Annotated in this window: 57 protein-coding genes (2 of these 57 cut by a window edge); 22 read left to right on the top strand and 35 right to left on the bottom strand. The window is 66.8% G+C overall.

Features of this window, described 5'->3' with window-relative positions:
- On the top strand, positions 1–266 hold the 3' portion of the coding sequence (locus tag PAM7066_RS04455; protein ID WP_085853283.1) for a GNAT family N-acetyltransferase. Its footprint begins 244 nt before the window's first position; the window shows 266 of its 510 coding nt (coding positions 245–510); its start codon lies beyond the left edge, outside the window; it ends in the stop codon at positions 264–266.
- Entirely contained in the window at positions 263–1039 is a 777-nt protein-coding gene (locus tag PAM7066_RS04450) for an EcsC family protein (RefSeq protein ID WP_085852942.1), read from the top strand. The genes PAM7066_RS04455 and PAM7066_RS04450 overlap by 4 nt, the downstream gene beginning before the upstream one ends.
- A gap of 18 nt (positions 1040–1057) precedes the next feature.
- Here the strand turns inward: PAM7066_RS04450 and PAM7066_RS04445 are convergent, their stop codons facing one another.
- The 4 genes from PAM7066_RS04445 to PAM7066_RS04430 all read right to left on the bottom strand — a co-directional run bounded on the left by PAM7066_RS04445 (position 1058) and on the right by PAM7066_RS04430 (position 6558).
- Positions 1058–2152: a PAS domain-containing protein gene (locus PAM7066_RS04445; protein ID WP_085852941.1), complete on the bottom strand. Its 1095-nt coding sequence runs from the start codon at positions 2150–2152 to the stop codon at positions 1058–1060.
- A 69-nt stretch (positions 2153–2221) separates the two neighbouring features.
- Complete coding sequence (gene ptsP, locus PAM7066_RS04440) at positions 2222–4480, bottom strand: phosphoenolpyruvate--protein phosphotransferase (protein ID WP_085852940.1); 2259 nt, start codon at positions 4478–4480, stop codon at positions 2222–2224.
- 240 nt (positions 4481–4720) lie between these two features.
- Positions 4721–5974 (bottom strand): aspartate kinase, encoded by a 1254-nt coding sequence (locus tag PAM7066_RS04435; protein WP_085852939.1) that lies wholly within the window; start codon positions 5972–5974, stop codon positions 4721–4723.
- A 140-nt stretch (positions 5975–6114) separates the two neighbouring features.
- Complete coding sequence (locus PAM7066_RS04430) at positions 6115–6558, bottom strand: KH domain-containing protein (RefSeq protein WP_085852938.1); 444 nt, start codon at positions 6556–6558, stop codon at positions 6115–6117.
- 196 nt (positions 6559–6754) lie between these two features.
- Here PAM7066_RS04430 and PAM7066_RS04425 point away from each other — a divergent pair, with 196 nt between their 5' ends.
- A complete protein-coding gene (locus tag PAM7066_RS04425; protein WP_175484572.1) occupies positions 6755–7948 on the top strand; it encodes an ROK family transcriptional regulator in 1194 nt (397 codons plus the stop codon).
- A 17-nt stretch (positions 7949–7965) separates the two neighbouring features.
- Here PAM7066_RS04425 and PAM7066_RS04420 read toward each other — a convergent pair whose 3' ends face one another.
- A complete protein-coding gene (locus PAM7066_RS04420; RefSeq protein WP_085852936.1) occupies positions 7966–8562 on the bottom strand; it encodes a GcrA family cell cycle regulator in 597 nt (198 codons plus the stop codon).
- A gap of 112 nt (positions 8563–8674) precedes the next feature.
- Here PAM7066_RS04420 and PAM7066_RS04415 point away from each other — a divergent pair, with 112 nt between their 5' ends.
- From PAM7066_RS04415 to argF, 3 genes are all read left to right on the top strand, one after another.
- A complete protein-coding gene (locus tag PAM7066_RS04415; RefSeq protein WP_085852935.1) occupies positions 8675–9484 on the top strand; it encodes an ABC transporter permease in 810 nt (269 codons plus the stop codon).
- Between the two features lie 182 nt (positions 9485–9666).
- Complete coding sequence (locus tag PAM7066_RS04410) at positions 9667–10842, top strand: aspartate aminotransferase family protein (RefSeq protein ID WP_085852934.1); 1176 nt, start codon at positions 9667–9669, stop codon at positions 10840–10842.
- Between the two features lie 78 nt (positions 10843–10920).
- Positions 10921–11826 (top strand): ornithine carbamoyltransferase, encoded by a 906-nt coding sequence (argF, locus tag PAM7066_RS04405; RefSeq protein ID WP_085852933.1) that lies wholly within the window; start codon positions 10921–10923, stop codon positions 11824–11826.
- An 8-nt stretch (positions 11827–11834) separates the two neighbouring features.
- Here argF and PAM7066_RS04400 read toward each other — a convergent pair whose 3' ends face one another.
- Together PAM7066_RS04400 and PAM7066_RS04395 are read right to left on the bottom strand one after the other, a co-directional pair.
- Positions 11835–12233, bottom strand: a complete 399-nt coding sequence (locus PAM7066_RS04400) for a hypothetical protein (RefSeq protein ID WP_085852932.1) — start codon at positions 12231–12233, stop codon at positions 11835–11837.
- A 77-nt stretch (positions 12234–12310) separates the two neighbouring features.
- A complete protein-coding gene (locus PAM7066_RS04395; protein WP_085852931.1) occupies positions 12311–12955 on the bottom strand; it encodes a Rho termination factor N-terminal domain-containing protein in 645 nt (214 codons plus the stop codon).
- Between the two features lie 155 nt (positions 12956–13110).
- Here PAM7066_RS04395 and PAM7066_RS04390 point away from each other — a divergent pair, with 155 nt between their 5' ends.
- The 3 genes from PAM7066_RS04390 to PAM7066_RS04380 all read left to right on the top strand — a co-directional run bounded on the left by PAM7066_RS04390 (position 13111) and on the right by PAM7066_RS04380 (position 16506).
- Complete coding sequence (locus tag PAM7066_RS04390; protein ID WP_085852930.1) at positions 13111–14298, top strand: PQQ-dependent sugar dehydrogenase; 1188 nt, start codon at positions 13111–13113, stop codon at positions 14296–14298.
- A 104-nt stretch (positions 14299–14402) separates the two neighbouring features.
- Positions 14403–15629 (top strand): M10 family metallopeptidase C-terminal domain-containing protein, encoded by a 1227-nt coding sequence (locus PAM7066_RS19510; protein ID WP_276326061.1) that lies wholly within the window; start codon positions 14403–14405, stop codon positions 15627–15629.
- A 196-nt stretch (positions 15630–15825) separates the two neighbouring features.
- Positions 15826–16506 (top strand): molecular chaperone DjiA, encoded by a 681-nt coding sequence (locus tag PAM7066_RS04380; RefSeq protein ID WP_085853282.1) that lies wholly within the window; start codon positions 15826–15828, stop codon positions 16504–16506.
- A gap of 206 nt (positions 16507–16712) precedes the next feature.
- Here PAM7066_RS04380 and PAM7066_RS04375 read toward each other — a convergent pair whose 3' ends face one another.
- Both PAM7066_RS04375 and hrpB read right to left on the bottom strand, forming a co-directional pair.
- Positions 16713–16916 carry a hypothetical protein gene (locus PAM7066_RS04375; protein ID WP_085852928.1) on the bottom strand — a complete coding sequence of 68 codons (204 nt, stop codon included), beginning with the start codon at positions 16914–16916 and terminating at the stop codon, positions 16713–16715.
- Between the two features lie 3 nt (positions 16917–16919).
- Positions 16920–19304, bottom strand: a complete 2385-nt coding sequence (gene hrpB, locus PAM7066_RS04370) for an ATP-dependent helicase HrpB (RefSeq protein WP_085852927.1) — start codon at positions 19302–19304, stop codon at positions 16920–16922.
- Positions 19305–19362: 58 nt separating this feature from the next.
- Between hrpB and meaB the strand changes: the two genes are divergently transcribed.
- Together meaB and rpmB are read left to right on the top strand one after the other, a co-directional pair.
- Entirely contained in the window at positions 19363–20370 is a 1008-nt protein-coding gene (gene meaB / locus PAM7066_RS04365; protein WP_085852926.1) for a methylmalonyl Co-A mutase-associated GTPase MeaB, read from the top strand.
- A 102-nt stretch (positions 20371–20472) separates the two neighbouring features.
- Positions 20473–20760 carry a 50S ribosomal protein L28 gene (gene rpmB / locus PAM7066_RS04360; RefSeq protein ID WP_085852925.1) on the top strand — a complete coding sequence of 96 codons (288 nt, stop codon included), beginning with the start codon at positions 20473–20475 and terminating at the stop codon, positions 20758–20760.
- 54 nt (positions 20761–20814) lie between these two features.
- Here rpmB and PAM7066_RS04355 read toward each other — a convergent pair whose 3' ends face one another.
- Entirely contained in the window at positions 20815–21486 is a 672-nt protein-coding gene (locus PAM7066_RS04355) for an NAD-dependent deacylase (protein ID WP_085852924.1), read from the bottom strand.
- Positions 21487–21584: 98 nt separating this feature from the next.
- Between PAM7066_RS04355 and PAM7066_RS04350 the strand changes: the two genes are divergently transcribed.
- The gene (locus PAM7066_RS04350; RefSeq protein ID WP_085853281.1) at positions 21585–22034 is read left to right on the top strand and encodes a low molecular weight protein-tyrosine-phosphatase; all 450 of its coding nucleotides are present in this window, start codon (positions 21585–21587) and stop codon (positions 22032–22034) included.
- Here PAM7066_RS04350 and PAM7066_RS04345 read toward each other — a convergent pair.
- The 10 genes from PAM7066_RS04345 to PAM7066_RS04300 all read right to left on the bottom strand — a co-directional run bounded on the left by PAM7066_RS04345 (position 22022) and on the right by PAM7066_RS04300 (position 34013).
- On the bottom strand, positions 22022–22321 hold the full coding sequence (locus tag PAM7066_RS04345; protein ID WP_085852923.1) for a hypothetical protein: 300 nt from the start codon (positions 22319–22321) through the stop codon (positions 22022–22024). The two genes, PAM7066_RS04350 and PAM7066_RS04345, sit on opposite strands and share 13 nt — an antisense overlap.
- Positions 22322–22437: 116 nt before the next feature.
- The gene (locus tag PAM7066_RS04340) at positions 22438–22710 is read right to left on the bottom strand and encodes an acylphosphatase (protein WP_085852922.1); all 273 of its coding nucleotides are present in this window, start codon (positions 22708–22710) and stop codon (positions 22438–22440) included.
- Between the two features lie 33 nt (positions 22711–22743).
- On the bottom strand, positions 22744–24180 hold the full coding sequence (locus tag PAM7066_RS04335) for a UdgX family uracil-DNA binding protein (protein WP_085852921.1): 1437 nt from the start codon (positions 24178–24180) through the stop codon (positions 22744–22746).
- On the bottom strand, positions 24180–25415 hold the full coding sequence (locus tag PAM7066_RS04330) for a putative DNA modification/repair radical SAM protein (RefSeq protein ID WP_085852920.1): 1236 nt from the start codon (positions 25413–25415) through the stop codon (positions 24180–24182). Before PAM7066_RS04330 ends, PAM7066_RS04335 begins: the two co-directional genes overlap by 1 nt.
- Before the next feature lie 77 nt (positions 25416–25492).
- Complete coding sequence (gnd, locus tag PAM7066_RS04325) at positions 25493–26899, bottom strand: NADP-dependent phosphogluconate dehydrogenase (protein WP_085852919.1); 1407 nt, start codon at positions 26897–26899, stop codon at positions 25493–25495.
- 101 nt (positions 26900–27000) lie between these two features.
- Complete coding sequence (locus PAM7066_RS04320) at positions 27001–28905, bottom strand: methyl-accepting chemotaxis protein (protein WP_085852918.1); 1905 nt, start codon at positions 28903–28905, stop codon at positions 27001–27003.
- A 124-nt stretch (positions 28906–29029) separates the two neighbouring features.
- Positions 29030–30514, bottom strand: coding sequence for a glucosylglycerol-phosphate synthase (gene ggpS, locus PAM7066_RS04315; protein ID WP_085852917.1), 1485 nt, complete (start codon positions 30512–30514; stop codon positions 29030–29032).
- Between the two features lie 10 nt (positions 30515–30524).
- Positions 30525–31313: an HAD-IIB family hydrolase gene (locus PAM7066_RS04310; RefSeq protein ID WP_085852916.1), complete on the bottom strand. Its 789-nt coding sequence runs from the start codon at positions 31311–31313 to the stop codon at positions 30525–30527.
- Entirely contained in the window at positions 31310–32425 is a 1116-nt protein-coding gene (locus PAM7066_RS04305; protein WP_085852915.1) for an NAD(P)H-dependent glycerol-3-phosphate dehydrogenase, read from the bottom strand. The genes PAM7066_RS04310 and PAM7066_RS04305 overlap by 4 nt, the downstream gene beginning before the upstream one ends.
- Before the next feature lie 319 nt (positions 32426–32744).
- A complete protein-coding gene (locus PAM7066_RS04300) occupies positions 32745–34013 on the bottom strand; it encodes a HupE/UreJ family protein (RefSeq protein WP_246799779.1) in 1269 nt (422 codons plus the stop codon).
- 71 nt (positions 34014–34084) lie between these two features.
- Between PAM7066_RS04300 and PAM7066_RS04295 the strand changes: the two genes are divergently transcribed.
- A complete protein-coding gene (locus tag PAM7066_RS04295; RefSeq protein ID WP_175484573.1) occupies positions 34085–34903 on the top strand; it encodes a DUF4198 domain-containing protein in 819 nt (272 codons plus the stop codon).
- Here PAM7066_RS04295 and PAM7066_RS04290 read toward each other — a convergent pair.
- The gene (locus PAM7066_RS04290; RefSeq protein WP_085852913.1) at positions 34900–35310 is read right to left on the bottom strand and encodes a hypothetical protein; all 411 of its coding nucleotides are present in this window, start codon (positions 35308–35310) and stop codon (positions 34900–34902) included. The two genes, PAM7066_RS04295 and PAM7066_RS04290, sit on opposite strands and share 4 nt — an antisense overlap.
- A gap of 117 nt (positions 35311–35427) precedes the next feature.
- Between PAM7066_RS04290 and PAM7066_RS04285 the strand changes: the two genes are divergently transcribed.
- The 3 genes from PAM7066_RS04285 to PAM7066_RS04275 are packed head-to-tail and all read left to right on the top strand — an operon-like array spanning position 35428 to position 36653.
- Positions 35428–35811: a helix-turn-helix domain-containing protein gene (locus tag PAM7066_RS04285; protein ID WP_085852912.1), complete on the top strand. Its 384-nt coding sequence runs from the start codon at positions 35428–35430 to the stop codon at positions 35809–35811.
- Positions 35808–36092, top strand: coding sequence for a succinate dehydrogenase assembly factor 2 (locus tag PAM7066_RS04280; protein ID WP_085852911.1), 285 nt, complete (start codon positions 35808–35810; stop codon positions 36090–36092). Before PAM7066_RS04285 ends, PAM7066_RS04280 begins: the two co-directional genes overlap by 4 nt.
- A 57-nt stretch (positions 36093–36149) precedes the next feature.
- Positions 36150–36653: a MarR family winged helix-turn-helix transcriptional regulator gene (locus PAM7066_RS04275; protein ID WP_085853279.1), complete on the top strand. Its 504-nt coding sequence runs from the start codon at positions 36150–36152 to the stop codon at positions 36651–36653.
- Positions 36654–36702: 49 nt separating this feature from the next.
- On the opposite strand, the gene PAM7066_RS04270 is transcribed toward PAM7066_RS04275, so the two are convergent.
- On the bottom strand, positions 36703–37137 hold the full coding sequence (locus tag PAM7066_RS04270; protein WP_085852910.1) for a VOC family protein: 435 nt from the start codon (positions 37135–37137) through the stop codon (positions 36703–36705).
- Between the two features lie 78 nt (positions 37138–37215).
- Between PAM7066_RS04270 and thyX the strand changes: the two genes are divergently transcribed.
- The gene (gene thyX / locus PAM7066_RS04265) at positions 37216–38121 is read left to right on the top strand and encodes an FAD-dependent thymidylate synthase (protein ID WP_085852909.1); all 906 of its coding nucleotides are present in this window, start codon (positions 37216–37218) and stop codon (positions 38119–38121) included.
- Positions 38118–38963 carry an abortive infection family protein gene (locus PAM7066_RS04260; protein ID WP_085852908.1) on the top strand — a complete coding sequence of 282 codons (846 nt, stop codon included), beginning with the start codon at positions 38118–38120 and terminating at the stop codon, positions 38961–38963. The genes thyX and PAM7066_RS04260 overlap by 4 nt, the downstream gene beginning before the upstream one ends.
- Here the strand turns inward: PAM7066_RS04260 and aroQ are convergent.
- From aroQ to PAM7066_RS04215, 9 genes are all read right to left on the bottom strand, one after another.
- Positions 38960–39388 carry a type II 3-dehydroquinate dehydratase gene (gene aroQ / locus PAM7066_RS04255; protein ID WP_085852907.1) on the bottom strand — a complete coding sequence of 143 codons (429 nt, stop codon included), beginning with the start codon at positions 39386–39388 and terminating at the stop codon, positions 38960–38962. The two genes, PAM7066_RS04260 and aroQ, sit on opposite strands and share 4 nt — an antisense overlap.
- 51 nt (positions 39389–39439) lie before the next feature.
- Positions 39440–40753, bottom strand: a complete 1314-nt coding sequence (locus PAM7066_RS04250) for an ABC transporter permease (protein ID WP_085852906.1) — start codon at positions 40751–40753, stop codon at positions 39440–39442.
- Positions 40746–41429, bottom strand: a complete 684-nt coding sequence (locus PAM7066_RS04245) for an ABC transporter ATP-binding protein (protein WP_085852905.1) — start codon at positions 41427–41429, stop codon at positions 40746–40748. Before PAM7066_RS04245 ends, PAM7066_RS04250 begins: the two co-directional genes overlap by 8 nt.
- Positions 41419–41844, bottom strand: a complete 426-nt coding sequence (locus tag PAM7066_RS04240) for a hypothetical protein (RefSeq protein WP_085852904.1) — start codon at positions 41842–41844, stop codon at positions 41419–41421. The genes PAM7066_RS04245 and PAM7066_RS04240 overlap by 11 nt, the downstream gene beginning before the upstream one ends.
- Positions 41845–41936: 92 nt before the next feature.
- Entirely contained in the window at positions 41937–43520 is a 1584-nt protein-coding gene (locus PAM7066_RS04235) for an alkaline phosphatase (protein ID WP_085852903.1), read from the bottom strand.
- Positions 43521–43646: 126 nt separating this feature from the next.
- Complete coding sequence (locus PAM7066_RS04230; protein ID WP_085852902.1) at positions 43647–44819, bottom strand: peptidoglycan DD-metalloendopeptidase family protein; 1173 nt, start codon at positions 44817–44819, stop codon at positions 43647–43649.
- A gap of 65 nt (positions 44820–44884) precedes the next feature.
- Positions 44885–45526 carry a protein-L-isoaspartate(D-aspartate) O-methyltransferase gene (locus PAM7066_RS04225; RefSeq protein ID WP_085852901.1) on the bottom strand — a complete coding sequence of 214 codons (642 nt, stop codon included), beginning with the start codon at positions 45524–45526 and terminating at the stop codon, positions 44885–44887.
- A complete protein-coding gene (gene surE, locus PAM7066_RS04220) occupies positions 45523–46305 on the bottom strand; it encodes a 5'/3'-nucleotidase SurE (protein WP_085852900.1) in 783 nt (260 codons plus the stop codon). The genes PAM7066_RS04225 and surE overlap by 4 nt, the downstream gene beginning before the upstream one ends.
- Positions 46306–46406: 101 nt before the next feature.
- Positions 46407–47048, bottom strand: coding sequence for an SDR family NAD(P)-dependent oxidoreductase (locus PAM7066_RS04215; protein ID WP_085852899.1), 642 nt, complete (start codon positions 47046–47048; stop codon positions 46407–46409).
- Between the two features lie 96 nt (positions 47049–47144).
- Between PAM7066_RS04215 and PAM7066_RS04210 the strand changes: the two genes are divergently transcribed.
- Positions 47145–47723, top strand: coding sequence for a biotin transporter BioY (locus PAM7066_RS04210; RefSeq protein WP_085853278.1), 579 nt, complete (start codon positions 47145–47147; stop codon positions 47721–47723).
- A gap of 60 nt (positions 47724–47783) precedes the next feature.
- On the opposite strand, the gene purF is transcribed toward PAM7066_RS04210, so the two are convergent.
- Together purF and PAM7066_RS04200 are read right to left on the bottom strand one after the other, a co-directional pair.
- Complete coding sequence (gene purF, locus PAM7066_RS04205; RefSeq protein WP_085853277.1) at positions 47784–49244, bottom strand: amidophosphoribosyltransferase; 1461 nt, start codon at positions 49242–49244, stop codon at positions 47784–47786.
- 95 nt (positions 49245–49339) lie between these two features.
- Positions 49340–49921: a LysE family translocator gene (locus PAM7066_RS04200; protein WP_085853276.1), complete on the bottom strand. Its 582-nt coding sequence runs from the start codon at positions 49919–49921 to the stop codon at positions 49340–49342.
- Between the two features lie 182 nt (positions 49922–50103).
- On the opposite strand from PAM7066_RS04200, the gene PAM7066_RS04195 reads away from it, so the two are divergent.
- Positions 50104–50907, top strand: a complete 804-nt coding sequence (locus PAM7066_RS04195) for an MBL fold metallo-hydrolase (RefSeq protein ID WP_085852898.1) — start codon at positions 50104–50106, stop codon at positions 50905–50907.
- A 30-nt stretch (positions 50908–50937) separates the two neighbouring features.
- On the opposite strand, the gene thpR is transcribed toward PAM7066_RS04195, so the two are convergent.
- On the bottom strand, positions 50938–51480 hold the full coding sequence (thpR, locus tag PAM7066_RS04190) for an RNA 2',3'-cyclic phosphodiesterase (protein ID WP_085852897.1): 543 nt from the start codon (positions 51478–51480) through the stop codon (positions 50938–50940).
- A 62-nt stretch (positions 51481–51542) separates the two neighbouring features.
- Here thpR and PAM7066_RS04185 point away from each other — a divergent pair, with 62 nt between their 5' ends.
- Positions 51543–52115 (top strand): hemerythrin domain-containing protein, encoded by a 573-nt coding sequence (locus PAM7066_RS04185; protein ID WP_085852896.1) that lies wholly within the window; start codon positions 51543–51545, stop codon positions 52113–52115.
- Between the two features lie 9 nt (positions 52116–52124).
- Here PAM7066_RS04185 and PAM7066_RS04180 read toward each other — a convergent pair whose 3' ends face one another.
- Positions 52125–53285 (bottom strand): multidrug effflux MFS transporter, encoded by a 1161-nt coding sequence (locus PAM7066_RS04180; protein ID WP_245749594.1) that lies wholly within the window; start codon positions 53283–53285, stop codon positions 52125–52127.
- Between the two features lie 180 nt (positions 53286–53465).
- On the opposite strand from PAM7066_RS04180, the gene PAM7066_RS04175 reads away from it, so the two are divergent.
- Positions 53466–54776: the 5' portion of an acyl-CoA carboxylase subunit beta gene (locus tag PAM7066_RS04175; protein WP_085852894.1), read on the top strand. 222 nt of this gene lie beyond the right edge of the window; 1311 of the gene's 1533 nt are visible here — the first part of the coding sequence; the start codon lies at positions 53466–53468; the stop codon falls past the right edge of the window.

Raw genomic sequence — 54776 nt, 5'->3', positions numbered from 1 at the left:
GGCAGGGCGAGGGGCTGGGCGCGCTGCTCATCCAGTCGAGCCTTGGCCGTGCGGCGGGTCTGGGTCATGCGCGGGTGATGCTGGTGGGGGACGCGCCCTATTACGGGCGCTTCGGCTTCGAACGGCTGGACGGTGTCGAGATGCCGCCGCCGACGAATCCCGACCGCGTCCTGGGGCTCGATCTGGTGCCCGACGCCTGGGTCGGAATATCCGGTCCCGTGACGTCTTGGAAAGACGCGGCGCAAGCCACATCTATGCGAGCATGACAACGACACCTGCCGAATACGACGAGATTTCGCCCGAGATGTCCGCCGAGCTGGACCGGCTCGCCAAGCGCTTCCGCACCGCCGACGGCGTGGGGATGCAGGTCCTCAGCATGATCGGCGGCCAGACCGACGACCTGCTGGGCCGGCTACCGATGGGAGTGCGACAGGGGCTCGACCGGGCGACGCGCCGCGCGCTGGAAACCGCGTTCGACGCCGCGCAGTTCTCGCGCGGGCGGGTCGCGGACCGGCCCGACTGGCTGAACACCGTGGCCGCGACGGCCATGGGCGCTGTCGGCGGTGCCGGAGGCCTGTCCACCGCGCTGGCTGAACTGCCGGTGACGACGACGGTGCTTCTGCGCGCCATCCAGGGGATCGCGGACGAGCTGGGATTCGACGTGACCGACCCGGTGGTGCGGGCGCAATGCATGCAGGTTTTCGCTGCCGCGGGGCCGCTATCGCGCGACGACGGGACCGACATGGCCTTCCTGACGACGCGCATCGCCCTATCGGGTCCGGCGGTCCACGGGGTGATCGCGCGGGTCGCGCCGCGGCTGGCGACGGTCATGGGCCAGAAGCTGGCCGCGCAGGCGGTGCCGGTGATCGGGGCCGCGGCGGGTGCGGCGACGAACTACGCCTTCACCAGCTACTACCAGGAGATGGCGCGCGTCTATTTCGGCCTCCGCGCTCTGGCTCGCGATGGCGGGGTCGAGGTCGAGACGCTGCTGCGCGAGTTCCGGCTGAGGGCCGAGCCCCCGCGCGAGATCAGCCTCTAGCCGGCGTTCGGGCGCGGATCAGGCGTCCGCTTGGAAGTCGAGCGTGACGATCGTGCCGGACTCGGAACTGGTGACGTTCAGATCGCCCTTCATATGCGTGACCATCGCGCGCACGATGCTGCCGCCGGCGCCGGATTCCCGCTTGTTGCCGCGGGTGTCCAGCGTTCCGTCTGCCTCCTTCGCCTCGATCGTGCGGTTCCTGAGGCTGGGCGCGTTGTCGGGCCAGGTCGAGCCATCGGGCAGGCCGATCCCGTCATCCTCTACACGCAGGCGCACATGGTCGCCCTCCATCCGGGTCAGGGTCACCTGGACGAGCCCCGAGTCGCGGCCCTTGAAGGCGTGCTCGAAGGCGTTGGTGATGAACTCGGTCAGGATCATGCCAAGCCGGGCGCCGGTCTCGACGCTCAACTCGACCTCGTCGCAGAGCACGTTCAACCGGATGGCCGTGCGGCCTTCCAGCCCGCCGATCGTGTTGGCGACCCGGCTGAGATATGCGCCCCCCGCCAACGTCTGCGCGCCACCCATCACCGCACCATGGGGCGACAGCTCTTCGTAGAGCAGCGCGAGGCTCTGGATGCGGTGGCTGAGCGCCTCGAAGGATTCCTTGGTCACCTCGCGTCGCGAGTGCAGCCGGACGAGGCTGACGACCATGGCGAGGTGGTTCTTCACCCGGTGCTGCAACTCGCGCAGCATCTGCCGGCTCTCGTCATCGATCGCCGCGGCATTGCCCGTCTCGGGGTGGTCGATCTCGGTCAGGATGCCGAGGAACACCCGGACGTCGCCCATGTCGTCGCGCACGGGGGTCACGACGAGGCGGTTCCAGAAGGTCGAGCCATCGGCCTTGCGGTTCAGGATGTCGACGCTCACATCCCGCTCGGCCGCGATCGCCTCGCCCAGTTCGCGAACCGTGTCGGGATCGGTGTCGTCGCATTGCAGGAAGCGGCAATTGCGGCCGATGACGACATCCGAGGGGTACAGCGTGAGCTTCTCGAAGGCGCCGTTGACGAAAACCAGCGGATTGTCCGGAAGATGCGGGTCGCTCAACACCATCGAGGTGGGAAAGCTCCCGATACTGGCCTCGAGAGTGTCTTCCGAAAAGGATTTGTCAGGCATGATGCTTTACTGAAATTGCCCTGAGAAGGTCGCCGCTTTGCGCAGGAAATGCAAGGGACGCCCGCGCGATCAGTTCCCTCGGGTCAGCGTGTCGGTCAGCCAGGCGTTCAGGGGATCGCGGACGCTCTGATCGCCACGGGCGCGGGCGGCCGCGATGACGTCATGCGCCTCGGCCAGATCGACGCGGCGGATCAGGTGCTTGACCGGCCCGATCGAGGCGGGGCGCATCGACAGCGCCCGCAGCCCGATTGCCGCCAGCGCCAGCGCCTCCAGCGGGCGCCCCGCATCCTCGCCGCAGAAGCTGACGGGAACGTCGGCCTCTGCGCAGCGGTCCACGATCATCTGCACGATGTTCAGGAAGCTGACGTTCAGGGTGTCGTAGCGGCGGCGGACACGCTCGTTCTCGCGGTCGGCGGCGAAGAAGAACTGCTTGAGGTCGTTGCCGCCTATCGAGATGAAATCGGTCTCGGCATAGAAGGCGGCCGAGGCGAAGGCCATCGAGGGCGTCTCGACCATGGCACCCACGCGGACCTTGCTTGGCAGGGTGTGGCCCAGGCTCTGCTCGTGGGCGATCTCGCGGTCGAGCATGTCGCGCGCGGTGCGAAATTCGTCGAGCTGCGCGATGAAGGGGAACATCACGTGCAGCGGCCGACCTGCCGAGGCGCGGATCAGGGCCTGGAGCTGCATCCGCATGATGCCGGGGCGGTCGAGCCCGACGCGGATCGCGCGCCAGCCGAGGGCCGGGTTCGGCTCTTCCACGCGCTTCATGTAGGGCAGGACCTTGTCAGACCCGATGTCGAGCGTGCGGAATACCACCGGCCTTCCCTTGGCCGCGTCCATCACGCGCGCATAGAGCCGGGCGAGGTCGCCGCGCTTGGGGACGCTGCGGTTGGCGAGGAACTGCAATTCGGTGCGAAAGAGGCCGACTCCGTCGGCGCCGGATCCCTCGAGCGAGGGCAGGTCGGCCATCAGGCCCGCATTCATCGACAAGGCGATCGTCGTGCCGCAGAGCGCCTGCGCCGGCTGGCCGCGCAGGTCGGCATACCGCTCCTGCGCCTTGGCCTGCATGGCGATCTTGTCCCGAAAGGCCGAGACGATGTTGTCTTCCGGGCGCAGGTGGACGATGCCCTGCTCGCCATCGACAAGGATCTGGTCGCCGTTCAGCGCCTCGGTGGTGATGTCTCGCGTGTGGATCACCAGCGGAATGGCAAGCGCGCGGGCGACGATGGCGGCATGTGACCCGACCGAGCCCCCTTCGAGCACGATCCCCTTGAGTGACCGGCCATAGTCCAGCAGGTCGCCCGGCCCGATGTCGCGCGCGATGAGGATCGGGTCGGGCGGCATCTCGGCGCCGGTCTCGGTGCCCTGGCCGGTCAGGATGCGCAGAAGCCGGCGGGACAGGTCGTCGAGGTCGTGCATCCGCTCGCTGATATAGGCGTCGTTGGCCGATTGCAGGCGGGTGCGGGCGGCCGATTGTTCTTTCTCGACGGCCGCCTCGGCCGACAGGCCGCGGTCGATATCCTCGCTCATGCGACGCAGCCAGCCGCGGGAATGGGCGAACATGCGATAGGTTTTCAGGACGTCGTGCTGGTCCTTGTCGGCGAATTTCGCGTGGTCCAGCATGTCGTCCACGCTGACCTGCAGTTTCTCGATCGCGGCGGTCAGGCGCTCTTTTTCCGCCTCGGAATCCTCGGCCACGGGGTTGGTGACCACGACGCGGGGCTCGTGCAGCCAGACATGACCCTCGGCCGTGCCTTCCTGCCCGACGAGGCCGCGGAACAGGACCGGGTGCTGGTGCCGCGCCGAAAGGGCGGCGCCTTCGTCCACGAAGGCGCCCAGCTCGGTCATCTCGGCCAGCACCATGGCAACGACTTCGAGCGCGTAGACCTCGTCGTCGGTATAGGTGCGCGCGTCCTTCGACTGGACCACGAGGACGCCCAGCTTCTCGCCCAGCCGCTGGATCGGGATGCCGAGGAAGCTGGAATAGATCTCCTCGCCCGTCTCGGGCATGTAGCGGAAGCCCTTGGTGGCGGGCGCGTCGGCGGCGTTGATGTTGCGCCCCAGCCGGGCCACACGGCCGACCAGGCCCTCGCCCAGGCGCATCCGCGTCTGGTGGACGGCTTCGGGCTTCAGCCCCTCGGTGGCGCAGAGTTCCAGCGTGTCGGCGTCGCGGAACAGGTAGATCGAGCATACCTCGGTCCGAATCGATTCCGCGATGATCGAGGTGATATGGTCGAGCCGCTCCTGCCCCTCGCTTTCCTCGGCGAGGGTGTCGCGCAGGCGCTTGAGCAGCTTGCGGCTTTCGGATTCACTGCTCTGCTGCGTCATTGTCGCAGGTCCATCCCTCTGCCGCCCTTTTTTGAGCTTGTGCCTTTGTATAGGCCACCGTCCCGCCCGGCGAAAGAACATTGCCCCGGATCGCCTTGCGGTTGCGTCCTTGCCCGCTACGCGGTCGGCACCGGACTGTCGCGGATCAAGCCACGGCATCGATTTCTGGAACCCCGATCGCCGCGGGCGGACATCGCCCGGCGGCGCAACTTCGTTTCGAGACGCCTGCGCTACCGCCGCTTACCGCGCCTTCTCCAGCTCGAACGCGTCATGCAGCGCCTGAACAGCGAGCTCCATGTACTTGCGGTCGATCAGGACCGAGATCTTGATCTCGGAGGTGGTGATGACGCGGATGTTGATGCCCTCGTTCTGCAGAGCCTTGAACATCTTCGCGGCGACTCCGGCATGGGATCGCATCCCGATGCCGACGACCGACACTTTCGAGACGTTGTCATCCACGACGAGCTCGCCGTATTCGAAGTTTCCGGCCTCGTGGGCGGCCTCGATTGCCTGCTTCGCGCGCGCGACCTCGCTGACGGGGCACGAGAAGGTCATGTCCGTCTTGCCACCTTCCGAGATGTTCTGGACGATCATGTCCACGTTCACCCCGGCCTCGGACAGCGGGCCGAAGATCGCCGCGGCGATGCCGGGGCGATCCTCGACGCCCAGCAGGGTCATCTTGGCTTCGTCGCGGGAATAGGCGACGCCGTTCACGACATTGGATTCCATGATCTCGTCCTCCGCGCAGACCAGCGTGCCCGCGGTCTCATCATATTCCTCGAAGCTCGACAGCACACGCAGTTTCACGCCGTAGCGCATCGCCAGCTCGACCGAGCGGGTCTGAAGCACCTTCGCCCCGAGCGAGGCCAGCTCCAGCATCTCTTCGAAGGCGATGCGGTCCAGCTTGCGGGCCTTGGCGGTGATGCGCGGATCGGTCGTGTAGACCCCGTCGACGTCGGTGTAGATGTCGCAGCGCACTGCCTCGAATGCCGCGGCGAAGGCGACGGCGGTGGTGTCCGATCCGCCGCGGCCCAGCGTGGTGATGCGGCCTTCGGGACTGATCCCCTGGAAGCCGGCGATGACCGCGACCTTCATGCCCTCGCCGAACTTCTCGTCGAGGTTCTTCGTGGGGATATCCTCGATCCGCGCGGCGCCGTGGGCGCCGTTGGTCTTCAAGGGCACCTGCCAGCCCTGCCAGGACCGCGCGGGAATATCCATCTCCTGCAGGGTCAGGGCCATGAGGCCTGCGGTCACGTTCTCGCCCGACGACACGACCGCGTCGTATTCGCGCGCGTCGTACATGGGCGAGATCTGATCCACCCAGCCGACAAGCTCGTTCGTCTTGCCGGCCATGGCCGAGACGATGACGATCACGTCGTGCCCATTCGCCACCTCGCGCGCCACGCGCTTGGCGGCCCGCTTGATGCGGTCCGGTGTGGCGACCGAGGTGCCGCCGAATTTCATCACGAGACGCGACACGGTCCGCCCCTCCATATGGTCCGCGCGCCTCATAGGAAGAGGGGGGGGCGGGTGCAAGGGAAGGTTTCCGTCGCGACCGCCGACAAAGCGGTCGTCCGAGTGCGGAACAGTCGAAGAAGCCGGACGATCGGCAGCGTTCAGGACCCTGATGGTCCTCAGCAGTCCGGTCGCCGATCGAGTACGAGGGTCTCGGCGGCGGCGGTCCCATCGGCGCGGCATTGCGACAGCAGGGGGCGCGGACCGCGCAGGGTGATCCGGTTCCGCCCGCCATGGATCTGTCCTTCGACGGGGAAGGTCACGTCGGCCCCGGGGCAATCCGGGCTGACCGAACGGACCGTTCCGGAAAGATCTCCGTCCGCCTCGCGGCCACGGAAAAGCAGGTCGCCTGCCTCTACCCCGAGGTCCGACAGAGCCGCCGGCGGCCCTTCGTAACGCAGCACCCGCTCGGGCCCTTCGAGCGAAAGGCGCAACGTCGCGCCGTCCATCTTCCAGCAGCTTTCCTCGGCCGACACGGGGGTGGCGAACGCGCCGAGAAGGATCGAAAGCATGGCGAGGCCACGCAAGGCGGCGGGACGGTTCGGGAAAATTCGATCGGTCATGCGGGTGTCGCCTCGGGATGCGGCGCCGCCACGGGTAGTGCGATGGCGGCGGGTGGCGTACGTGAGGGTGGGTACGGTATCGCTTTTCCCGAGGAAAGCGCTTAGCACCTGAGAATGCAACAGAGCCTCGCTTTTCATGCCCGCGATGCCGTGGCGAGAAGGCGGGTGCCTGAACAATCCCGCTCAAGGGGCCCACATGGTTCAGAATGATACCGAAGCATCCGACCCGACCCGCGCCCTCATGCGCGGCACCAACCAGACCGGCGTGCGCGCGCATAACGAGCGTCTCGTGCTGTCGATCCTGCGCCGCGACGGGCCGCTTGCGAAGGCCGAGATCGCGCGCCTGACCGGGCTGTCGGCGCAGACCGTGTCGGTCATCATGCGGGCCCTCGAAGAGGACGGAATGCTGCTGCGCGAGGCCCCGCGCCGCGGCAAGGTCGGGCAGCCCTCGGTGCCGATGCGGCTCAACCCCGACGCCGCGTTCTTCCACGGCGCTTCTGTCGGGCGACGCTGGATCGAGCACGTGCTCGTGGACATGACGGGGTCCATTCGCGCGAGTGACCGGCAAATCTACGACCAACCCGAGTTCGACGCCGTTCTGGACGCGGTGCTCGCGTCGGTCGATGCGTTGGAAGATGGATTGGACGCGGTCCAGCGAAGCCGGGTTCAGGGGCTGGGGGTAGCGATGCCCGCGCGCATCTGCCACTGGGCGGACGAGACGGGCGTCCCGCACGAGCAGCTATCGGCGTGGGGCGAGAGGGATTTCGTCGCCGAACTGGGCGAACGGTGCCGCTACAGGGTGCAGTCGATCAACGATTCAGCGGCGGGTGGCGCGGCCGAACTGGTCTTCGGCGCGCGGGGCGAGGTCCCTCATACGTTTCTACACGTCTTCATCGGCTATTTCGTCGGCGGCGGTCTGGTTATCGACAACCACGTGTTCACCGGTCCGACGGGAAATGCCGGTGCCGTCGGAGCGATCCCGATCGCCCAGCCGGATGGCAGCACTCGCCTGCTATACGACCTGGCGTCGCTGCACGGGCTGGGTCGCCGCATCGTCGATGCGGGAAAGGAACTCGAGCCTCTGCTGACACTGCCGCTCGATTGGTCGAGCGTCGAGGCAGAGGTCGAGGACTGGCTGGCCCAGGCCGTGCCGGCCCTGTCCCAGGCGGTGGTGACGGCAGTGTCGCTGACCGACGTGCGGGCGGTACGGATCGACGGTTATCTTCCCGCCTCCATCCGCGCCCGATTGGTCCGGGGCGTGGCAGAGCACGTCGCCAAAGCCGATTTCGCGGGTCTCGGACACCCCGAGATTCGCGAAGGCACCGTGGGTCCCGTTGCCCGGGCGATCGGCGCGGCCTCGCTTCCGCTGGCCGCGCGGTTTCTCGTCTGAGCGCGCCTGCGCCCGTCCTACCGACGCCGGTCGCGGCGCGAGGACATGGGTTGGAAGGCGACGCCGACATGCGCCTCGCAATAGGGTTTGCCGGACTGAACGGGCAGGCCGCAGAACCAGAAGTTCTCGCTTGCGGGGTCACCGATCGGCCATTTGCAGGTGCGCTCGGTCAGTTCCATCAGGGTCAGCCGCTTCGAGCTCTTCTCGACCTCGCGCACGGTTTCCAGGGCCTCTGCGCTGATCTCGTTCGCCGAGGGCTGCGGGGGCAGGGGCTGACCGGCGGGCACGATCTGGCGGCGCGCGGGGATCGGCGCGTCCTGCTCGTCCTCGTCATCTGCGTCGTCGGTTTCGACGGCGGGCGCCGCCTCGACAGGCTCGGCGCGCGGCGCGGGCTCGGCCGGTTCGGCCACCACGGGTTCGACCGGGGCGGAGGGCTCGAGCACGGGGGCCTCGACCTCGCCGGCCTGGTTGCGGTTCGACAGGCCCAGCCGGTGCACCTTGCCGATCACCGCGTTGCGAGTGACGCCGCCCAGCTCCTTGGCGATCTGGCTGGCCGACTGGCCTTCGTTCCACATCTTCTTGAGAAGCTCGACGCGTTCGTCGGTCCAGGACATGTCGCTTACCTCGGTCGGAGAAAAGCGGCCCCTTGCGGCCGCTTGAGAAATTCGTTGAACGCCTATTCTAGTCATCCGTCACGGCCATAACAACCCGAGCAGGAGCCGCCCCATGTCAGACAGACCCGACACGCCGATGGGGGTGCGCCGTTTCGGGCGCTGGAACCGTTTGGGGATGATGACCCTGGCCGAGCGCGAGTGCCGCCGCTTCCTGTCCATCTGGGCGCAGACGGTGATGGGGCCGCTCATCAACGCGGGCCTGTTCCTCGCGGTCTTCGCCATCGCCATCGGCCCCACGCGCGGAGACGTGATGGGCGTGCCCTACGTCCAGTTCATGGCGCCAGGCCTTCTGATGATGACCGTGATCCAGAACAGTTTCGCCAACACCTCTTCGTCGCTTCTTGCGGCGAAGGTGCAGGGCAACATCGTCGACACGCTGATGCCGCCGCTCTCGGCGGTGGAGATGACCGCGGGCTATCTGGCGGGGGGCGTCGCGCGCGGCGGCCTCGTTGCGGTGGTGATCGGCGTGGTGATGGTCGTGGTGCTGGGCACCGGGATGGCGCACCCGTTCGTGTTCCTTCTGTTCGTCCTGCTCGGGGCGCTGATGATGGGCGCGCTGGGCATCCTCGCGGGCATCTACGCGTCGAAATTCGACCAGATGTCGGCGATCACGAACTTCATCATCACGCCGCTGTCGTTCCTGTCGGGCACGTTCTACTCGATCGACGCACTGCCGCCGGCACTAACGGCCGCGAGCCACCTCAACCCGTTCTTCTACCTGATCGACGGGGCACGCTACGGTACGCTCGGCGTCTCGGACGCGCCGCCGCTTCTGGGCGTCGTGGTCTGCCTTGGCGTGACAGCGGTGCTGGTGGCCGTCGCCTGCGCGTGGTTCCACCGGGGCTACCGCCTGAAGGCGTAACCTCTTGCCCCGCGCGGGCAGAGCGCGTATCCACGGTGCATGGGCAACATGATCGCCATCACCTCGATCCTGCGACGTCGACGCACCCGCGTCTGACGTCCCTTCCGCCCGTTCTCCACCCGCATCGTTGACAGCGCCCGACCGGTAAGGCACCTCTCGGGCTTATTTCCGAGGATTTCGACATGATCCCCGCCATCCTTCCGACCTACAACCGCGCGCCGCTTTCCTTCGTGAACGGCGAGGGGGCCTGGCTCTGGACGGAGGACGGCACCCGATACCTGGACATGGGCGCCGGGATTGCGGTCAATGCATTGGGCCACGCGCATCCCGCGCTGGTCGAGGCACTGACCGAGCAGGCCGGCAAGCTCTGGCACGTGTCGAACCTCTACGACATTCCGAACCAGCAGCGCCTCGCGCAGCTTCTGGTGGACAACACCTTCGCCGACACGGTGTTCTTCACCAATTCCGGCACCGAAAGCTGCGAACTGGCCGTGAAGATGGCCCGCAAATACTGGTCCGAGAAGGGCGAGGACCGCACGACGATCCTGACCTTCGAGGGTGCGTTCCACGGCCGCTCCAGCGCCGCGATCGCCGCCGCCGGGTCCGAGAAGATGATCAAGGGCTTCGGCCCCGTGCTGCAGGGTTTCGTGCAACTGCGCTGGGGCGACGCGGATGCGCTTCGTGCGGCGCTGACGGACGATGTTGCGGCCGTCCTGATCGAGCCGATCCAGGGCGAGGGCGGCATCCGCGTGATGCCCGACGCCGACCTGCAGGCGCTGCGCGAGATGTGCGACGAGACGGGTGCGCTCCTGATCCTCGATGAGGTGCAGTGCGGCATGGGTCGGACGGGGCTCCTGTTTGCCCACGAATGGGCCGGCGTCACGCCCGACATCATGATGGTCGCCAAGGGCATCGGCGGGGGCTTTCCCCTCGGCGCCGTGCTCGCAACCGAAAACGCGGCTGCCGGCATGACCGCGGGCACCCACGGGTCGACCTACGGGGGCAACCCGCTGGCCTGCGCGGTCGGCGCCCGCGTGATGGAGCTGATGACCGAGGACAGCTTCCTGCCCCGCGTGAACGCCGCCGCCGGGCGGTTGCGCCAGGGGCTCGAAGGGCTCGTCGCCTCGCACCCACAGATCTTCGGCGAGGTGCGGGGGGCAGGCCTGATGCTCGGCATCAAGGCGCGTGTTCCCGCGGCCGAACTGGTTCAGCAGGCCTATGCGCAACACCTCCTGACCGTGCCCGCCGGTGACAACGTGCTCCGCCTGCTGCCGCCGCTCAACATCACCGATGACGAGATCGCGGCCGCGCTGGACCGCCTCGACGCCGTCGCGACGGCCCTCGAACGCGTCGTGTAGCTTCATCCTGCAAGAAATACTCTCGGGGGTCCGGGGGCAGACAGCCCCCGGTCCGACCGAGCAAACCGGGACCGACCGATGCCGCATTTCCTCGATATCCACAAAACCGACAAGTCCGACCTGCGCCAGATCATCGACACGGCCCGCGCGATGAAGGACAGCCGCAACGGTCGCCCCAAGGCCGCCCCGGACGACGACCGCCCGCTTGCCGGCCACATGGTCGCGCTGATCTTCGAGAAGCCCTCGACCCGGACCCGCGTCAGCTTCGACGTCGGCGTGCGCCAGATGGGCGGCGAGACGATGGTCCTGTCGGGCGCCGACATGCAGCTCGGCCATGGCGAGACCATCGCCGACACTGCCCGCGTCCTGTCGCGCTATGTCGACCTCATCATGATCCGCACATTCGAGGAAGCGACGCTGCTCGAGATGGCCGAGCACGCGGACGTGCCCGTCATCAACGGGCTGACGAACCGCACCCATCCCTGCCAGATCATGGCCGACGTGATGACCTACGAGGAGCATCGCGGGCCGATTGCCGGGAAGAAGGTCGTGTGGTCCGGCGATGGCAACAACGTATTCGCCTCCTTCGCCCATGCCGCCACGCAGTTCGAGTTCGACCTGGTCTTCACCGGCCCCGAACCGCTGGACCCGGAACCGGCGCTGCACGACCGGATCACGATCGAGCGCGACCCGATGAAGGCGGTCGAAGGCGCGGACCTGGTGGTGACGGACACCTGGGTGTCGATGCACGACCCCCAATCGGCGAAGGAGCGGCGCCACAATCAGCTGCGCGGCTACCAGGTGAACGCGCGCCTGATGGCGCAGGCCAGGCCCGATGCCCTTTTCATGCATTGCCTGCCGGCGCATCGCGAGGACGAGGTCACGTCCGAGATCATGGACGGCCCGCACTCGGTCATCTGGGACGAGGCCGAGAACCGCCTGCATGCGCAAAAGGCCATCATGCGCCACGCGCTCGCGCGGTAGCGGCCCGCTCAGGCCGGCCGGAGACGGAACCCCGTGCCGGTTCCGCGCAGGCTTGCCAGATCGCCGGGCCTCAACCCGGTGATCTCCTCGATCAGCGGGATCGGGGGAAGCCAGCCGTCCGGCGTCACCACGACCGCGCTGCACTTCTCGAATGCGAAGACTTCCAGCGCGGCGCGCTCGGGGCGGCCTTCGGGCAGGGCGCGGATCTTCTCGACCATCAGGATATGCCGGTCGAGCGTCGTCACGAGCACCTCGCCCTCTTCAGGGCCGATCGGCACGACGATCAGGTTCGGCCCCGGATCGCCCGCGGGATCACCGGCCACCGCCGCAAGCCACCAGACGGGGGGAAGCGGGATCGCCCCGTCCTCGTCGACCTCTACTACGTACTCGCCCGTGAAACTGCTCATGCGCGTCGCCTTTCACGCCATGATATAATGTGCAGTCAAGGCGATCCCATACCCCCGGTTGGCTCATCCGATCGACATCACTTCGCATCCCGCAACGCAGCGACCAGCTCGTCCTTGGTCATGTTCGACCGCCCCTCGAGGTCGCGCTCTTGCGCCATCTCCATCAGGTCGTCCTTCTTCATCCCCTCCAGCGCCGCCTTCGAGCCCTTGCGGCGCCCGTTGTCGTCCGTGGCGCCTTCGATCGCGTCCAGAAGCTCTTCCTTCGTCATCGAGGACCGCCCCTCGATATCCAGGTCGTCAGCGCGCTCCTGCAGCATCTGCTTGGTCGGTCCGTCCGCCTTCAGCTTCGAAACTTTCTCCCGCACGTCCTTCGGCTGATCCACGTACTGCCCCGAGCCGCCCTTCTTCGTCCTGGTCGTGCGATCGTACTCGTCCTCGGTCAGCAGCATGCGCACCTGCTTCGGCAGGTAGCGCTCGCCAGACGACCCGGACGTTTCGCCGGACTTCGTGCCCCAGTCCTCCTCGGTCCATTGGTGCAGGTCCGTCTCGTCCTGGGCGGGGCCGTCATCCTCGTAGTCGCCGCCGCGTTTCTTGTACTCCTGCACCGCCATCTGCGCCTTGCGGGCCGACCATTGGCCGGCCTTGCCGCCCTTGTCGGAGCGTGTCACTTCGTCCTTCACCTCTTCCCAAAGCGCGGGATCGGTCTTCTTTGCGTCGCCCATGTGCGGCCCTCCTTCGTCGCAAAATGAACGATCCCGCACGGCGCTCGGGTTCCGGCCGCGACAATCCGCGCGGCCATGACGCAGCCGTTATCTGCCTGTCCGGAACGCCCGTGGGCAGGGTTCGTTGGGATCGAGAAATACGCAGGGAGACTCAGATGCTACGTACAACGACGATCCTTCTCGGAACCGCTCTTGCCGTTCCCGCCGCCGCGCAGGTCGAGCAGGGGCCGAAGAACGCTCCCCAGTTCGAACCCGCCTTCGAGAACCAGACCCGCGCCCCCGAGGTCGAGACCGAGGCCGAACTGTCCGTCGAGACCGTGACCGACGGGCTGGTCCACCCCTGGGGGATCGCGGTTCTGCCCGACGGCGACTACCTCGTGACCGAGCGCGCGGGCAATCTGCGCCTCGTGACCCGCGATGGCGAGGTCGGCGAACCGATTTCGGGCGTGCCCGAGGTCGTGTCCCGCGATCAGGGCGGCCTGCTCGACGTGGCGCTCGCCCCCGATTTCGAGGAAAGCCGCGTGATCTTCCTGACCTACGCGAAGCCCATGGGCTCGGACCAGACCGCGACCGCCGCCGCGCGCGGCGTGCTGAGCGAGGATGGCACCGAATTGACCGAAGTCGAGGACATCTTCGTCCAGAACCCGCCCGCCGACAACGCGATGCACTTCGGCAGCCGTGTCGTGCTGGATGACGGCTATGCCTACATCACCACGGGCGAGCACTTCACCGAGACCTACCGCGACTACGCGCAGGATCTCGACAAGACCTACGGCAAGATCGTGCGGGTCACGCAGGACGGCGAAATCCCCGACGACAACCCCTTCGTCGATACGGAGGGCGCCAGCGACGAGATCTGGACGCTCGGTCATCGCAACATCCAGGGGGCCGACATCCGTCCCGAGACCGGAGAGCTGTGGGCGCTCGAACACGGCCCTGCGGGTGGCGACGAGCTGAACCTGATCCAGCCGGGCGAGAACTACGGTTGGCCGGTGGTCAGCTACGGGGTGACATATGACGGCGAGCCGGTCGGTAGCGGTGAGCCCCGCAGCGAGGAATTCGTCGAGCCGCGCTATTATTGGGATCCGGTCATCGCACCCGGTGGCTTCGTCTTCTATGACGGCGAGATGTTCGCGGATTGGCAGGGCGACGTGCTGGCATCCTCGCTCGTTCCCGGTGCGCTGGTACGGCTGACCCTCGACGGAGACACCGTGACCGGTGAAGATCGGCTCGTGACCGATCAAGGCCGCATCCGCGACGTCGCGGTGGACCAGGAGGGCGCGATCCTTCTGCTGACCGACAAGGAAAATGGCGAGATCCTGCGCGTGACGACAGGAGGCTGATCGGCCCGAGTTGAGACGAATGCCGGGTATCCGGGAGCTTCCGCTCCCGGATATTCATGTTATGTTCCTGTTGGTTGCCGAGGCGCGACGACAGGAGGAGCCGGGTGGCCAGCTATACCTCAAATCCGTTCATCGACGCGCTGACCATCGGGTTTCGCGCGACCAACACGGTCATCGACTACTACCTGGACACGTCCGGTGGCGCCTGGACGCAGGTCGAAGCGGACGCATTCGCGGACGCCACCGCGCTCTGGTCCGACGTCGCGAACATCCAGTTCCGCCGCGTTCATGACCTGGCCCAGGCGGATTTCTCCGAAAGCCTCTACTCCGATCCCGACACGCCGGGGCAGCTGGGCTCTCACGGCATCTATCTTGGCGACGGCGAAACGATCTTCGATGTCGAGATTGGTGAGTGGGGTCCGCTCGAGGGGGAATACAACCGCGCGGGCTATGGCTGGGACGAGAATGACGCGACCGGCGGGCTGTCGAGGGGGGGGCTGGGGTTCACGACCATTCTGCACGAGATCGGGCACGGCATCGGGCTCGACCATTCCCACGCGGACCACAGTGACGACCGCTACGTCTTTCCGGGAGTCGGAGGGAATTCCAGCGCGCAGGGTGAGAACGGACTGAATTCCGAGCTCTACACGTTAATGTCCTACCGTGACGGGCCCGATCTTCGGCCGACCTACTCGGGATACGTGCACAACTGGGGCAAGGCCGGCGGACCGATGGCCTTCGACATTGCCGCCATACAAAACCTCTACGGCGCGAACTGGTCGACCCGCGCGGGCGACGACGTCTATACGCTGCCTTCCACCGATGGGCTCGGCACATACTGGACCGCGATCTGGGACGCGGGGGGCATCGACACGATTGCGCACAACGGCGTCGAAGGGGCGGTCATAGACCTCCGCACGGCGACGCTCGACAATGCTCCGGGCGGGGGCGGACATGTCAGCCGGGTTGGCGATACCTATGGTGGATTTACCGTGGCCAACGGCGTCACCATCGAGAACGCGGTCGGCGGACTCGCTGGGGACACGTTGCGCGGCAACTGGTCGCGAAACCACCTGAGCGGTCGTGACGGAAACGACTCGTTGGTGGGCGCGGGGGGAGACGACACTCTCGAAGGGGGCGACGGGTGGGACATGCTCGCCGGTGGAGGGGGGGACGACCTTGTTTTCGCCTCGAACCAGGAGGACCTCCCGACCTTCGACTGGCTCGATCAGGCGGAATTGGTGGCGCTACGGACCATTTCGGTGTCGATGACGTTCAGCGACCCGATCGCGATGACCGACGCGCCCGAGGCGGACGCATTGTTCGTCTGATCCGCGCCCGTCTCGACGCGCGAGGGATCTGTCGTGCGGCAGGCCGGGCTCGCATCCGTGCCGGCATGAGCTGGTCGACAGGCTCCAGATTTGCCGGGGCAGCGCCTTGCCACCCTGAAGGTTTCAGCGGATAAGCGGCGCGACAAACCGAGCAGCACCGCTTCCCCCGCGGCGCGCGACAGCTACCATGGGGCATATGTCAATCTGGTCCCGCATTCTCGACGCGCTTTCGGCCCTACGCCACGGCGAGGGGCTCGGCGCGGTTTTCGAGCGACTTTCGACCGCGCCCGAGAAATCGGTGGGGTTCACCATCGCCGTCATCGCCTTGGGCGCCAAGATGGCGAAAGCCGACGGAGCGGTGACTCGCAACGAGGTGACCGCGTTCCGCGAGGTGTTTCATATCCCGAAAGAGGCGGAGGCCGCGGCGGGCCGCGTCTTCAATCTCGCGCGTCAGGACGTCGCCGGATTCGAGGATTACGCCGCCCGGATCGGCAAGATGTTCGACTCCGAAGCCGACACGCTGATCGACCTGATGGACAGCCTGTTTCACATTGCCGTGGCGGATGGCGCCTATCATCCCCACGAAGAGGTGTTCCTGCGCCGCGTGCAGGAAATCTTCGGGCTGTCGGAAAGCTGCTTCCGCCAGATCCGCGCCCGCCACGTGGCTGACGCGCCGCCCGATCCCTACGAGGTGCTGGGCGTCTCCCCGGACACGCCGATGGACCAGATCCGGGCCGCCTGGCGGCGCGAGATCAAGGAGAGTCATCCTGATCGAATGATCGCGCGCGGCGTGCCGGAAGAAGCCCTCCACCTGGCCGAGCGCCGTATCCGTGCGGTGAACGCCGCCTGGGAAGAGATCACCGCCGCGCGCGCGTGACCCGCAGCAAGGTCGCCTGCGGACGGGTCGTCCGCGCTGCGCTCTGACGACGGACTAGGCGGCCATGGCCGTCGCCGGAACTCCGGACGGTCTTGCGGCCCATGATGAGATCGCTTCGCCACGCTCGGGTTCATCCGTATAGCGACGCTTGCGGTGGTGACCGGCACGTCGCGCGTGCGGACGGGGGCGAAGCTGCCGTCGCAGCGTCAGAGGTTCTGCGCCAGCACCGCGCGGGCGCGAGCCTCGGCGCGGCGGACGCGGACGGCGGTGAGATAGGCTTCCTCCATCGTCTGACTGGCGTTCTGAATCGCCTCGGCAACCTGTCGGACGAGGCTCTCGTCGGCACCGGCCGCGATCTTGCGAATGGTCTCTTGCGCCAGGTCGTCTGCGACCTGCTCCATCAGTGTCATTCGTCAGTCCTTCCGTTTCTTGGCGCGAAGCGTGGGGTCGGCCTGCGTCGGGTCTTCGGGCCAAGGGTGCCTCGGATACCGGGCGCGCATGTCCTTGGCGACGTCGGCGTAGCTGCCGGCCCAGAAGCCGGGCAGGTCCTGGGTGACCTGGACGGGACGCTGCGCAGGGCTGAGGAGGGTCAGCTTCAGCGGGCGCCCGGCCACGGTCGGATGGCTGGTCATGCCGAAAAGCTCCTGCACGCGGATCGCCACTTCGGGGGCCGCGCCGCCATAGTCGATGGGCACGCGACGGCCGAGCGGCGTTTCCAGATGCGCGGGCGCCTCGGCGTCGAGGCGCTGCATCTCGTCATAGCCGAGGCGCGCGCGGAGGGCGGGGAGGAGGTCGAACCGCTTCCACTCCTCGGCCGTGCGGATGCCGCCGATAAACGGGAGAAGCCAGTCTTCGGCCTCGGCCAGGAGCGCCTCGTGGGAGGTGTCGAAGAGGCCTGCGAGCGCCACGCGCGCCAGGAAGCGGCGGGCGGGATCGGAGGGATTCAGGCCAAGTTCCCGCACGCCGTCGAGCATGGCGCGGGCGACAGCTTCGGGCGGAGCGTCGGGCCAAGGCCGATCGTCGAGGGCGATGGCCCCAAGGCGCTCTTGCTGGCGAGAGATCACCCGGCGGTCGCGGCGGGACCATTCGCAGACCTTGATCCAGGCGATGCGCGAGGCATGAACGGCGCGAAGGTCGGCCTCGGTGATGGCGATGGCTTGCCGGATTGTCGCCTCGCGCGGGTGTCCGTCGGTGTCGGTAACGACGATCAGGCGTTGACTTGCGAGCGGATCGCTCTCGGCCATCGCGGCGCCCTTGCCGCCCGACAGCAGCCATCGCGGCGCCTCACCGGGACGGCGGAGGCCGATGCGGTCGGGGTAGGCGAGCGCGGCGGTCCGCGCGGGCGTAAGGTCGGTGGGCGGGCCGGCATGACGCTTCAGCCGCCTGGCTTCGGCACGGATGCGTTGCGCCGCCCCCTTCGCGACACCGAAGCTCCCGGGATCCCGCAAGGCGCGGAGGCGCAGCGTCAGGTCGCTGCCCCGGTCGCGCAGAATATCGCGATCCGACAGGAGCGCGGCCAGATCCGCCGCATCCGGTCCCGCAGAATGCAGCAGATGTGCAAGTCTTGGATGTAGCGGCATCGCTGCCAGAGCCCGCCCGTGATCGGTAATCGACCCGCCGTCAAGCGCACCGAGACCCGTCAGCAGCGCCTGCGCCTCGGCCAGCGCGCCGGCCGGAGGTGGCGTCAGGAACGGCAGGGCCGCGCCGTCCGGGTCGCCCCACAAGGCCAGCTCCAGCGCGAGTCCGGTCAGGTCGGCGACCTCGATCTCGGGCGGGGCGAAGGCGGGCAGCGCGCCGTCTTCGCCCTTGGTCCAGAGCTTCCACGCCACCCCCGGTGCCACGCGTCCCGCGCGGCCGGCGCGCTGGGTGGCCTCGGCGCGGCTGACCCGCTCGGTCACCAGTCGGGTCATGCCGCTGCCCGGATCGAAACGCGCGCGGCGGGCCCGGCCGCCGTCCACCACGACGCGCACATCCTCGATCGTCAGGGACGTCTCGGCGATCGATGTTGCCAGCACCACCTTGCGCCCCTGCGACGGCCGGATCGCCGCGCGCTGCTCGGCAAAGGGGAGGGCGCCGTAGAGCGGCAAAATCTCGACCCCCGGCAGTTCGAGGCGGGACATCGTTCGGCGGATCTCGCCCTCTCCCGGCAGGAAGGCGAGGATGCTGCCCGCTTCTTCGGCGACTGCGCGAGCGATCAGATCGGCCATGGCCGCGTCGAAGCGGGCCCCCTTGTGCAGGGGCTGGTCCAGCCAGCGAGGTGTCACGGGGAAGGCGCGCCCCTCGCTGGTCACGACCGGCGCATCCAGCAGGCGCGCCACCGGCGCGGCGTCGAGCGTGGCGGACATGACCACGATCGCCAGATCGTCGCGCAGGGCCTGGCGGACCTCCCACACCAGCGCGAGGCCCAGATCGGCGTTTAGCGAGCGCTCGTGGAACTCGTCGAAGATCACGCAGCCGATGCCCGTGAGCTCGGGGTCACGCTGGAGGCGGCGGGTCAGGATGCCCTCGGTCACGACCTCGATCCGGGTGGTGTCGCTGGTCACCCGCTCGCCTCGGATCGCGTAGCCGACGGTTTGGCCGACGGGCTCGCCCAGCGTCTGCGCCATCCGCTCGGCGGCGGCGCGGGCGGCGAGGCGGCGTGGCTCGAGCATCACGATGCGCCCCGCGACCTGATCCAACAGGGCGAGGGGCACGCGGGTCGTCTTGCCCGCGCCGGGGGGCGCCTGCAGGACCACGCGGCCGTGGGCGGAAAGGGCGGCGCGTATCTCGGGCAGGACGGCGTCGATGGGTAGGTCCATGGTGTCGGGATAGCGCCCCGCTCTGGACAAGCCCAGCCCTGCCACGCATCAACGTGGCATGGACCGATCCACCCTCGCCACCCGCCTGAAAAAGGGCGACCGCCGGGCGCTGTCGCGCGCCATCACGCTGGTCGAATCCACCCGCGCCGACCATAGGGCAGAGGCCGTGGCGCTGCTGGCAGATGTGGCCGATCCCGCGCGCCAGGCGCTTCGGATCGGGATGTCGGGCACGCCCGGTGTGGGCAAATCGACCTTCATCGAGGCGTTCGGCAAGCTGCTGACGGGGCAGGGGCTGAGCGTGGCGGTTCTGGCGGTGGACCCGTCCTCGGCCCGCTCGGGCGGCTCGATCCTGGGCGACAAGACCCGCATGGAAGAGCTGTCGCGCGATCCGAACGCCTTCATCCGCCCTTCCCCCAGCCAGACCGAGCTTGGCGGTGTGGCGCGACGGACGCGCGAGGCGATCGCGCTGTGCGAGGCCGCCGGCTTCGACGTGGTGATCGTCGAGACGGTGGGCGTGGGCCAGTCCGAAACGATGGTCGCGCAGATGACGGACCTGTTCGTGCTGCTTCTGGCCCCGGGCGGCGGCGACGAGCTGCAGGGGGTCAAGCGCGGGATCATGGAGATCGCGGACCTGATCCTGATCAACAAGGCCGACGGCGCGTCGAAGCGCCAGGCCGAGGCGACTCGCGCCGATTACCAAGGCGCGCTGCGGCTGTTGCGCAAGCGCGAGGGTGATCCCGACGGCTTCCCGCAGGCGATGGCGGTCTCGGCCGTGGCGCGCGAAGGGCTCGCGCCTGCGTGGGAGCAGATGCAGGCGCTGGCCGCGTTCCGGCGCGAGACGGGGCATTGGGGCCGCGTGCGTGCGGCGCAGAATCGGCACTGGTTCGAAGAGGCGGTGCGCCAGGGACTGATTCACCACCTGGTGCAGGACCCCCGGACGAGGGGCGAGATGGACCGTCTCGGGCGCGCCGTGGCGGCCGGAGAGACACCGCCCGCGGCCGCCGCCGACGAGATCCTGTCGCGGCTTTTGACGGGCCGGGGCGGAAATCCGACCGATGCGTCTTGACGCCGGCCGCGCTATCTTCTATCTGCCCGCAACCCTGACACATACTTGTCCGTGGGCGCATGACGCATGTTGCCCGGGCACGCTGAACCGAAGGACGAACCAATGTCGCGTGTTTGCGAACTGACCGGCAAAGGCCCCGCCACTGGCAACAATGTCAGCCACGCCAACAACAAGACCCGTCGCCGTTTCCTGCCGAACCTCAACGACGTCACGCTGATGTCCGAGGTGCTTGGCCGCACGGTGAAGCTGAAGATCTCGGCCGCCGCGCTGCGGACCGTCGATCACCGGGGTGGCCTGGACGGGTTCATGGCCAAGGCGAAAGAGGGCGAACTGAGCCCCCGCGCCGTGAAGATCAAGCGTGAGATCGAGAAGGCCCAGACGGCCGCCTGATCCCGCTTCGTTGAAGATGCAACCGACCCCGCCACCCGCGGGGTCTTTTGCGTTTCAGGCGCAGAGTTCGTTCACCCAGGCCGGAACGATCCCGGTCGCGGGCCCATAGCGGCCCTCGTCGAACACGCCGCCTGACGGCTCGAGGTTCAGCTCGAGCGTTGGGATGCCATGTGCGGCGGCCATCTCGACGAAGCCCGCCGCGGGGTAGACCGTGCCGCTCGTCCCGATGGCGACGAAGAGGCTTGCGCGGGAGAGGTTCGCCTCGATCTCGTCCAGCCCGTGGGGCATCTCTCCGAACCACACCACGTCCGGGCGCACCGCCTGGGCGCCGCAATGTTCGCAGTGGTCGAACGGGTCCATGATCTCCGGTGCATGCCACCGCGCGCCGCACTTGTTGCAAAGCACCTGGTCCAGGCGCCCGTGCATGTGCAGGACCTGTGCGGCGCCCGCCCGATCCAACAGCGTATCCACGTTCTGCGTCACGAGGAACGTCTCGCGCGCGCCCTGCAACCGGGCGAGGGCCCTGTGGGCGGCATTCGGTTCGGCCGAGGCAGCGTTGGCGCGGCGGGCGTTGTAGAAGTCGAGCACGGTGGAGGGGTCGGCCGCGTAGCCTTCGGGCGTTGCAACCTTGGAGAGGTCGTATTTCGTCCATATCCCGCCCTGGTCGCGGAAGGTGCCGAGGCCGCTTTCGGCGGACAGTCCGGCGCCGGTCAGCACGAAGATCATCAAACCTCTCCCGTGGTCGGTTTCGGGTCCTGCGTATTTCCAGAAGCAAGGACGTGCAAATGTGGAAGTGGTTGGACGGCCCGGCTAGTGTCGGATCCATGACCAAACGCATCCTCTTCGTCTGCCTTGGGAACATCTGCCGGTCGCCCGCCGCCGAGGTGGTGCTTCGCGTCAAGGCGTCCGAGGCGGGGCTGGAACTGGAGATCGACAGCGCCGGGACAGGCGACTGGCATGTGGGCGAGCCGCCGCATCCGCCGATGGTCCGCGCGGCGCGGGCCCGGGGCTACGACATGTCGGCACTGCGCGGGCGGCAGGTCACGGCGGTGGATTTCGCGAGGTTCGACCTGATCGTCGTGGCCGACGAGGCGAACCTGCGGGATGTCGAGGCGCTGCGCCCGTCCGGCGACACGACTCCCGTCCGCCTGTTCGCGCCCTATGCCGGGGGTGCGGAGCGTTCGATTCCCGATCCCTATCACACCGGTGATTTCGACGGCGCGTTGCAACTGGTCGAGCGCGCCGCCGCCGAGCTGGTGGCTCAGCTGCAGTAGCTCTCCGCGGCGTCGCCGAAGGCCCCGTAGCGTTTCCAGAAGACCTCGTGCCCGTGATTGTCGGACTGGCGGATCTCCTGCGCCATGTGAGGATCCTTGAAGAACCTGGCGGCCATTCTCTGGTCGCGGTTGTCGAGGGTGAAGTCGGCGACCTGCTGGATGCAGCTGCACAACTGGCGCTTGTTCGCGCCCCGGTCTGAGGTGTTGCAGGCGGTTTCGATCGCGCCGGCGCCGGCGCATCCGGCGATCGCCGCGCTCGCCACGGCGATTGCGATAAGTGATTTCATTGCTCTGCCTCGTCTTGTCGGGCCGGGTCCGGTCTTTGCCGGGTTCCTCAGGCCGCTGCCATGGCCACTTGGCTAGCATGCGAACCGTTCCGATTCGATTTATGAGGCAAGAGAAATCAGCGCCGTATCTCGAAATCCACAGCCCCCTCCGGGATCCCGTCGCTTGCCTGAACATCGTCGACCCGGGCGGCGAAGGGGCCGTCGCGCAGGCGTTGGATCATTTCGGCCACGGCCGGCTCGGGTCCTTCAAGCAGGATTTCGACCGAACCGTCCTCGCGATTGCGCACCCAGCCGCCGAGCCCGAGCCGCTGCGCCTCGTCCCGAGTCCAGGCCCGATAGCCGACGCCCTGCACGCGGCCGGTCACGTGGACATGTCTCGCGATCGCCATGGCATCCTCCTGTTTCACCTCGAACGCGGGTCGTCAGGCGGCGTTCCGCGCGATCCAGTCGGCGGCGAGGGCAAGATCGGCGCGGAAGTCCTGCTCGGCTGCTGCCTTCGCGGCGGCGTTCGGCACGCGCAACAGGTAGGACGGGTGAAGGGTCAGAAGGACCGGCGTGCCGTCCTCGGTCGCCTCGAAGGTACCGTGGCGCTTCATGATGCCGTCGCCATTGCCGGTCAGGGACAGGGCAGCGGTCGCGCCCATGGCGAGGATGAGCTTCGGCTTGACGAGCGCGCGTTCGGCCTCGAGCCACCACCGGCACGCCTGAACTTCGCCGGCGTCGGGCTTCTGGTGGATGCGCCGCTTGCCGCGGGGCTGGAATTTGAAGTGCTTGACCGCGTTCGTGACGAAGGCGGCGTCGCGGTCGAGGCCGGCCTCCTCGGCCAGCCGATCGAAAAGCTGCCCGGCCGGGCCGACGAAGGGGCGGCCCGAGAGATCCTCCTGGTCGCCCGGCTGCTCGCCAACCACCATGAGCGGTGCGTTCCGGGGACCTTCGCCCACCACGACCTGCGTGGCGCTCTGGTGCAGCGGACAGCGGGTGCACGCCGCGGCGTCGTGGCGCAGCGCATCGAGGCTGCCCGGGGAAGGTGTGTCCGTCGCGGTCATGCTCAAACGCTCCGTGATCTTGCCGGCCCGCCTCGGCGCCAGCGTGGGAGCCGCGAGCTGCATCTGTCTCGCCCTGTCCTCGGCGCTGGCGATCATGTCGGGAATTGCCGCGGCTTCGGGCATGTTCTTCCAGTACTTCTTGGGCATCTCCGCCTGCATGGCCTTCACCTTCAGGCGCGCCGGATTGAAAATGTTCCTGAAATAGGTGGTCCAGAGCTGTTCGGCGGCATCATCGGGCAGGGCCGGTTTCGGCTGACCGGGGGCAAGGGCGATCTGGCCGTCCGTGAAATGCACGGTGCGGTTAGGCGTCGCGATGATCCAGTCCATGTCGCCGAAGCGACGGGCGAAGAAGGGCGCCAGCGGCTCGACGATGTGATGCTGCGGTTCGAACCACGCGGCGAAGCGGCGGCGCGGCCCAGCAGCATCAATCTCCCGGAAACGTAGAAAAGCCTTCATCTTGTGCATGTCGCGGCGGACGGATTTCTCCATCTCGAAGAGCGTCTTCACGCGTACGTCGCCGCGGTCGGTCATCAGGCCAGGCGTGCCCATGAGCCGCCAAAGCAGCGCGTAGAGCCGTGCGAAGCGCTCGGGGTCGACGTGCCAGCAGACGGTTCCGGCCAAGTCGACGAAGGCACGAGGGACGCGCAGGGCGGTGCCGGACGGGGTTGCGGGGGCGGTGGCGAAAAGATCGCTCTCAACCGCGCCATATTGCCATAGCACATCTTCGGGACGGACGCCTTCCGCCAGTAGGCCGCGCGCCGCAACGCGCCAGGCCTTGTCGGTTCCTATTTCGGACAGGGCCACCGTACGCATCAAAAGAGCGTAAGCTGTTCCGGAGCGGGGGCAAATCGCGCGCGCAGATCGGCGCTGTCCGTCAGGGCGCCCGGCTGCCATCCGATGGTGGTGATGAAGGCGCGCGCCTTTTTCAGGCTGGCGCCCATGCGCGCCAGGTCTTCGTAACGCAGGGTCCGGTGTCGTCGGGTGGCGAGGATGCGGTCGACGGTCTTCGTCCCGAATCCGGGCACCCGCAGGAGCATGTCGCGCTCGGCTCGGTTCACGTCGATCGGGAACAGGTGGCGATTCTGCAGTGCCCAAGCCAGCTTGGGATCGATTTCGAGGTCGAGGTTACCGCCTTCGGTCGCGCCGGTGATCTCGTCGAGGTTGAAGCCGTAGAACCGGAGGAGCCAGTCCGCCTGATACAGCCGATGCTCACGCGCGAGCGGCGGCTTCACAAGCGGCAGTTTCGCGGTGGCATCGGGAATGGGCGAGAACGCCGAATAGTAGACGCGTTTGAGCTTGTAGCTGGAATAGAGGCGGGTGGACTGCCCGAGGATGGTGGCGTCGTTCGCTTCGTCCGCGCCCACGATCATTTGGGTCGATTGCCCGGCCGGAGCGAAGCGTGGCGCGCGTCGGCCGGTATGCGTCCGGTCGCTCGCCGCCTCCGTCCGAAGGCGGACGTCAGCCATGGCCTTGCGAATGGTCTCCGGCTTCTTTTCGGGGGCGTAGGTCCGGACGCTGGCATCGGTCGGAAGCTCGACGTTGATCGAGATCCGGTCTGCAAGAAGGCCGGCTTCCTCGATGAGTGCAGGGTCGGCGTCTGGGATGGTCTTGAGATGGATGTAGCCGCGGAAGCGGTGGTCGTGGCGCAGCTTGCGAGCGATCTCGACCATCTCGCCCATGGTGTCATCGGGCGACCGGATGATGCCCGACGACAGGAACAACCCCTCGATATAGTTGCGCCGGTAGAATTCGAGCGTGAGGGTCACGACCTCGTCCACGGTGAAGCGGGCGCGGGTCACGTTTGAACTCACGCGGTTCACGCAATAGGCGCAGTCGTAGATGCAGAAGTTCGTCAGCAGAATCTTCAACAGGCTGATGCAACGTCCGTCCGGCGCGTAGGCATGGCAGATCCCCGAGCCCTCAGTCGAGCCCAGTCCATCGCCCGCGCGGGAATGGCGTCTCGATGTTCCGGAGGACGCACAGGAGGCGTCATATTTGGCTGCATCCGACAGGACCGCCAGCTTTTGCTCGAGTGTGAAACGCGTCATGCGTTCACATTATGTTCTTGAGCTTTCGAGGGCTAGGGGGTGCGACATCACAGCCCCGCGGTGTCGCCGCCCAGGCTTCAGTTTGACGTCACCCACGGGCCGTGATGATCGCGCCCCTCGTCGTCGAGGCGAGCAAAGCCGTGCCACCCGAAAAAGTCTCGCTGGCCCTGGATCATGTCGGCAGTTCCGCGCGATGTGCGGATCGCGTCGAAATAGGTCAACGCAGCGGAGAGTGCAGGCGCGGGGTGGCCATTGCCGAGGGCGGCAACGACGGCTTTGCGAAGCGCCGGCAAGGCGCTCTCCAGCCGGTCGGCGAAAGGCGGCGCGCGGTGGAGAGGTGTTTCGGGGGCGTCCTCCAGTGCGATCGCCATGTCGTCGAGCATCGCCGAGCGAATGATGCAGCCTTCGCGCCAAACTCTTGCGATCTCGGGTAAAGGTAGAGACCAGCCGAACTCGGCGCTCGCTTTCCGCAGCATCTCGAAACCCTGCGCGTAGCACAGAATCTTGCCTGCCACGAGAGCATGCTCCAGCGTCTCCGCGTCGATGTCGACATGCTGGGGCGCAGCGCCGAAACGCTGTTCGCCCGCGGCACGCTCGTCCTTCTGGGCCGAAATGTTGCGGGCCGACACCGCAGCTTCGATGACGTTGACGGGCGCGGCGAGGTGCTGAGCTTCGATGGCAGTCCAACGGCCCGTGCCCTTCTGCCCCGCCGTGTCCTCGATCACCGAAAGCAGTGGCTGACCAGACCGATCGTCGATCGCCGCCGCGACCTTGGCGGAAATCTCGACAAGATAGGATTGCAGCGGGCCGTTGTTCCAACGCTCGAAATGAGCAGCAATCTCGGCATAGCTGAGGCCGGATCCATCGCGCAGGACGCCGTAGATCTCCGCGATCATCTGCATGTCGGCATATTCGATGCCGTTGTGAACGGCCTTCACGAAATGGCCCGCGCCATCGGGACCCATATAGGTCGCGCAGGCAGTGCCTTGGTGGTCTGCCGCGATGGCCTTCAGGATATGTTCTACCCTGTCCCAGGCCTCTGGCGTGCCGCCCCCCATGATCGAGGGACCATGTCGTGCACCTTCTTCGCCACCGGATACGCCGATGCCAAGGAAGCTCTCGCCCTTGGCGGCCGCGGCCTTGGCCCGGCGGATCGTATCGCGGAAGTTCGCATTTCCGGCGTCGATCACCATGTCCTCGGGATTCATGAGGGGGCGGAGACGCTCGATCTGGTCGTCGACGATGTCGCCGGCCGGTACCATCAGGATGATGGCGCGAGGGCTTCTCAGCTTTCCAACCAAATCTTCCAGGCTGAAGGCCGGAGTCACGCGCTCGGCGAGATCTCCGGCCTCTTCCACGAAGGCATGTGTCACATCGTCCGAGCGATTGTAGACGGCAATGTCGAAGCCGCTTTCCGCGATGTTCAGCGCAAGGGCAGAACCCATGGTGCCCAGGCCGATCAGGCCGATATCTGCTCCACTCATACCGTCTCCGCTCATCGGGTTAGCCGCTGGCGGTCAGGTAGCGTATGCTTCCCAGGTGTCGAGCCGCCAGCGGCTGGGTATCGGGTGGATTGGCTGCTCGATCAGGCTGCCCGGGTGGAGCGCTGGTCCTTCGAGTCGATCTGCCTGACCAGATCCGAGAGGGTACGGGACTCGTTGCGCAAGGCCATGGTCGCGGCAGCGGTCTCCTCGAACATGGCGACGTTCTGCTGCGTGGCTTTCTCGAGTTGCCGCATGGAGGAATTGATCCCCGACAACTCGCTGGCCTGTTCCGCGGACGAGGTCGCGATCAGACCGACTTGGCCGGCCAGATCGTCCACCGACGCGACGATGGATTGCAGCGCCGACCCTGCTTCGGATGCCATCCCGACGACCGAACTGACCTTCTGGCTGGACTGCGAGATCAGGGTGTCGATCTTCCGCGCAGCTTCCGTGGAGCGCTGGGCAAGGGCGCGCACTTCGGACGCGACGACGGCAAAGCCTCGTCCTGCCTCGCCGGCTCGGGCGGCCTCGACCCCCGCGTTCAGGGCCAGCAGGTTCGTCTGGAAAGAAATGTCGTCGATCAGGTCGATGATCTTGCTGATTTCTTCGGAGGATTCGGCGATTTCACCGATCGCGTCTACGGTGCGGTCGACGACCGACTGCCCGGTGCGGGCGGTATCGCTCGCGGATTTGACGAGGCTGTCGGCGCGACCTGCGCCTTCGGAGGCCTCGTTGACGGATATGCTCAATCGTTCCAACGCCTTCGCGGTGGTCTCGAGCGTCGAGGCGGTGGACTCGGTGCGTTGCGACAGCGAAGTTGCCGCGGTGGAGATCTCCTCGATGTTGCCGTCCATCGATTCCGTCGTGTCGCCGACGTTTTCGATGAGTTCCGCCAGGGTCGACGCGGCGTCGTTGAAATCTGTGCGCAGGCGCTCATAGGCGGGTGGGAAGGCTTCCTCGATCCGGATGTGGAACTTGCCGCTTGCCAGATCCTGCAGACCCGAGGCCACAGCACGCACCACGCGCGCCTGCTCGTCGGCGTGCTTCACCCGCTCGGCTTCTTCGGACTCGCGGCGCTCCTTTTCGGCGCGCTGCATCTCGAGTTCACGACGTGCCGCCTTGGTCTGCTCGTTCGCCCGTTCTTCTGCCAGACGCCTGTCTTCTTCGACGCGAGCGATACGTTCGGCTTCGCTCTTCTGACGCAGACGTTCCTGGTCCGCTTCGAGAGTCTCTTTTTCCACCAGGCTCAGGCGAAGGCCGTCGACGTTCCGGGCAAGTGCGCCGATCTCGTCGGGTCGGTCGGCAAGGGCGACAGGATCGTGGATGCTGCCCGTGCGGATGTCGTGCACGGTCGACGAGAGCCGCTCGAGAGGATTCGTGATGCTGCGCGCAATCATCCAGCCCGCCGCGCCGAGAAGAAGGAGGAACAGCGCAAGGAATGCCGCGGCCTTCAGGATCGTGTCGCGGATCGCCGCTCCGATGGTGTCCGTCCAAGTGCCGGTACCGACCACCCAGCCCCATTCGGCCACGCTCTTGGCATAGCTGAGCTTCATGGTCGGTTCCGCACCTTCGCTCTTGGGCCATTCGTAGGAAACATAATCTCCACCGGCGCGACCGGCCGCCAGCAATTCACGGCCGAAATAGCTGCCATCCTCGGTCTGCGCGTCATAGAGGCTCGTGCCGATCTTGGACGGATACCCGTGGACGATGAGCACGCCCTTGGTGTCCAGAACGAAGATGTAGTTCGTCTCGTCATAGCTGATGCCGCCGATGGCTGCCTTGGCGCGGGCTTGCGCTTCGGCGACGGACATCTCGCCCGCTGCTGCCAACTGCTGATACTCGTCGGCGATGCCGACGGCCGCCTCGACCAAGCTTGCGACCTGCTCTTTGTAGACCTGCATCGCGTCCCTGCGCATATCGGCGAGGACGCTTAGGAACAGCGCGATCAGCAGGACGGCTGCGAGCGCGATGATCGATTGGAGTTTTCGTGTGACAGTGAACGTCATGCGGAGGGTCCTCGGCGAAATGATTCAGCCGAGTAGGCCACGCAATTCTTAAGGTAACGTCTTCCCGGTTGGTGAAAGCGCGACGACCGTTAGAAGTCGCCACACTTTCTTGAACACTTTGGCGTCACGGCGCAGCATCGATGCCCGAGAATCCGGCCATCTGATCCTCGGCCCAGGCCCTGATGTCGTATTTACGGATCGTGTCACGCATGTCGCGCATGCGATTCTCCTGCTCTTCCTCGCCCATGTTCAGCGCCTGCAGGAGCGCCCTGTCCATGGACTTGTGCGAGAAGGGATTGGCCAGCACGGCCGAGCCCATCTCGATCGCGGCACCGGCGAATTCGGATAGTACCAGCGCCCCGCGCAGGTCGGCGCGGCAGGCGGCGAACTCCTTGGCAACCAGGTTCATCCCGTCGGCAAGCGGCGTGATCCAGCAAACGTCGGCGGCGCGGTAATAGGCCACGAGCTCGTCGAACGGGATCGCGCGGCTCATCAGCGTCACGGGCGTCCAGTCGAAGGTGCCGAACCGGCCGTTGATGCGGCCGACGAATTCTTCGATCTCGGATTGGATGCTCTCGTAGACCGCCATGTTGCGGTTGGCGCTGACCGAGACGTGCATCAGCCTGACCTTGCCGTGAAGGTCCGGATTCTCGGCGAGGATACGCTCGAAGGACATCAGCTGGTCGGCACCGCCCTTCGTGTAATCGGTACGTCCGACCGACAGGATCATCGCGCCGTCGCCCATCTCGGTGCGGATCTGCTGGGCGCGTGCAAGCGTGTCCTCGGTGCCGGCCTTGCCCTCGATGTAGTCCACGTCCACGCCGACAGGCGAGGCAAGCACCTGTACGCGGCGCCCCTCGTTTTCGACCCACTGGGCGACCTTCCGGTCGGACAGTGCCACGTATTCCTTGACGAAATCGGGGTTCACGGGCTCACGCGGTCCGGTCTCGATCGAGAAGAGGCTCTCGGCCACGCCGACGAAGTTCGCCGCGTAGCGGGGAATGTGGAAGCCGACCACGTCGCAGGACAAGAGGCTTTCCATGATCTCGCGCCGCCACGGCAGCACGTTGAACATGTCGGCCGAAGGGAAGGGCGTGTGGTGGAAGAAGCTGATCCTGAGGTCGGGCCGCATCTTGCGCAGGTAGCCGGGCACGAGCCACAGGTTGTAGTCGTGGACCCAGACCACGGCGCCCTCGGCCGCCTCGTTCGCGGCGGCTTCGGCGAAGGCCCAGTTCACCTCGCGGAAGGTCGGCCAGTCGACAGGGTCGTAGTCGTACTTCTCCTTGAAGGAGTGCAGGATCGGCCAGAAGGCCTCTTTCGAGGTGACGTGGTAGAACGACTTGACCTGGGCCTCGGTCAGGGGAAGGCGGCTGACGGAGTAGGTGCCGTAGCTGTCCTCGATCTCGATCACGCGGTCGAAATCGGGTTCGTTCGGCGTCTCCGACAGCTTCCAGGCGACCCAGGCCCCCTTGTCCACGCGCCGGAAGAAGCTTTTCAGCGTCGGCACGATGCCGTTGGGGCTCTTGTTCTCCTTCCTGACGATTTGGCCGTTTTCCTCAACCTCTTCGTAAGGCTGGCGATGGTAGACGATAACCAGATCGGACGACATCGGGACCTCCTCAATCTTGGGTGTCGGACGCGTCGGCGCCGGGCGTCTCGTGCAGATCGAGCGCCTGTACGGCTTCAAGAATGCCTGCCGCACCGACCGCCTTGGCGATGTAGACATGGGGTAGCGGCTGGACCCGTTCCACGAGCGACGCCTCGGAGCCGCCGACGGCGACCGCGGGCAGGCCGCATTCCAGCATGGAGAGGTCGTTCAAGGTGTCGCCCGCGGCGAGCACGGCATTGGGCGGAACCCCGAGATGGCTGACCAGCTTCTTGAGCGACGGCCCCTTCGAAATCCCCTTCGGCAGCACGTCGAAATACTTGCCGTCCGAGGCGATCCAGTCGAACCCCATCTCTTCGACGGCGTCGATCGCCGAGCGATCGAACATGTCGGGGTCCATGTCGTAGCTGACGCGATAGCGGAATTCGGTCGGCTGCAGGGTCAGGCCCGGCTTTCCGTCGAGGGCGCTCCGGACGCGATCGCCGGCATTGTCCCACGCCTCGGCGATGTCGGATTCGAGCGCCGGGATCGGTTCAAGCGCACCGTTGCCGATCTTGGCGATGGTCGTGCCGACGTCGCCGACCACGTATTCCGGCCACGGTACCCCGCCGTCGCAGAGCGCGGCGATGAACTCCGGGTCGCGGCCGGTCACGAAGATCAGGCCGATCGTCTCGCGGTTGGCCTCGATCCAGTCGTAGAGAGTCTTGCGGTCCTCTTCCGAGCCGCCAAGGAAGGTGCCGTCGAGATCGGTGGCCAGGACGAACTTGCAGCTGCCGATGTCGCGGTCGAGGGTCTCGCTCATGCGGGTTCTCCGAATGGGTGCTTGAACTGGAGGGGCATGCCTTTCGGCTCTGCCTCGATGGGGCGGGCCCAGAGATCGCGGAAGGTCTGGGGGATGTCGGCGTCTTCGTGCAGGATCGCGTAGACGGCCTCGCAGATCGGCAGCGTCACGCCGATGCGCCGCGCCAGGTCGATGACCGAGACCGAGTTGACCTCGCCCTCGACCACGACCTTCTGGCCGTCGAAACACTCGCTCCGCTTCAGCCCCTGTCCCAGCTGCATCCCGAGGCTCATGTTCCGCGAGGTGGTGGACGAGCAGGTCAGCGTCAGGTCGCCCGCGCCGGACAGGCCGGTGACGGTCTCGCGACGGCCGCCCAGGTTCTCGGCCAGAGTCTTCATCTCGTCCATGCCGCGGGTGATGAGGGCGGCGCGCGTGTTCTCGGCAAAGCCTGCGCCGGACATCATCCCGCAGGCGATCGCGATGACGTTCTTGACCGCGCCGCCGATCTCGACCCCGACGAGGTCGTCCGAGATGTAGGGGCGGAAGCTCTCCGAGCTCATCGAGATTGCCAGGCGCGCCGCCGGAGCGTTCCGCGGGTCGAGCCGGTCCTGGTAGGAGAAGTCGAAGGCGACGGTAGCAGCCGTGGGATGCGCGAGCACGGTCTCCTTCGCGAAGGTCGGCCCCGAGAGCGCGCCGACCGGATTGTCGCCCAGCTCGGACGCCGCGACCTCTCCGAGGAGGAGACCGGTCTTCGCCTCGATCCCCTTGGCGCAGAGCGCGACCGGCACGCGCGGCGCGAGGTGCGGCTTCATCTGGCGGCAGACGTCGCGCAGCGTCTCGGAGGGGGTGACGATCAGCACCGCCTCTGCGCCCTTAAGCGCCTCGGCCATGTCCGTCGTGGCCTCTATCCCCAGGGGCAGGGCCATCTCGGGCAGGTATTTCGGGTTTTCTGCCCGCTCGTGGATGGCGCGCACCGTCTCGGCGTCGCGACCCCACATGATCACCTCGCGCCCGGCGCGACGGGCGACCGAGGCGAGAGCGGTGCCCCAGCTGCCAGTGCCGATCACGGCGATGCGGCGATATGGTTCGGCCAGGGCGGCGGAAGCGCGTTCAACTGTCTTGCTTACACTCATGGTTCCTAAATTGTCCGTGTTCCGGCCTGCGGCAAGGGCCAAGCTCCGGCTGACGGAGGAGTTTCAGGTTGATATGCTGCGCTGCAAAATCATTGTGACGGTCGACGATCGGAGTCAGCAACCCCCCGCAGTTCGTTTTTACCGCCGCGCAAAGGGTGCCTATACTGGCACGGCGTCCACTTCGACCGCGGCGAACGGCCGGACCAACTTTCCCGCGAATCGGACAGGCAACGTCGGAAGGGAGCCCCTCCAAACGCGAGAAATAAATGGCACGTCGCACCCGACCTACGGCGCTCCGCGATATCATGCCGATGCGCTATCACAGGAAAACGCGTTCGACGAACCAGTAGGCGCCGGTCAGTGCGATCAGGATCGAAGCGGGGTTCGCCACGTTCTGGCGGTAGCTGTCGGCCCCATCCGAGACGAGGGCAGCCGCGGTGAAGCCGAACAGGACCGCCGCCGTCGCGATCAGCGGCATCAGCGCACCGATCGGCAGCATCGTCGACAGGACCGCCAGAAGGGCCGGTGCGGCCACGAAGGAGAGTACCATATAGCCGTAGGCCAGCGGACGATTGCGCTCGCTGGCCCGATCGTGCCGAAGCGCCGCGGCGACGATCAGGAACGCGGCGGCAATCACGGCAAGCTGTCCGATTTCGACCCCGATGTTGAAGCCGATCAGCTTGGCCACGAAGTTCTGCGCGCCGAGCCCGTATTCCGACAGCACGCTGGCGAAACCCAGACCGTGCAGCAGGCCGAAGAGCACGATCACCACCGGCCGCCAGGGCGACAGACCGCGAGCCAGGACGTTCTCGACCCCGACATAGACGATCGAGGCAGCGATCAGCGGCTCGACCACCGCGGCGGGAACTTGCACGATCCCCAGCGCCGCAAGCGCCAGGGTCACCGTATGCGCAAGTGTGAACGCAGTGACCTGCCACAGAAGCGGGCGGAGCTGCGCGGCAAGAAAGAAAAGCCCCAGCACGAACAGGATGTGGTCGAGGCCCAGCGGCACGATATGCTCGAAGCCCACGGGGATATAGCTCAGGAATGCCGCACCGAAACCCTGCGTACTGGCGCCGGTACGGGGGATCGGATCGGTCTCGCCGCCCGAGGTCAGGTAGGCGGTGTAGCCTTCGTTCCCTTGTCCCAGTTGCCGGATCGCCACCGCACCCAGCGAAGGGTCCCACGCGACGGTCACCGGCCCGCCCTCCGGCGGCAATTCGGCCGTGGCGCTGAAGGTCGAGACCCGGGGCAGGGCGGGATTGCCGACCGGCGGCACCGAGACATCCTGAAGCTCCAGTGGAACCGGTTCGCCATCGACGCGCAGTTGCAGCCGCTGCTGCATGTCGGACCAGTTCTCGCGGAACGCAGCGGCCAGTTCCTCGGGGGGCAGGGCGCGCAGCCGGTCGGTTTCGTCCGATCGATCCGAGTTGTTGGTGTCGGACAGCCCGTCCAGGTCCACACCGGCGATCATCGGTTCGAGCGTTGCCTCGACCTCGACCTGGGCGGAGTTCCCCTGAAGCGTCAGGTTCATGACCGATGGCTGCACTTCGTGCGCGACGACGGGCGCTGCCAAGATCGTAAGCAATGCGGCGATCCTTGACAGAAGGGCCCAGCGGCCCACCTTCGCTGCCTGTTTCCCTGGTGTGGTTGTCATCGATGAGACTCCTGTCTGCCGCGACGGCGGTTCTGAGCATGCTGACCCTGTCGGCGAACGCCCACGAATTCTGGCTCGAGGTTCAGGACTACACGATTGTGCCCGAAGGCCAACTCTCGGCTGCCCTGATGGTGGGAGAGGATTTCGGGGGATCCTCCTACGCCTATATCCCCGCGAACTTCCGGCGCTTCGACCTGGCCATCGGGGACGAAGAGCCGCGCCCGGCTGCGGGGCGCATCGGGGACCGACCGGCGTTGCAGACCGAGATCGACACGACGGGTCTTCTCAAGATCATCCACGTCACCCGGGACTATCAGCTGACCTGGGACAGCTGGGGCGAGTTCGCCGGTTTCGTCGCGCACAAGGCGGGCGAGGGGGTGCTCGAGACCCATTCCGAACAGGGCTACCCGCAGGAGGACGTGCGCGAGGTTTACTCGCGCTACGGCAAGTCGCTCGTCGCGGTCGGCGAGGGGCGCGGAGAGGACCGCGCCTTCGGCCTGCCAACAGAGATCGTCGCGCGCGAGAACCCCTATACCGGCGACCTGTCCGACGGGCTCGATGTCCAGCTCTATTACGGCGCGGCGCCTCGCGCCGACGCGCAGGTCGAGGTCTTCTCGAAGACCGGGCCAGACGATGTCCGCATTGAAACGGTGCGCACCGATGCCGACGGACGCGCCACCGTGCCGGTCGAGGCTGGGCGCACCTACCTTCTCAACGCGGTCGTGTTCCGGCAACCCGCGGACACGCTCGACCCCGAGTTCGACCCCATGTGGGAGACGCTCTGGGCCAGCCTGACCTTCGCCGTCCCGGCCGCCGATTAACTCTCGCGCGTCGTCTGCACCCGCTCGGCCCGCTTTCGCACCAGAACGCTGCGCAGATCGTGCATCGACAGCAGCAGGTCGTCCGTCACGGCATCGATCTCGTGATCCTCTGCCTTCGACTGGATCCAGTGTGCGACCTGGTTCAGATGGTCGACGGTGCGGCGGATGTCGTCCACCATTCGCTCGGCCAACACGCGCCGCCGCTCGGCCATCCAGCCGTCGATGGCGTCGATGTCATCGGCGCTCAACGTCCGGTCGCCATGCGGCTTCACCTCGCCGTTGCGGATGTTGACCACCGCGATCTGCTCCATGTCGATCCGGCGCGTCCGTGTTTCCTGCTCGATGCGGAACACGATCGCCCCGTTCTCGCGGGTACGGAAGTAGTAGCGGGGCAGCTCTGCGGCCATGGAGCCTCTCGATCCGGGAAGTATGTCGCGTTTCTGCAGGCCGGCGTCGGGATCAGTGGCCACGCCGACACGGACGTCTTAAGATCGGCCTCGGCACCGCACAAGGGAGACGGCGATATGAGCGACGCGACCGAACACGACTGGTACTCCGACGAGACAGCGACCTTCGGCGACCGGCTGGCCGATGCACGTCAGGCTGTCGGCCTGACCCAGAAGGAATTCTCTCGCCGCCTCGGGGTCCGCTTGCAGACCCTAGAGTCGTGGGAAAACGACATCTCCGAGCCGCGCGCCAACCGGCTTCAGATGATTTCGGGCCTGCTCAACGTCTCGCTGGTGTGGCTCCTGACCGGCGAAGGCGAGGGGCTGAGCGCCCCCGTGGACGAGGTGCCGGCCGAGGTGACGCAGATCCTGACCGAGATGCGCCAACTGCAAAGCGAGCTCGTCCGCACGTCCGAGAAGCTCGGTCGGCTGGAAAAGCGTCTGCGGGCGTTGAAGCCATGAGCGTGGACGACACCACCCTGCGCCGCCTGAAGATGCGGTCCATGCGGCGCGGCATGCGCGAAATGGACCTGATCCTTTCGGCTTGGGCCGAGACGCGCCTCGCGACGCTGTCTCCCGAAGAGGTCGCGACCTACGAGGCGTTCCTGAACGAGAACGACCAGGACCTCTATCGGTGGATCAGCGGGCAGGAACCGGCGCCGCCTGTCTATGCGGGATTGGTCACCGACATCGCCGCTGTGACCAAGGAACGTGCTGAATCGGCAAAAAGTGACATCATTTGACGAATTGTTAGTCATTGCCGCCGCATGGTCGATCCAATCGATACGGCGGAGAATGCGATGAACATTCATAACGATACACTGACCATCACGGCGGCCGACCGCGGGTTCGCCGCGGAGTATCTCGACAGCCTGTCGCTGGTCGAGCGGCTGCACCGGCTTCTGCTCGACGTCCTGAAGGACGAGTTCGAGCGCGTCGGCGTGCTCGAGATCAACCCGGTCCAGGCCCTGTTGCTGTTCAACGTGGGCGACAACGAGGTGACGGCGGGCGAACTCAAGTCCCGCGGCTACTACCAGGGTTCGAATGTCAGCTACAACCTGAAGAAGCTGGTCGAGATGGGCTACATGCACCACAAGCGCTGCGAGATCGACCGCCGTGCCGTGCGGGTCAGCCTGACCCCAAAGGGCCACGACGTCCACAAGATCGTCGCGCGCCTGTTCTCTCGTCATGCGCAGGGCCTGCAGGGCAAGGACGTGCTCAGCTTCGACCAGATCACCCAGATCAACGGCACCCTGAAGCGCGTCGAGCGCTACTGGTCCGACCAGATCCGCTACATCTACTGACGATCAGGCCCGCGCTCTTCCTGGCGCGGGCCGTCCGGCACGCGGGTCCTTACCAGTGCCCGGTGTTCTCCATGCTGGCCCAAGGCTCCTGCGGCTCTTTCGCGTCGCCCCGCTGCAGCAGCTCGATCGAGATATTGTCGGGCGAGCGGACGAAGGCCATATGTCCGTCGCGCGGGGGCCGGTTGATCGTCACGCCCGCGTCCCGAAGCTTGGCGCACATGTCGTAGATGTCGTCCACGCGGTAAGCGAGATGGCCAAAGTGACGCGAGTCGTCGGGAAGCTTGTCGTCGCCGTCCCAGTTGTAGGTGATCTCGACATCGGCGCGACCGTCGTCCTGGTCGGGCGGGCACATGAAGACCAGCGTGAAGCGGCCGCCCTCGCTTTCCTTGCGCTGCCGCTCTTTCAGACCCAGCATCTCGAAGAAAGCCATCGTCTTCTCCAGGTCCTTCGCGCGCACCATCGTGTGCAGGTATTCGATGCCCATCGGCTCCCCCTTTCGTGGTTTCCGCTGCATCTAGCGTCGGGCATAAGTCCGTAAAGTCGCACGCCGTAGGAGAACCCGATGCCCATCACCCCCGAACAGCAGGCCGAAATCGACGCGCAGCGCGCCGAGACCACGCCCACCCGCCGCGCCACCGCCCCCGGCATCGAGGCGCATCTCTACGAGGCCAAGCCCGTGCTGGACCACGGCATCGTGCGGGCGATCGACTACATGGGCGACGACGCAGCCATCGTGCAGGCCGCCCGCGTCAGCTACGGGCGGGGCACCAGGACGGTCAGCAATGACGAGGGGCTGATCCGCTACCTCATGCGACACTGGCACTCGACCCCCTTCGAGATGTGCGAGATCAAGCTGCATGTGAAGCTGCCGGTCTTCGTCGCCCGCCAGTGGATCCGGCACCGCACCGCCAACGTGAACGAATATTCCGCCCGCTACTCGGTGCTGGACCGCGAGTTCTACATTCCCGCGCCCGAGCACCTTGCCGCGCAATCGAGGCAGAACAACCAGGGCCGGGGCACGGTGCTCGAGGGCGAAGAGGCGCAGCGCGTGCTCGACATGCTGCGCGAGGACAGCAACCGCGCCTACGACCATTACGAGGACATGCTGCGCACCGACGGCCAGCAGGGCCTCGCGCGCGAGCTTGCCCGGATGAACCTGCCGGCGAACGTCTATACCCAGTGGTACTGGAAGACGGACCTTCACAACCTCTTCCACTTCCTCCGCCTGCGCGCCGACCCCCACGCCCAATACGAGATCCGCGTCTATGCCGACGCCATCGCCGCCATCGTCCGCGACTGGGTCCCCTTGGCCTATGGCGCCTTCGAGGACTACCGCATGGGCGGCGCCCACCTGTCCCGCGGCGCGGTGGAGGTCGTCCGCCGGATGCTGGCAGGCGAGGAGGTCACGCAGGAGACCAGCGGGTTGAGCAAGCGGGAGTGGGCTGAGGCTATGGGGGTGATCGGGTGAACCTGTCCGAGCAGGCGATAGAGTTCCTTGTGGGATATATCACCGGGAACAGCGGCCTGTCGCCGTACAGGTCGGGTCCGCAGCTCGTGGATTTTTTCAACCGATTTGGCGCGGATGATTTGTATGGGAACGGTTTCCCGTCCCGACATGTGTATGCGCGGGAAAGATTGGCGAACTATAATTCCACTCCCAAGATTAAAAATATAATCGAGGCCGCATTTGACTGGAGCGCAGATTCAGATAGAGAAATTGAGGATCATGCTTTCCAGTTCAGCCGGCTGCTCGCGCCAAGCGGCTTTAAACTGCGCAAAGACTATCAGGAAGGCTTCATACACAACGGCATGTACGTGGAAGGCCCAGTTTACTTCGAAGTTGTTCCCACAGAAGGGCGGATTCTGACGCCGCCAGGTTACCTTCTCAGGAACGACAATTTGCGGGCACATGTATCCAAGGCGAACTCGCGCATCGACCAGTCCGACTACGCGGGCGCTATTTCTATTTGCTATACCCTGATTGAATCCTTCCTGAAGCTGTCTTTGGATGAGCTATCCGAAGAGTACCGCGAAGGTGAGGGAGATATCAAAAAGCTATATAAGCAATATTCGAGCGCGGCAGGGTTGGCGGTGTCGGAGCAAACCGACACGGTGCTTAAGCCTTTGCTCAGCGGTCTCACATCTCTCGTCGGAGGCTTCTACGAAGTTTCCAACAAAGCGAGCGACAGGCACGCTGCCAAGTACAGCCCCAATCTTCATCACGCGAAGCTTGTGGTCAGTCTCACATTTGCGTTCTGCGAGTTTCTGATTGAATCAAGTCGTTATAGACGAAAGATCGCGGTGCACTAGCGTGTGCTGCAGACCCGCCTCACCCCGGCCACGTACCCTTCAATACCCAGCCCCGCGATCACCCCATCCGCCCTCAACGACACGTAGGAGTGGTGCCGAAACGACTCCCGCTTGTGGACGTTCGAGATGTGGATCTCGATCACCGGCCCCTCGTAGGCGTTCAGCGCGTCGAGGATCGCGACGGAGGTGTGGGTGAACGCTCCGGGGTTGATGACGATGCCGGCGGCGTGGTCGCGGGCCTCGTGGATCCAGTCGATCAGCTGCCCCTCCCAGTTGGACTGGAGGGCGCGCAGGTCCCAGCCCTCGGGGAGGGCGGCGCGGCAGAGGCGCTCGACATCCTCGAGCGTTTCGGACCCGTAGATCTCGGGCTGGCGCTTGCCCAGAAGGTTCAGGTTCGGCCCGTTGAGAAGGTAGATCGTCGGCATGTGCCCCTCCGCTTGGTGTGCGCCATGGTTAGGGCGGGGCGCGGCGGTTGACTACCCCCGCAGCGCGCCGACGATCCCCACGCGTGTCGCACCCCATGCGCCGATCAGCGCGGCCATCGAGGCGGCCGAGGCGAAGCCGATCGCCAGGTGGATCTCGGTCCAGCCGATCCCGGCTTCGACGAGGATGTCCGTCCGCTCGCTGACGATCCGCGACAGCACCGCCGCCGCGCCGTAGCCGACCCCGATCCCCAGAATCGCGCCGGTCACGAGGATCGAGGTGGCGAACCCCCAGACCACCGCGAAGACGAAGCGCGCCGGCGCCCCGAGCGCGCGCAGCAACGCCAGTTGCCGCCGGATCAGCCGGCCGAGCAGGTAGAGCCCGACCAGCACAGAGGCCGCCACCAGAAGCTGGCTGACGATGGACAGGACCGACATCGCCTGCCGCACGTCGCCCATGATCGTGTAGAGCTGCGACAGCACCGCGCCGGGAAAGAAGGCCATCGTCTCGCCCGTGCCCTGGAACTGCGCGCGCAGGCCGTAGTTCGCGGCGAGGTTCTCGGCCCGGATCACGATGGCCGGGGTGCCGGGGAAGTAGTCGGGATCGAAAGGCGGGCCGAGCTGCGTCGGGCTGTCGGGCGCGTGGCCGGGGGCGAGGCCGTGCGCCTCCCACACCGCCTCGACCGGGACGAGCACGGCGCGATCCCAAGGCGAGCCGGTGGGGGCCATGCGGCCGATGACAGTGTAGCTGAGGTCGCCGTGGGCTCCTTCCTCGACCGCATCGCCGATCCCGTGGGCAGGAACGATCGTGTCGCCGATGGCGAAGGGCGAGGCGGCGCCGACCACGGCCTCGCTGGTCTCCTGCCACATGCGCCCTTCGATGCCGCCGTCGGTCAGGTGGGTCACGAAGTCGGCGATGGTGCCGACCACCGGCGCGCCGTCGGCGCTGTCCCCGAAGGCGAGCGGGGCGGCAAGGTCCACGTCGCGGGCGTTCGCGACTTCGGCGAAGGTGGGGCCGTCGACCAGCGGCACGTCCGAGGGCTGCAGGAAGACCGCGGCCATCAGCATGGTGATCTCGGAGCCCGGAGCTGCGACCACCAGGTCGAACTTGTCGGCCGCCTGAGCGGTGCCGTGCCGCAGAGCTCGCTCCTGCGCGACGAGGCCCAGGCCGGTGCCGACGGAAACCGCCACAAGCAGCACGAACAGCACCACGGGCAGGCGGAACCGTGCGGCCAGTGCCCGGATCAGGGGCCACGGCGCGAAGCCCCGCAGGATGACGAAGCCCACGATCAGGATCGGCAGGGCAAGGGCGATGGCGGTCAGGATGTCCTGCGTGCCGACCGAGAGGCCGTCCCAGAGATCACGCATGCGCCGACACCATCTGTCCGTCCACAATTTTCACGACCCGGTCCATGCGCGCCAGAAGGCGGTCGTCATGGCTGACGGCGACTAAGGTCGTGCCGTTCTCGCGCACGCGGGCCAGAAGGTCGGCGAGCAGCCGCTCCCCGGTGTCGCGGTCGAGATTGGCTGTCGGCTCGTCGGCCAGCAGGATTGCGGCATCGCCCGACATGGCGCGGGCCACGGCGACGCGCTGGCGCTCGCCGCCCGAAAGGGTGGGCACGGTTCGGCCATCCTCATCGACGCCAAAGCGCCGCAACAGGCGGCGGGCGCGGTCGCGGATGCCGGGCCGCTCGGCGCGAGGGCGATACATCGCGGCAAGGGAGGCGTTGGCGAGAGGGCCGAGTTCCTCGAACAGCAGGAAGTCCTGGAAGACGATGCCGACATGGAGCGCGCGGAACGCAGTCCGAGGGCCCGAACGGAGCGCGCCCAGGTCGGTGTCGCCCCATCGAATCCGGCCGGTCATGCGGTCCTGCAACCCGGCAAGTGCAAAGAGCAGCGTCGACTTTCCCGCGCCAGACGGGCCGCGGATCCCCAACGTGCCACCCGCGGGCAGCTCGAGCCGGGGTACCGACAGGAGAACGCGTCCGTCGGTGGAGCGAACTTCGAGATCCTCGATGGCGAGGGGCAGACCCTCACCGCCCATAGGTCGCGTCGGTCAGCCGCACCATCGAGACGAAGCCGGTGTCGGGGTCCTTGTATTCGCCGATCTCCAGTACGCCGCGGGTGTCGATGCCCACGTTGAACGGGATGCGGTCGACGGTCCTCTTCGTGTAGATCGCAAGGATGTCGTCGGGCCACTCGGCCGAGGTCTCGCAGAACGGGCAGACGGCCATCGGGCGCTTCGTCAGGACGAAAAACTGCGCGTCGGCCTTCAGGGGCGGGGCCATGAACCCCTCGAACGTGGCGCGCTCGCCTTCGAGGGACAGGGCGAGGTCGGACATGGACCCGTCCTTGTTGTAGAGATCCCGGATTTTGATCGGGCCCTTCTGCGCATGGACGAGGCCGGGCGCGATCAGGATGGCGCCCGTCAGGGCGAGCATGTGGCGTCGGTGGAGCATCTTTCCCTCCTCTGCGATCGGTGCATCTCTTGATATGGAACGAGAAACGGGCCCCGGAAGGGCCCGTTTCGATCTGTCGCGATTATTCGCGATCAATTCGACGTCGCTTCGCCGGCGGTGGCGGCGTGGTGCATCACGTGGAAGATCACGTTCTGCTCGATCGTGCCGTCGAAGAGGTGCGCCCACGGACCCTTGGCGTAGACGGCCACGTCCTCGCCCGAGTGGGTTTCCGAAGACATCGGGATCAGCGCCTGCTGGAGGTAGTCGATGTCCGTCACGTCGGCATCGGCGATGGCCGAACGGTCGCCCGAGTAGATCGGGGCGCCTGCCTCGGGGCTGGCTTCGCCCGTGTCGACGTCGGTCGCAGCCGAGGTCTCTGCTTCGTCGGGGATCTGCTCGACCAGGACCGAACCGGCGCCGTTCAGGTAGCCGATGACGGTGTAGGGCAGCGCGTCCGAGGCCATGTTCGGCTCGTCCAGCGCTTCGATGCCGTCGCCGTTGACCTGCATGCAGAGGCCCAGGATGTCCGAGCCGCGGCCGCAATAGCCGTTGAAGGCGATGGCGTGCTCGTGGTCCGACGTGACGATGATGAGCGTGTCGGCGTCATCGGTCATCTCGTCGGCGACGCGGATGGCCTCGGCGAAGGCGACGCCGTCGGTCAGCACGCGGGCGGCGTTGCCGGCATGGTTGGCGTGATCGACGCGGCCGGCCTCGACTTCGAGGTAGTAGCCGTTATCGTTCTGGCTCAGCTTCTCGATGGCGGCGGTGGTCATCTCAGCCAACGAGGGCTCGCCCGAGCGGTCGGCTTCGTACTGCATGTGCGACGGCTCGAACAGGCCGAGGATCGGACCTTCGGCCGTCAGGTCGAGGGCGTCGAACTCTTCCTGCGTCTGGACGTAGGAGGCGCTGAGGTTGTCGACCGCCATCTGGGCCAGGTTCTGGCTGTCTTCACGCACGCCGGCGCTGTCTTCGGCATCCGTCGTGTCGGTGGTGATGAAGTGACGGCGGCCGCCACCCATGGCGAGGTCGATGACGCCGTTCTCCATCTGCTGGTAGAGCTGGAGGGCGATGTCGTCCTGCTCGCAGCCCTCGGGGATCAGCGTGTCGTCCTCGAAGTCTCGGTCAGCGGTGCGAGCATAGACGGCGGCAGGGGTCGCATGGGTGATGCGGGCGGTCGAGATGACGCCGACCGACTTGTCCATGTCGGACACGATCTCGGCGAAGGTGCGGACGCCGTTCTCGAGGCCCGCGGCACAGTCGCCGACGGCGACGTTGTCGGTCACGTTGATCAGGTCGTTCTTGGTCTTGATGCCCGAGTTCATGGCCGTCGCGGTCGGGGCCGAGTCAGGCGTCTGACCGTTCGCGGAATAGGTCTTCACGAGGGCCGAGTAGGGGAACTCGTCCTGCGGCAGGTTGTGGTCGTCGCCCAGGCCGCCCTGCTGCTGACCTTCGAACAGGCGGGTGGCGTAGTTGGTGCCGACGCCGTTGCCGTCCGCGACGAACAGGATGACGTTGAGGGCGCGGTTCGTGTTCTCCTGCCGCTCAACAAGCTGCTGCAAGGTCTCTTGCGCGGAGGTGAACCACTCGTTGCCCTGCTGCGGCAGGTCGGCGGTCTGGGCGAAGGCGGCCGTCGAGCCGAGCAGCACGGCCATCGTGACGGAAAGCGAGAATTTCATGGGTGTCCCCCGTTGGGTGCGGATATTGCGACGCCGGGGGTACGTGTCGCGGGACACGGTTACATGAAGGTCGGGTGACGGGTTTGTAACGCTTCCCGCGATCGAGGCGGGCGCGCCAGCCGCCGATCAGTCCAGGTAGGTCGACGGGTCGACGCTTTCGAAGCCTTCGCGCACCTCGAAATGCAAAGCCGCCGCATCGCCAGCACGGATCCGGGCGATGGACTGGCCGCGCGTGACGCTGTCGCCCTTCTCGACCGCGATGTTGTCGACTCCGGCATAGACCGTCAGCACGTTGTTCGGGTGCCGCAAGACAAGGATCGGGATCTGGTCGGTGTCGCGCGTGATCGCGGCGACGGTCCCGTCGGCTGCGGCGTTGACCGTAGTTCCGGGCGCGGCGGCGATGTCGATGCCGTCGTTCTTGCCCTTCGAATAGGCGCGGATCACCCGACCCTGCACCGGGTAGGCGAACCGGCCGGAGGACGAGGATGCCTCGGTCGCCTGTTGCGACAGGGTGGGCGAAGCCGGCGTCTCCTTCGGCGGGGCCTGCGTCGCCTCTTCGTCGGGCAGCGGCTCCGAGGCCGATGGCGGCGGCGGTGCGAGCGTGCCTTCGCCGGGGCGGCTGGTCGCTTCGGCCGGGGCGGTCCGGGTCGCGACCGCGGGCACCAGCAGGACCGCGCCGCGGCGCACCGTCATCTGCTCGTCGAGGCCGTTCCACTCGGCCAGCGCCTGGACCGGCACGCCGTAGCGCCGCGAAATCGAGAACGCTGTCTCGCCGGCCTCGACCCGGTGCCGGACCGGCTGGCCGCCATCGGGTAGGGACGGAACCGCCGGGGTTACCGTGGCGCCGCGGTCGATGGCGGCCTCCGCCCGGTTCTCGAGGGTCGTGGTCGCGATCGGTTGCGCGGCGGGCAGGACCGGCCCGCTTCGCGGGGCGCCGGTCGCGGGCGAGGGTTCGGCCACGCGGCGGGGCAGGGCGATCAACTCGCCTTCGCGTAGCGTTTCGTTCGGCGGCAGGCCGTTATAGGTGGCAAGCTCGTCGGTCGGCAGCCCCACGCGCTGCGCGATCCTGCCGACCGTGTCGTCGCGGCGCGCAACGGCGACCTGGTAGTCGGGATACGAGATCACCCCGCGATTGTCCGCGTCGGGTCTCGCGGGCACGCTGCCCATCACGGCCGAACTGGTGCCGAACGGGGCGCCGATGCGGTCTCGCAGGTCCACGTCCCATCCCGATGGCGCGCAGGCTGCCAGCGACAGGCCGGCGGCGATCAGGGGCAGGGCCCCGGTATACTGGCGGGTCATCTGCTCGTCCTCACATTCGGGGCGACGCCTCTTGGCGGACGCTCACCCGATCCAATTTTCCCGGCCTAGTCGTCGCCCATCCCCTCGACAAGCGGAACGAACCTGACCGGACGAAGCTCTTCGTAGTCGAACCCGTCCGCGTGGCGCGTGACCTTCAGAAGGGTCTGGACGTGGTCCGACTGTCCTACCGGCACGACCATGATACCGCCCTCGCGCAGTTGCGCCAATAGGGCGGGAGGCGGATCCTCGGCGGCTGCGGTCACAAGAATGCGGTCGAAGGGGGATTGTTCGGGCAGCCCGTGCCCCCCGTCGCCCGAGATCACCGTGACATTCGCGATGTCGAGGCTTTCCAGCACCTCGCGCGCGGCCCGGACCAGGCGGCGATGCCGGTCCATCGTGTAGACCCGGCGCGCAAGATGGCTCAGGACCGCCGCCTGGTAGCCCGAGCCGGTCCCGATCTCGAGCACCTTGTCCCGCGGGCTGACATCCAGTGCCTGGGTCATCAACCCGACGACCGACGGCTGCGAGATCGTCTGCCCGCATTCGATCGGCAACGGCATGTCGTCGTATGAGCGGTCGGCGAAGATGCCCCGGACGAAGAGGCCACGATCCACCCGCTCCATCGCGTCGAGCACGCGATGCTCGGTCACGCCCTTGGACCGCAGGGCGAAGAGCAGCTGCATGCGCGTTTCGGCGTCGAAGGTCATTCGAGCCGCTCTGCCAGGGAGGTGACGAGGTCATGCGCCGTCAGATCCGCGCGCATCGGGGTGATCGCCACGTAGCCGTCCAGCGCCGCTGCGGCATCCGTGCCCGCGGCCGTCGGGGTCTGCTGGGGTCCGCCGGTAACATAGAGGAACCGCCGCCCCGAGGGCGAGACATGCGGTGTCATCCCGTGCCCGGAATCCTGCCGCCAGCCCTGGTGGGTGACCTTGCGGCCCCTCACTTCTGCGGCGGGAAGGGGCGGGAAGTTGACGTTGTAGAACAGGCGGTAGTCCTCGCTGTCCCACGTGGCGCGCTCGATCAGGCGGCGGACCGTTTCGACGCCGGTGGCGCGCGCGGCCTCGAACGGGTCGTCGAGCTGCGCGTTCTCGGGCCCGAAATACTGGCTGAGCGCGATCGAGCGGACGTGCTGAAGCGCCCCCTCCATCGCGCCGCCGACGGTGCCCGAATAGAGCACGTTCTCGGCCGCGTTGTTGCCCCGGTTCACGCCGGAGAGCAGCAGGTCGGGTCGCCCCGGCAGGATGTCGAACAGCGCGGCAAGCACGCAATCGGCAGGCGATCCCTCGACCGCGAAGCGCCGGGGGTCGAGCTCTTGCACCATGGCCGGCCGCGCGTAGGAGATGCAGTGGCCGACGCCCGATTGTTCGAAGGCTGGGGCGACGGTCCAGACCTCGCCACCCGGCCCGGCGATCTCGGTCGCGATCTCATGCAGGACGGAGAGCCCCGGCGCCGCGATGCCGTCGTCGTTGGTGATGAGAATGCGCATGATGCCTGCCCTTTTCGCCTGTCTAGGGGCGCCCGGGGCAAGCGGCAAGCGGTCCCGCAACGACCGGCCCGGGGCGTTGCAGCAGGATTACGGGAGCACGCTCAGAGTTGGGCGACGAGCCGCCCGGCCTCTTCCGCCGGATCGTTCAGCGGAGCGCGATCCTCGCCCGGGAAGAACCGCGCGCGCGTCGCCGTGGGCAGCGGGCGCGGCTCGAGGATCGAGACCTTCGGGCCGGTATTCACGGTTTCAGCCTGCCAGCTGCGCGCCAGGGACATCTGCGCCGCCTTGGTGGCCCCGTAGCTGCCGAAGAACTTCTCTCCGGCACGAGGGTCGTCGAAGAAGACCGCCTGTCCCGCCGGTGCCGACAGCAGCAGCGGCTCGACCATGCGGATCAGGGTGTGCGTGGCGGTGGCGTTGATCGCGAAGCTCTTGTCCCAGTCCTTGGGGGCGATATGCGCGGTCGGGCTCAGGGGGGCGGCGTGGATGGCGGTGTGCAGCCAAAGGTCCACGTGACCCCAGCGGTCGTAGATGTCGCGGCACAGATGCGCCATCGCGTCTGCGTTCGTGACGTCCATCGGCGCCAGCGTCGCTGTGCCGCCGGCGGCCTGGATGCGGTCGTCCAGCTCCTCGAGCGCGCCGGTCGTGCGCGCGACGGCGACGATGTGATGCGTGGGCGCCAGCGCGGTGGCAAGCGCGGCGCCGAGCCCGCGGGAGGCGCCGGTGATCAGGGCAAGCTTGGTCATGGCGCGGGTTTGCGCGCCCGCCCGCGGATTGGCAAGTGCTTGACGACGCGCAGCCGCGCGTGGAGAACGGATGAAACCACCGGTTTGGAGTTCGACATGACCTACGACACCCCTCTTCTTCGCGGTCGCGACCTTGCCATGTGGCAGCAGGCCGCGCTGGTACTGGCCGGGACGGTGCTGATCGCGCTGGCCGCGCAGGTTTCGGTGCCGATGTGGCCCGTGCCGATGACGCTCCAGGGTGCGGCGATCATCGCCGTCGGGCTGTCGATGGGCTCGCGGCTCGCTGCCGTGACGCTGCTGACCTACCTGGCCGAAGGTGCCATGGGCCTGCCGGTCTTCGCGAATGGCGGTGCGGGGCTTGCCTACATCGCCGGGCCGACTGGTGGCTTCCTGATCGGCTTCGTCATGATGGCCTGGGTCGCCGGACTTGGCGCGCGGGCCGGCAAGGCAGGCATGCTGACCGCTGCGCTCGTGGCGGCCGCGGTGCTGTACATGCCGGGTCTGGCCTGGCCCTATGCGGTGGCCTCGGGCCTCGGTGTCGAAGCGGGATGGGCCGCTAGCTCGGCCTCGGCGCTTTGGGCGGGATGGATGCAGCCGTTCCTGATCGGCGACGCGGTCAAGGCCGTGCTGGCTGTGCTGGTCGTGGCGGGTGGTCGGTCGGCGCTGTCGCGCTGAACGACCTTCAGGCCGCAAGCAACAACGCCGTCCCTTCGGGGGCGGCGTTTTTCATTCGGCCTACTCGGCGGCTTCCTTCAGGCGGAAGCCCTTCTCGATCCGGTCGCTGGGCGAGATCGGGTAGTCGCCCGAGAAGCAGGCATCGCAATGTTGCGGCTGGGCGGCGTTGCGCCCGTTCGCTTCGCCCACGGCGCGGTAGAGCCCGTCGAGCGAGATGAAGCGCAGCGAATCCACGCGCAGATGCGCCTCCATCTCGGCCTCGGACATGGTCGCAGCGAGCAGTTTCTCGCGGTCGGGCGTGTCCACGCCGTAGAAGCAGGGCCACGCGGTCGGCGGGCTCGCAATGCGGAAATGGACGGCCGCGGCGCCGGCATCCAGCAACATCTCGCGGATCTTCACCGTCGTCGTGCCACGCACCACCGAATCGTCGACCAGCACGATGCGCTTGCCGCGGATCAGCGCGCGGTTGACGTTCAGCTTCAAACGGACGCCCATGTTGCGAATCTGCTCGGTCGGCTCGATGAAGGTCCGGCCCATGTACTGGTTGCGGATGATCCCCATGGCGTAGGGGATCCCGCTTTCCTGGCTGTAGCCGATGGCCGCGGGCGTGCCGGAATCGGGGACGGGGCAGACGAGGTCGGCCTCGACCGGGGCCTCGCGCGCCAGTTCGACGCCGATCTGGTGGCGCGTCTCGTAGACGGACCGGCCGCCCAGGATTGAATCGGGCCGCGAGAAATAGACGTGCTCGAAGATGCAGAAGCGGGGCTTTTGCGGCGCGAACGGGCTGTGCGAGGCAACCTCGCCGTTCTCGATCACAACCATCTCGCCCGGTTCGACCTCGCGGATGAATTCGGCCCCGATGATGTCGAGGGCGCAGGTCTCGGACGACAGGACCCAGCCATCGTCGCCCAGCTTGCCCAGCACCAGCGGACGAACCCCCAACGGGTCGCGCACGCCGATCAGCTTTGTGCGGGTCATCGCGACGACCGAGAACGCCCCCTCGACCCGGCGCAAGGCGTCCTGCATCCGCGCGGGAACCTTCTGCTGCAGCGAGCGGGCCATCAGGTGAATGATGCACTCGCTGTCGCTGGAGCTCTGGAAGATCGAGCCGCGGTCGATCAGCTCGCGCCGCAGGGCGTCGGCATTCACGATGTTGCCGTTGTGGGCGATGGCGGCACCGCCCATCGAGAACTCGCCGAAGAACGGCTGCACATCGCGGATCTGCGTGTTTCCCTTCGCGCCGGCGGTGGAATAGCGCACGTGGCCGATCGCCAGCGGCCCCGGCAGCGTGTCCATCAGCGACTGCTTGGTGAAGTTGTCGCGGACATAGCCGAAGCGGCGGGCCGAGTTGAAGCCATGCTCGGGGTCGTGGCTAACGATGCCGCCAGCCTCTTGCCCGCGGTGCTGCAACGCGTGCAGCCCGAGGGCGACGAAATTCGCGGCGTCGGCCACGCCGGTCACGCCGAAGACACCGCATTCCTCGCGGAGCTTGTCGTCGTCGAACGGGTGGGCGGGGGGCATCGCGGGCATGGGCTCGGCTCCGGCGAGGGCGTGTTGCGGCCCCCTTATCCCCTTGTCACCCCCTTGTCACGTCCCGCCGGATCACGAAGCGCAGATCAGACGAATGCGGGGATCATCGTGCCGACAAGCACGGCCGCCATTGCGACGTTGAACACCCGAAGGGCGCGCGGCGTCCGCAGAATCCGCCCGATTCCTTCGCCCACGACGGTCCAGAGCGTGACGAGCGGCAGGGCCACGGTCGCGAAGACAAGTGCGGCAGGCAGCGCGCGGGACGGCTCGACATAGATCGCGACGGTGGTCAGCGCGATCGCCCAGGCCTTCGGGTTGATCCACTGGAACCCGGCGGCCTGCAGGAACGTCAGGGGGCGCCCCTGCGGGCGGTGCGCCTCGGGCGGTGCGGCGGTGGCGATCTTCCACGCGAGATAGAGCAGGAACACAGCCGACAGCGCCATCAGCGTCAATTCGAGCCATGGGAGCAGCTCGAAAATCCGTGCCATGCCTGCAGCGACCAGCGCGATCATCACCGCGAATCCCAAGGCGATGCCCATGATGTGGGGAAGCGTGCGCCGCAGCCCGAAATTCGCGCCCGAGGCCATGACCATCAGGTTGTTCGGTCCGGGCGTCCCGGTGGCGACGGCGGCGAAGAGAACGAAGGTGAGGAAGCTGTCGGGCGTCATGCCGGCAATCTGCCGCGAAATCGCTGGCAAAGACAGATGCGATCGTCGTCGATCGCGGGGGGCGATGCCGGAAACGGCAAGGCTGCCAGCCCGCCCCGCGCGCTCCTCGGCGGTGCAGATGAAGCTGCGCACCATCGGGCTAAGTCTCGTTCCGAGATCAACCGCCCCGAAAGGAGAGACCGATGACCACCAGACGCAGCTTTCTCGCCACCGGCGCCACGCTCGGCGCCATGACATGCCTTCCGCTCGCGGCCTTCGCCCAGGATGCCGGCACCCAGGACGGCGGCGCGCGCACATTCGAGACCGAGGCCGGTCCGCTCACGGTGCATCCGATCAGCCACGCCAGCTTGGTGATGGAGACACCTTCCGGCGTGATCTACGTCGATCCGGTCGGCGGGGCGTCCAACTACGAAGGCCTGCCCGAGCCGGACCTGATCCTCGTCACCCACGAGCATGGCGACCACTACGATGCCGAGACGTTGCAGGCCCTGGCCGTCGGCAAGACGCAGCTTCTGACCAACCCGGCCGTGTACGACATGCTGCCCGCGGAACTGCAGGCGAAGGCGCAGCAGGTAGGGAATGGCGAGACGATCGACGTTTCGGGCCTGATGATCGAGGCGGTCCCCGCCTACAACATCACCGAGGGGCGGCAAGACTTCCACCCCGAGGGGCGCGACAACGGCTATGTGTTCGAGATCGGCGGCCGCCGCATCTACATCTCGGGCGATACCGAGGGCACCGACGAGATGCGCGCGCTCGAGGATATCTTCCTGGCGTTCGTCTCGATGAACCTGCCCTTCACGATGGATGTCGAGCAGGCCGCCGACGCCATCGCCGCGTTCGCCCCGACCTACGTGTATCCCTACCACTACCGCGGTCGGGACGGCGGCACTCAGGATCCGCAGGAGCTTGTCGACCTCCTGGCCGAGACGGATGCGGAAACCGAGGTTCTCGTGGGCGACTGGTACGAGCCTGGCGAACTCTGACCCCGCACGGGGCGCCCCACGGCGCCTCGTTCACGCGATCGGGTAGCTTTCCAGCAGGTCGTAGCGTGCGCCGTCGGGACCCAGCGTGGACTGGATCAGCGCGACCTCGTCCACCGCCACGGGATCGAACCGGAAGTTTCCCCGCGCCTCGAGGAAGCGCCCGATCCTGGCGTGATCCTCGGGCGGCATCCGGTTCGGGAACCGCGCGAGCGTGATATGCGGAACGAAGCGCCGGTGGGGCAGGTCGATGCCCGACCGGCGGGCGGCGGTCTCGACCTTCTTCTGGAGGTACATCAGCGCGGGATCGGGCGCGACCGCGGCGTGAAGCGAGCGCGGGTCGCTGCTGCCGAACGTGCCAAGCCCCGTCACATGAAGCGGAACAGCACCCGGCCGCATCATCTCGAGCGTGAGGTTCAGCTCTTCCAATTCTGCCAGCGTCACCTCGGGAAAGAACGCGAGCGTCAGGTGCAGGTCGTCGTCATCCACGTGGCGACCGCAATTCAGGGCCGAGAGGAGGGCTGAAAGGGCATCGACAAGGGCGTCGGGCGGCGTCAGGGCGAGAAATGCGCGCATGGCCCCCGATCTAAGGCCGAGGCGGGGTGACGGGAAGGGGGCCGACACCTATATCGGCCCGCATGACCGAAGACGAAATCCTGGCGCTCGAGCGCCGCGACGGCCTTCCCGATGCCCTGCGCGTCCTGGTGGCCGAGCTTCCCCGCGGAACGTGGGAAGCGCATCCGAACTTCTCGCCCCTGACGCGGTTCTGGCTGCAGCGGCACCTGATGTTCCGCGAGATCCTCGAAAAGCTGCAGGCCGGCACGCGCAGCTATCTCGACGGGCAGCAGGACGGCGAACAATACGGCCGCAACACCGCCCGGATGGCGCAGTTCTTCCTGCAGGAGCTGCACGGCCACCACTCGATTGAGGATCATCACTATTTCCCGGTGCTGACCAGCCTGGATCAGCGGCTCGAACGGGGCTTCGTGATCCTCGACGCCGACCACCATGCCCTCGACGGGCATCTGAACGACCTGGCCGAGGGCACGAACGCGATGCTTCGGGGACTGTCGGAGAAGGATCCCAAGGTGGCGGCCGGTGCGCTCGACGAGCAGCTTTCGGGGTTCGGCGACTTCCTGGACCGGCACCTGACCGACGAGGAAGACCTCGTGGTCCCGGTCATCCTGAAATACGCACCCGAAATTCACTGAGCTTGCGCGTCAGCCCCGCGCGCGCAGGCGTGCCTCGCGGCGCAGGACGAACAGGATCGCGGCCACGGCAAGGATCGAGCTGAAAGTCATCAGCGCGGTGAGGGGCAGGGCGCTGGACTGGCCCGCCAGCAGGATGCCCGCCAGCACCGACAGCGCCGCGCCCCCTCCGATCATGATCGCGCCGCCCAGCCCCGAGGCGGTGCCCGCCAGGTGCGGGCGGACCGACAGCATCCCCGCCGTCGCGTTCGGGATCACCAGGCCGTTGCCCAGCCCGACGAAGGTCATGAAGCCGAAGAACACCGCAGGCGATTCGAGGTCGGCCAGCGACAGCAGACAGGCTGTCCCCAGACCGATCGCAGAGACGACGGACCCGTAAAGGACCATCCGGTTGGTTCCCATCCGGACGGAAAACCGCGCCGTGATGAAGTTCCCGACGAAATACCCGACGGCCGGCGCCCCGAAATAGATGCCGAGGACGGACGGGCTCAACTGGAACACCTCGGAGCCGACGTAGGGGGCGCCGCCAAGGTAGGCGAAGAACGCGCCGGACGAGAATGCCGCCGTCGCCGCGTAGCCCCAGAACCGGGGCGAGGTGAGAAGTTCCGGATAGGCCTTCAACTGCCCGCGGAAGTTGCTGGTGGCCGCAGCGGCGGTCTCGCCCATGTCGTAATAGGTCAGGGCGAAAGCGCCGATGCCCACCAGAAGATAGACCACGAAGCTGGCGTGCCATCCGAAGGCCTGGTCCAGCACCCCGCCAAGGGCCGGCGCGAGCATCGGTGCCAGCGACATCCCCATGGTAACGTACCCCATCATCGAGGCGCTCTCGTCCTGGGTATAGAGGTCGCGGATCGCCGCCCGCGGCAGGACCAGTCCGGCGACGATTGCCGCCTGTATCATGCGAAATGTCAGGAAGACCCAGACATTGGTGCTGAACAGGCAACCTATCGTCGCCACGACGAAGATCGCCGTCGCACCCAGCATCACCCGGCGGCGTCCGAACTGGTCCGACAGGGGGCCGATGATGATCTGCAGCAGCGCGTTCACACCGAGGTAGCCGGCGACGGACAGCTGGATCACCTCGTAGGGCGCGTCGAAAAACTCGGCCATGCCCGGAAGCGAGGGCAAGAACAGGTTCATCCCCAGTGCCGACACCGATGTCAGCAGGATCATGGAGGCGATGTGGGGCGGGGTCGTTCTGTCTAGGAAAACGGCATGGCGATTGGCTGGCATTCCGCCGATCTAAACCGCACGGTTCGAAAGTCCAAGCTCCGTTGCGCAGGCATCTTTCGCCGCCCGCCGCCGCGGCCTATGATGACAGATACGTGAAAAAGATCGCAGAGGTACCGCGCGATGAAGGACATTCTCGGACAACTCGTCGAGCGCCGCGAGACCGCCCGCTTGGGCGGCGGTGCCGAGCGGATCGAGAAGCAGCACGAGAAGGGCAAGCTGACCGCGCGCGAGCGGGTGGACCTGCTGCTCGACGAGGGCTCGTTCGAAGAGTTCGACATGTTCGTCACGCACCGCGCCACCGATTTCGGGATGGCCGACAACAAGGTCTCGGGCGACGGCGTCGTCACCGGCTGGGGCACGATCAACGGCCGGCAGGTCTATGTCTTCAGCCAGGATTTCACCGTGCTCGGCGGGTCGCTGTCGGAAACGCACGCCCAGAAGATCTGCAAGATCATGGACATGGCGATCCGCAACGGCGCGCCGGTTATCGGGCTGAACGACTCGGGCGGCGCGCGCATCCAGGAAGGCGTCTCGAGCCTCGCCGGCTACGCCGAGGTGTTCCAGCGCAACGTGATGGCCAGCGGCGTGGTCCCGCAGATCAGCGTCATCATGGGGCCCTGCGCGGGTGGGGCGGTCTATTCCCCTGCGATGACCGACTTCATCTTCATGGTGAAGGACTCGTCCTACATGTTCGTCACCGGCCCCGACGTGGTGAAAACCGTCACCAACGAGGTCGTCACCGCCGAGGAACTGGGCGGCGCCTCGACCCACACCAAGAAGTCCAGCGTCGCCGACGCCGCCTTCGAGAACGACGTCGAGGCCCTGATCGAGACGCGGCGCCTCGTCGACCTCCTGCCGCTCAACAACCGCGAGAAGCCCCCCGTCCGTCCCTTCTTCGACGAGCCGGACCGCATTGACCACAGCCTCGACACGGTGATCCCCGAAAACCCCAACATGCCTTACGACATGAAGGAGGTGGTCGTGAAAGTCGCGGACGAGGGCGACTTCTTCGAGATCCAGGCAGAGTTCGCGAAGAACATCCTGACGGGCTTCATCCGCCTCGAAGGGCGCACCGTGGGCGTCGTCGCCAACCAGCCGCTGGTCCTGGCGGGGTGTCTCGACATCGACAGCTCGCGCAAGGCGGCGCGGTTCGTGCGGTTCTGCGATGCGTTCGAGATCCCGATCCTGACCTTCGTCGACGTGCCGGGCTTCCTTCCGGGCACGAGCCAGGAATATGGCGGCGTCATCAAGCACGGGGCCAAGCTGCTCTTTGCCTATGGCGAGGCGACGGTGCCGAAGGTGACGGTCATCACCCGCAAGGCCTATGGCGGCGCTTACGACGTGATGAGCTCGAAGCACCTGCGCGGCGATTTCAACTACGCTTGGCCCACGGCCGAGATTGCCGTGATGGGCGCCAAGGGCGCGGTCGAG

Origin of the sequence: Palleronia marisminoris (assembly GCF_900172315.1) — a bacterium.
Lineage (GTDB): Bacteria > Pseudomonadota > Alphaproteobacteria > Rhodobacterales > Rhodobacteraceae > Palleronia > Palleronia marisminoris.
Note: the sequence above shows the minus strand (reverse complement) of the source record. Positions and strands in the feature narration are given on the sequence as shown.

Bases quoted from the DNA above. Each gene is read 5' to 3' on its own strand.
- PAM7066_RS04435 (WP_085852939.1), bottom strand. From the start codon at position 5,974: ATGGAGGGGCGGACCGTGTCGCGTCTCGTGATGAAATTCGGCGGCACC.
- PAM7066_RS04420 (WP_085852936.1), bottom strand. From the start codon at position 8,562: ATGTCCTGGACCGACGAACGCGTCGAGCTTCTCAAGAAGATGTGGAAC.
- PAM7066_RS04355 (WP_085852924.1), bottom strand. From the start codon at position 21,486: ATGATCTTCGTGCTGACCGGCGCCGGACTGTCCGCCGAAAGCGGCCTC.
- PAM7066_RS04245 (WP_085852905.1), bottom strand. From the start codon at position 41,429: ATGGGCGGTGAGGGTCTGCCCCTCGCCATCGAGGATCTCGAAGTTCGC.
- PAM7066_RS04310 (WP_085852916.1), bottom strand. From the start codon at position 31,313: ATGAGCGAGACCCTCGACCGCGACATCGGCAGCTGCAAGTTCGTCCTG.
- purF (WP_085853277.1), bottom strand. From the start codon at position 49,244: ATGCCCCCCGCCCACCCGTTCGACGACGACAAGCTCCGCGAGGAATGC.
- PAM7066_RS04425 (WP_175484572.1), top strand. From the start codon at position 6,755: ATGGTTCAGAATGATACCGAAGCATCCGACCCGACCCGCGCCCTCATG.
- PAM7066_RS04410 (WP_085852934.1), top strand. From the start codon at position 9,667: ATGATCCCCGCCATCCTTCCGACCTACAACCGCGCGCCGCTTTCCTTC.
- PAM7066_RS04250 (WP_085852906.1), bottom strand. From the start codon at position 40,753: ATGCGTGATCTCTGGGACGGCCTCTCGGTCGGCACGCAGGACATCCTG.
- PAM7066_RS04400 (WP_085852932.1), bottom strand. From the start codon at position 12,233: ATGAGCAGTTTCACGGGCGAGTACGTAGTAGAGGTCGACGAGGACGGG.
- ggpS (WP_085852917.1), bottom strand. From the start codon at position 30,514: ATGTCGTCCGATCTGGTTATCGTCTACCATCGCCAGCCTTACGAAGAG.
- PAM7066_RS04320 (WP_085852918.1), bottom strand. From the start codon at position 28,905: ATGACGTTCACTGTCACACGAAAACTCCAATCGATCATCGCGCTCGCA.
- PAM7066_RS04345 (WP_085852923.1), bottom strand. From the start codon at position 22,321: ATGAAATCACTTATCGCAATCGCCGTGGCGAGCGCGGCGATCGCCGGA.
- PAM7066_RS04200 (WP_085853276.1), bottom strand. From the start codon at position 49,921: ATGACGCCCGACAGCTTCCTCACCTTCGTTCTCTTCGCCGCCGTCGCC.
- PAM7066_RS04330 (WP_085852920.1), bottom strand. From the start codon at position 25,415: ATGACGCGTTTCACACTCGAGCAAAAGCTGGCGGTCCTGTCGGATGCA.
- gnd (WP_085852919.1), bottom strand. From the start codon at position 26,899: ATGAGTGGAGCAGATATCGGCCTGATCGGCCTGGGCACCATGGGTTCT.
- PAM7066_RS04295 (WP_175484573.1), top strand. From the start codon at position 34,085: ATGAGACTCCTGTCTGCCGCGACGGCGGTTCTGAGCATGCTGACCCTG.
- PAM7066_RS04450 (WP_085852942.1), top strand. From the start codon at position 263: ATGACAACGACACCTGCCGAATACGACGAGATTTCGCCCGAGATGTCC.
- PAM7066_RS04380 (WP_085853282.1), top strand. From the start codon at position 15,826: ATGTCAATCTGGTCCCGCATTCTCGACGCGCTTTCGGCCCTACGCCAC.
- PAM7066_RS04280 (WP_085852911.1), top strand. From the start codon at position 35,808: ATGAGCGTGGACGACACCACCCTGCGCCGCCTGAAGATGCGGTCCATG.
- PAM7066_RS04375 (WP_085852928.1), bottom strand. From the start codon at position 16,916: ATGACACTGATGGAGCAGGTCGCAGACGACCTGGCGCAAGAGACCATT.
- thyX (WP_085852909.1), top strand. From the start codon at position 37,216: ATGCCCATCACCCCCGAACAGCAGGCCGAAATCGACGCGCAGCGCGCC.
- thpR (WP_085852897.1), bottom strand. From the start codon at position 51,480: ATGCGCGCATTTCTCGCCCTGACGCCGCCCGACGCCCTTGTCGATGCC.
- PAM7066_RS04230 (WP_085852902.1), bottom strand. From the start codon at position 44,819: ATGACCCGCCAGTATACCGGGGCCCTGCCCCTGATCGCCGCCGGCCTG.
- PAM7066_RS04305 (WP_085852915.1), bottom strand. From the start codon at position 32,425: ATGAGTGTAAGCAAGACAGTTGAACGCGCTTCCGCCGCCCTGGCCGAA.
- PAM7066_RS04270 (WP_085852910.1), bottom strand. From the start codon at position 37,137: ATGGGCATCGAATACCTGCACACGATGGTGCGCGCGAAGGACCTGGAG.
- PAM7066_RS04340 (WP_085852922.1), bottom strand. From the start codon at position 22,710: ATGGCGATCGCGAGACATGTCCACGTGACCGGCCGCGTGCAGGGCGTC.
- PAM7066_RS04285 (WP_085852912.1), top strand. From the start codon at position 35,428: ATGAGCGACGCGACCGAACACGACTGGTACTCCGACGAGACAGCGACC.
- PAM7066_RS04275 (WP_085853279.1), top strand. From the start codon at position 36,150: ATGAACATTCATAACGATACACTGACCATCACGGCGGCCGACCGCGGG.
- PAM7066_RS04445 (WP_085852941.1), bottom strand. From the start codon at position 2,152: ATGCCTGACAAATCCTTTTCGGAAGACACTCTCGAGGCCAGTATCGGG.
- argF (WP_085852933.1), top strand. From the start codon at position 10,921: ATGCCGCATTTCCTCGATATCCACAAAACCGACAAGTCCGACCTGCGC.
- PAM7066_RS04215 (WP_085852899.1), bottom strand. From the start codon at position 47,048: ATGACCAAGCTTGCCCTGATCACCGGCGCCTCCCGCGGGCTCGGCGCC.
- PAM7066_RS04390 (WP_085852930.1), top strand. From the start codon at position 13,111: ATGCTACGTACAACGACGATCCTTCTCGGAACCGCTCTTGCCGTTCCC.
- meaB (WP_085852926.1), top strand. From the start codon at position 19,363: ATGGACCGATCCACCCTCGCCACCCGCCTGAAAAAGGGCGACCGCCGG.
- aroQ (WP_085852907.1), bottom strand. From the start codon at position 39,388: ATGCCGACGATCTACCTTCTCAACGGGCCGAACCTGAACCTTCTGGGC.
- PAM7066_RS04430 (WP_085852938.1), bottom strand. From the start codon at position 6,558: ATGACCGATCGAATTTTCCCGAACCGTCCCGCCGCCTTGCGTGGCCTC.
- PAM7066_RS04395 (WP_085852931.1), bottom strand. From the start codon at position 12,955: ATGGGCGACGCAAAGAAGACCGATCCCGCGCTTTGGGAAGAGGTGAAG.
- PAM7066_RS04350 (WP_085853281.1), top strand. From the start codon at position 21,585: ATGACCAAACGCATCCTCTTCGTCTGCCTTGGGAACATCTGCCGGTCG.
- PAM7066_RS04180 (WP_245749594.1), bottom strand. From the start codon at position 53,285: ATGATCCTGCTGACATCGGTGTCGGCACTGGGGATGAACCTGTTCTTG.
- ptsP (WP_085852940.1), bottom strand. From the start codon at position 4,480: ATGACGCAGCAGAGCAGTGAATCCGAAAGCCGCAAGCTGCTCAAGCGC.
- PAM7066_RS04335 (WP_085852921.1), bottom strand. From the start codon at position 24,180: ATGCGTACGGTGGCCCTGTCCGAAATAGGAACCGACAAGGCCTGGCGC.
- PAM7066_RS04210 (WP_085853278.1), top strand. From the start codon at position 47,145: ATGACCTACGACACCCCTCTTCTTCGCGGTCGCGACCTTGCCATGTGG.
- PAM7066_RS04415 (WP_085852935.1), top strand. From the start codon at position 8,675: ATGTCAGACAGACCCGACACGCCGATGGGGGTGCGCCGTTTCGGGCGC.
- PAM7066_RS04290 (WP_085852913.1), bottom strand. From the start codon at position 35,310: ATGGCCGCAGAGCTGCCCCGCTACTACTTCCGTACCCGCGAGAACGGG.
- PAM7066_RS04240 (WP_085852904.1), bottom strand. From the start codon at position 41,844: ATGCTCCACCGACGCCACATGCTCGCCCTGACGGGCGCCATCCTGATC.
- rpmB (WP_085852925.1), top strand. From the start codon at position 20,473: ATGTCGCGTGTTTGCGAACTGACCGGCAAAGGCCCCGCCACTGGCAAC.
- surE (WP_085852900.1), bottom strand. From the start codon at position 46,305: ATGCGCATTCTCATCACCAACGACGACGGCATCGCGGCGCCGGGGCTC.
- hrpB (WP_085852927.1), bottom strand. From the start codon at position 19,304: ATGGACCTACCCATCGACGCCGTCCTGCCCGAGATACGCGCCGCCCTT.
- PAM7066_RS04195 (WP_085852898.1), top strand. From the start codon at position 50,104: ATGACCACCAGACGCAGCTTTCTCGCCACCGGCGCCACGCTCGGCGCC.
- PAM7066_RS04235 (WP_085852903.1), bottom strand. From the start codon at position 43,520: ATGAAATTCTCGCTTTCCGTCACGATGGCCGTGCTGCTCGGCTCGACG.
- PAM7066_RS04185 (WP_085852896.1), top strand. From the start codon at position 51,543: ATGACCGAAGACGAAATCCTGGCGCTCGAGCGCCGCGACGGCCTTCCC.
- PAM7066_RS04225 (WP_085852901.1), bottom strand. From the start codon at position 45,526: ATGACCTTCGACGCCGAAACGCGCATGCAGCTGCTCTTCGCCCTGCGG.